Here is a 56,113-nt window from a genome sequence, read left to right as displayed (position 1 = left end):
CGCACCACCAGCGGCGAGATTCCGGCCGGGTTGAGCGAGTCGATCCTGGCCTGCAAGGCGGCCGGATTCGATCTGGTGATCGTGGAGACGCCGGGTATCGGCCAGGGCGACGCGGGCATCGTCGACTACGTGGACGAGTCGCTGTACGTGATGACGCCGGAGTTCGGCGCCGCGTCGCAGCTGGAGAAGATCGACATGCTCGACTTCGCCGACGTGGTCGCGATCAACAAGTTCGAGCGCCGCGGCGCCGAGGACGCACGTCGGGACGTCGCGCGCCAGCTGGTGCGCAACCGCGAGGCGTTCGGCTCCGCGCCGGAGGACATGCCGGTGTACGGCACGAGCGCGGCGAAGTTCAACGACGACGGCGTGACCGCGCTGTACCAGCATCTTCGCGACCTGCTCGCCGACCGCGGGCTGTCGGTGTCGGCCGGTACGCTGCCGGAGGTTTCGGGCAAGGTGTCGACGGACGCCAGCACGATCATCCCGGGCAACCGGGCGCGCTACCTCGCGGAGATTTCCGAGACGGTGCGCGGATATCACGAGCAGACCGAGAAGCAGGTCGCCGCGATCCGCAAGCGCGAGCACCTGGCCGCGGCCAAGGCCGCGCTGTCCGAAGCGGACGCGAGCACCGACGCGCTGGACGGGCTGCTCGCCGCCGCGGAGTCCGATGTGGACGGCGAGTCGGCCAAGCTTCTCGAACGCTTCCGGGCGCTCGCCGAGGATTACCGCCAGGACGAGCTGGTGGTGAAGATCCGGGACAAGGAGCTGCGCACCCAGCTGTGGCGGGAAACCTTGTCCGGCAACCGGATCCCCCGCGTCGCCCTGCCGCGCTACACCGAGTCCGGCGAGCTGCTTTCCTTCCTGCGCCGGGAAAACCTGCCCGGCTACTTCCCCTACACCGCGGGCGTGTTCCCGTTCAAGCGCGAGGGCGAGGACCCGGCGCGGATGTTCGCCGGCGAGGGCGACGCGTTCCGCACCAACCGCAGGTTCAAGCTGCTGTCGGCCGATTCCGAGGCCAAGCGGCTCTCGACGGCGTTCGACTCGGTCACCCTCTACGGTCACGACCCGGACACCCGCCCGGACATCTACGGCAAGGTCGGCACCTCCGGCGTCTCCATCGCGACGCTGGACGACATGAAGGCCCTCTACGACGGGTTCGACCTGACCGCGCCGAACACCTCGGTGTCGATGACGATCAACGGCCCCGCGCCGACGATCCTCGCGTTCTTCCTCAACACCGCGATCGACCAGAAGTTCGCCGCGTTCCGCGAGGAGAACGGGCGCGAGCCGTCCGAAACCGAGGCCGCGCAGCTGCGCGAATGGGCGTTGAAGAACGTCCGCGGCACCGTGCAGGCGGACATCCTCAAGGAAGACCAGGGGCAGAACACCTGCATCTTCTCCACCGAGTTCAGCCTCCGGATGATGGCCGACATCCAGGAATGGTTCATCTCCCACGGCGTGCGCAACTTCTACTCGGTGTCGATCTCCGGCTACCACATCGCCGAGGCCGGGGCGAACCCGATCTCGCAGCTGGCCTTCACGCTCGCCAACGGGTTCACCTACGTGGAGTCGTACCTGGCGCGCGGCATGGACATCGACGATTTCGCGCCCAACCTGTCGTTCTTCTTCTCCAACGGGATGGACGCGGAGTACTCGGTGCTGGGCCGGGTCGCGCGGCGGATCTGGGCCGTGGCGATGCGCGAGCGCTACGGCGCGAACGACCGGTCGCAGAAGCTCAAGTACCACGTGCAGACCTCCGGCCGCTCGCTGCACGCGCAGGAGATGAGCTTCAACGACATCCGCACCACGCTGCAGGCGTTGTGCGCGCTCTACGACAACGCGAACTCCTTGCACACCAACGCGTTCGACGAGGCGATCACGACGCCGAGCGAATCGTCGGTGCGCCGCGCGATGGCCATCCAGATGATCATCAACAAGGAGTGGGGCCTGTCGAAGAACGAGAACCCGCTGCAGGGCTCGTTCGTCATCGACGAGCTGACCGACCTGGTCGAGGAGGCCGTGCTCACCGAGTTCGACCGGATCTCCGAACGCGGCGGCGTGCTCGGCGCGATGGAGACCGGCTACCAGCGCGGCCGGATCCAGGACGAATCGCTGCTGTACGAACGCAAGAAGCACGACGGATCGCTGCCGATCATCGGTGTCAACACCTTCCGCAACCCGAAGGCCGGCGAGGACGACGTCGAGGTGGAGCTGGCCCGCGCGACCGAGGACGAGAAGCAGTCGCAGCTGCGCAGGCTCGCCGATTTCCAGCAGGCGCACCGCGAAGAGGCCCAGCAGGCGCTCAAGGCGCTGCGCGACGCGGCCACCCGCGGCGGCAACCTGTTCGACGTGCTGATGGATGCCGCGCGGGTGTGCTCGCTCGGTCAGATCACTGAGGCGTTCTTCGAGGTCGGCGGCCAGTACCGGCGCAACGTCTGATCACGCCCGCCGGGCGGCCAGCCGCCACACCGGGGCGAGGACCCGGCCCTGCTCGTCGACGTCCAGCGAGTCGAGCGCGGTCGGGTCCGGCGGTGCGCCCTCCGAAACGGCGGCGACCGCGGCGAGGAGGCCTTCGCGGGTCATCGCGGTGGTGTAGACGGCTGGTTCGAGCACTTCGATATTCCAGCCGTTGCCGACCGTTTCGCGCAGATTCTGCTCGGTGATCCGGTACGGGATCGGGAACTCCGCCGGTACCGCGTCGGAGAAGCAGAAAATGTTCAGCCGTGCGCCGGGCTTGGTCGCGCGCACGAGCGCCGCCACATACGCGTGCCGCTGTTCTTCGTCGAGACAGTGGTAGAGCGCGCTGTCGAGCACCGCGTCGAAGCGGCCTTCGTAGCCATCGAGCCGGGTTGCGTCGGCCTGGGCGAAGGTGACGTCCAGACCGCGCTTCGCGGCGGTTTCGCGCGCACGGGCGAGCGCGGTCTGCGCGCCGTCGAGACCGGTCACCCGGTGTCCGCGAGACGCGAGGAACATCGCGTTTTCGCCGAGACCGCACCCGATGTCGAGCACCTCGCCGTGGAATCCGCCGTCCGCCTCGAGCGCGACCACCGCGGGCTGCGGACCCTCGATATCCCACGGAACCTTTTCCCCGATCGGGGTTTTGCCCTGGTACATCTCCTCGAAGTCGACGTCCGTCACGTCCATCCGGAGCCTCCTATTCAACAGGTGATGATTTCACGCTAGCGGATCATCCCGGTGATCTGTCAACAGCCGGCGGGAATACCTGCCCGCTCCCCGGAGTAGAAGGAGGCATGGATTTCGGGATCTCGACGTTCGTGACCGACGAAGGCATCCGGCCCGACGTGCTGGGCGAGGCAGCGGAGGAGCGCGGCTTCGCGTCGCTCTTCCTCGCGGAGCACTCGCACATCCCGGCGAGCCGCGAAACGCCCTACCCCAGCGGAGGCGAGCTGCCGCGGGTCTACTACCGCACGCTCGACCCGTTCGTGGCGCTGACCGCGGCCGCGGTGAACACCTCGAACCTCGTGCTGGGCACCGGGGTCGTGCTGCTGATCCAGCGCGACATCATCCACACCGCGAAGGAGGTGGCGTCGCTCGACCTGGTGTCGCGCGGACGGGTCGCCTTCGGCGTGGGAGCCGGATGGAACCGCGAGGAAATGGTCAACCACGGCACCGACCCGAAGACCCGGGGCGCGCTGCTGAACGAGCAGATCGCCGCGCTGAAGGCGATCTGGGGCCAGGAGCAGGCGGAGTTCCACGGCAAGCACATCGACTTCGACCCGATCTTCGCGTGGCCGAAGCCGGTGCAGACGCCGCATCCGCCGATCCTGGTCGGCGGCGCGAGCGACGCGGCGCTCAAGCGGCTGATCAAGTATGGCGACGGCTGGATCCCGAACCCGGCGGTGACGCCGGACGAGGTGCGCCGCGTGCGTCAGCAGCTGGCTGACGCCGGCCGCGGGAACATGCCGTCGACGTTGTTCGGCGGGCCGGCCGACGCGGACGCGATCAAGCAGTACGCCGAGGCCGGGCTGGACCGGTACGGGTTCATGCTGCCGACCCTGCCGGAGGCGGAAACGCTGGCGCTGCTGGACGAATACGCCCGCCTCGCCGCCGCGCACCGGGCCGAATAGCGTTCCGTGCGGGGAACCCCGAGGGGATCGGGGTTCCCCGCACGGACTTTTCAGCGGGGGAGGCCGAGCACGCGTTCCGCGGCGGCGGAGAGCAGGACTTGCGTGGTGCCGCCCGCGATCGACAGGCAGCGGGTCAGCAAAAATTCTTGTGCCGCCGGGGTTTCCGCCACCAGCTCCGGGGCGAGATCAAGCGCGAACTCGGCCGTTTCCTGCCGATGCCGCACCCCGAGCAGCTTCGCCACTGACGATTCGGCACCTGGACCCAGGCCGTCCAGCCGCCGCAGGGTCGCCCGCAGGTCGAGCACCGAACACGCGCTGCCTTGCCCGATCAACGCGCCGAGCCGGTCGCGATCCACGTTCTCGGGCGCGGATTCCAGCAGTGCCTCCACGTTCTCGCCCACCGCCGAACCGCGGCCCAGCGCGACGCGTTCGTTCGCCAACGTCGTGCGCGCCAGCTTCCAGCCGGCGCCGGGCTCGCCGACGACATCGGCGTCCGGTACGAAGACGTCGTCCAGGAAAACCTCGTTGAACACGCTCCGCCCGGTGATCTCGCGCAGCGGTCGGGTAGTGATCCCCTCGGCGCGCATGTCGACCAGGAAGTACGTGATTCCCTTGTGCTTCGGCACCTCCGGGTCGGTCCGAGCGAGACAGATCGCCCAATCCGCCTCGTGGGCGAGCGACGTCCACACCTTTTGCCCGGTCAGCAGCCAGCCGCCGTCCGTCCTGCGGGCCACGGTGCGCAGCGAGGCGAGGTCGGAGCCAGCGCCGGGCTCGCTGAACAGCTGACACCACGTCAGTTCGCCGCGCAGTGTCGGCTTGGCGAAGCGGGCCCGCTGATCGTCGGTGCCGTGCGCGAGAATCGTCGGCACCGCCCAGCCGCCGATCACCAGGTCCGGCCGCCGGATATCCGCTGCCGTCAACGCGGCGTCGATCCGCAGTTGTGCCGCCGCGTCCGCACCCAGCCCGTACGGCCTTGGCCAGTGCGGGGCGAGCAACCCCGAGTCCGCGAGCGCGGTGCGGCGGTTTTCTTCCGGCAGCGCAGCGATCTCCGCGACCAGCCGGGTCACCTCGGCGTCCTCGCCGACGTTCACCCCGAGCGTCCGCCGCTTCCCAGCCATAGCCAGGTCCGCGGCCCGCTTCCGCCACCGCTGCGAACCGCCGAGCCACTGCCGCAGTGCCAACGCGCGCCGCAGGTACAGGTGCGCCTCGTGCTCCCAGGTGAACCCGATCCCGCCGAGCACCTGGATGCAGTCCTTCGCGTTCTCGACCGCAGCGTCCAACGCCACCGCCGCAGCACTCGCGACAGCCAGCGGTTCACCGACCGACGAAGCCGCGTCCCACGCCAGCGCTTCGGCTGCTTCGGCGCGGCACAGCATCTCCGCGCAGAGGTGTTTCACCGCTTGGAAAGCGCCGATCACCTGTCCGAATTGCTCTCGGACCTTGGCGTACTCGACGGCTGTCGTCAGGCACCAACGCGCCACGCCCGCCGCCTCCGCGACCGCGAGTGTCGCCGCGAGGTCGTGGACGTCCGGCAGGTTCAGCACCTCGCCGGTCGCGTCGGCGCTGATGCGCCCTAGCGATCGGGAAAAGTCGAAGGGAGCCAACGGTTCCATCGCCGCACCAGGCGGAACCAAGACGTATTGCTCGCCGCGCGGCACAAGCAACCACGACTCGGCGTCCGCCCCAGGTACGGTCGCCGATTCTTCCAACTGCACCGCGACCTGAGCGTTGCCGTCGGCGATCTGCGCGGCGAGTTCCTTCGAATGCTCCGCAAGCACCAACCCGGCCAGCGCAGTGCTCAGCAACGGCCCCGGCACGAGAGCTTCCGCCGCCGCGGCGAGCCCGGCCGCGAGATCCGCGACAGTCCCGTCCGCCCCGTTCACCGACGCCGGCAACGCGATGCCGGTGAGGCCGAGTGCCGCGAATCCGTCCGGCAGCTTGGCCCCGGCGGTTTCGGCCGCACGCACCGCGGCGACCGGATCGTGCGCCGCCGCCCAATCCCGCACAGCGGCGGCGAGCGCGGTTTGTTCCTCGGTGAGCGCGACCGGCATCGGTCTCCTCCTCGCGGGTTCAGAGCTACTGGCGAGTGTAGAACGTGTTACAGTTTTTCCGCCAGGCGGTCGCGAGTTGAACCTTTCTCCAGGGCAGGTACGCTTAGCCGGAAACTGGAACGAGTTCCGCAAGCCTGCTTGCGTGCCGACAGAGGGGAAGGGCGATGCCGGGGAAGGCGAAGACGCCGGCGAAAGCGCGGGCGAACGGCCTCGGCGCGATGGGCGAAGAACTGGGCTCGGCAGCCCAGCGGGACCGCCGCCGCCGCATCATCGACGCGACGCTCGCACTGGCCTCCAAAGGCGGCTACGACGCGGTGCAGATGCGCGCAGTGGCCGAAAAGGCCGACGTCGCGCTGGGCACGCTGTACCGGTACTTCCCGTCGAAGATTCACCTGCTCGTGTCGGGCCTGGCCCAGCAGTTCGAGGCCGCGCACGAAAAGATCCAGCGCAGCGCGATTCCCGGCGAAACCCCCGCCGAACGCCTGATGTTCGTCCTGGGCCGCAACACCCGCCTGATGCAGCGCGACCCGCACCTCACCGAGGCGATGGTGCGCGCGTTCATGTTCGCCGACACCTCCGCCGCCGCCGAAGTGGAACTGGTCGGCCGCCTGATGGAAGACATGTTCGCCAGCGCCATGGGCATCGACGACCCGACGGAAGCCGACCGCGACATCTTCCACGTGGTCGCCGACGTCTGGATGGCGAACCTGGTCGCCTGGGTGACCCGCCGCGCCTCCGCCGCGGACGTGGCCACCCGCCTGGAGCTCTCCGTGCACCTGCTTCTGGACAAGTAGCCGTCCGGGAGGGGAACCCCGACGGAATCTGATTCCCCCAGGGTTCCCCTCACGGCCCGTCCGGCTCCCGCGCCGGCGGAATTGTCGGACCGGCGCGTTACCGTGCGCGGGTGGAGTTCGACCAGACCACCCAGGCCACCTACCTCCCCTCGGATCCCCCGCGAGAGGGAGTCCTGGCGCTGTGGGGCGACGAAATCGAGGGAGACACCCCGATCCAGCTCGTCCTGCCCGGCGGCGGGAAATTCGCCCGCACCGAGGTCATGGCCCGGCTCGTCCCCCTGGCGAACGCCATCCCGCGGCTGCTCGTCGTGCCGGACGAAACGAGCCCCGCCGTGGCGGCCTGGTCGGCGGTCGTCAACGCCGGAGTCAACCTCGTGGCGCGCGGACGGCTGCGTCCCGCCGCCACCCCCAGCGGCCTCGGCACGTGGCGAGTAGGCCCCCTGGACGCCTCCGACGAAGAACTCCTGCGCGGGCTGGCGGCGGCGTTGCCGCCCGAAGCCCACGCCCTCCCGCTGTCCGGCGTCAAGCGAATTCGCCTGCACTCCCCGGAATCCCTGGTCCGCGCAGTATGGGACGCAGCCGCCGACGTGCTCGTGCGCAGTCCGGCGGCGGCGGTCGGATCCGGCGGAGCGGCCTTCGCGGAATCGCCGCCCACGCTGCTGGACCCGGACGGCGTGGCCTGGCTCGCCGAACTGGAAACCCGCCGCCCGGACGGCGCCCAGCTCTTGCTCCGCATCGAAGCCACCGACGAGGAATTCTCCGGAGTCCTGGCCGTCCGCTCCACGCTCGAACCCAGCCTGATCGTCGAAGCGGCCACCCTCTGGGACGCCCCGGAAGCCGTCCTCCACCGGCTAGGCGACCAGGTGGAAACCCAGCTGCTTCTGGGCCTGCGCCGAGGCGCGCGAGCCTGGCCGCCCCTGTCCCGGATCCTCTCCGAACCAGCCCCGGCCACCCTTCCGCTGTCCGACGACGAAATAGTCGACCTGCTCGGCGCCGGCGCCCGCGACCTTGGCGGCGCGGGCATCGAAGTCCTCTGGCCCAAGGACCTGTTCTCCGGCGAGATCCGCGCGAAGGCAAGCGTCACCCAAGCCCCGGCGAGCGAATCCGGCCCCGCCTTCCCGCTCAACGGCCTGCTGGAGTTCCGCTGGCGGCTCAGCCTCGGCGGCAGCGAACTCACCGACGAGGAAGTCGCCGCGCTCGCCGAAGCCAAACGCCCGCTGGTCCGGCTCCGCGGCCAGTGGGTGAAACTCGACCCCGCCCTGCTGGCCCGCATGCGGGCCCGGCGTTCGCGGCTGACCGGAGCCGAAGCCTTGGCCGCCGCGCTGACCGGCGAACTGGAGATCGACGGCGAGCGAGTCGAGTTCGCCCCGCAGCCGGCTCTGTCCGGTCTCGCCGAACGCTTGCGCGAACGGGACCCCGCGCCCGTCGCGGAACCGCCTGGCCTCACCGCCGCCCTGCGCCCGTACCAACGAGCCGGACTGGGCTGGCTCGTCGCCATGACCGAACTCGGCCTCGGCGCCTGTCTCGCCGACGATATGGGACTGGGCAAGACAATCCAGCTCATCGCCCTGCACCTGCACCGGCGCGCCCAAGCCGCGGGGCCGACCCTCGTGCTGTGCCCGACGTCGCTGCTGGGCAACTGGGAACGCGAATTCGGCAAGTTCGCGCCGGACGTGCCGGTGCGCCGCTTCCACGGCGGCGGACGGCACCTGGACGACCTGGCCCCGGACGAGGTCGTGCTCGCCACGTACGGCGTGCTGCGCCGCGACCGGGAGCTGCTGTCCGAAGTGGACTGGGGCATGGTCGCCGCGGACGAGGCGCAACACGTCAAGAACCCGTTGTCCGCCACCGCGAAAGAACTGCGGCAAGTGCCCGCGGCGGCCCGCGTGGCGCTCACCGGCACGCCGGTGGAGAACCGGCTCACCGAACTGTGGTCGCTGCTCGACTGGACCACGCCGGGGCTGCTCGGCCCGCTGGAGAAGTTCCGCCGCACGGTGGCGCGCCCGATCGAGCGGGACCGGGACGAGACCGTCACCGGAAGGCTCGCCGCGACGGTCCGGCCGTTCCTGTTGCGCCGCCGCAAAACCGACCCGGACATCGCGCCGGAACTGCCGCGGAAAACCGAGACCGACCGGTACGTCCCGCTCACCGCCGAGCAGACCACGTTGTACGAGGCGGTAGTGCGGGAAAACCTCGCGCAAATCCGGGAAGCGCAGGGCGTGCAGCGGCGCGGCCAGGTGCTCAAGCTGCTCACCGAACTCAAGCAGATCTGCAATCACCCGGCGCACTACCTCAAGGAAAGCACCGGCGCGTTGAGCGGACGCTCGGGCAAACTCGCCGCGTTCGAGGAACTGCTGGACGTCATCCTCGACGAGGGCGAGAGCGTGCTGGTGTTCAGCCAGTATGTGCGGCTGTGCCGGTTGCTGGAGCGGCGGCTCGCCGAGCGCGGGCTGCCCACCGCGCTGCTGTCCGGCGAAGTCGGGCCGAAGCAGCGCGACGAGATGGTGGCCGCGTTCCAGTCCGGCGAGGTGCCGGTGTTCCTGTTGTCGCTCAAGGCAGGCGGCGTCGGGCTCAACCTCACCCAGGCCACGCACGTGATCCACTACGACCGCTGGTGGAACCCGGCGGTGGAGGACCAGGCCACCGACCGCGCCTACCGGATCGGGCAGGACCGGCCGGTCCAGGTGCACCGGCTGATCGCGGAGGGCACGCTGGAGGAACGCGTCGCCGCGGTGCTGGAAACGAAGCGCGGGCTGGCCGACGCGGTCGTCGGCGCGGGGGAGGACTGGATCACCGAACTGTCCGACGACCAGCTCGCCGACCTCGTCCGGCTCGGGAGCGGCTGATGCCGCCGCGGCGCGTGTTCGGGAACCGGTGGTGGGGCCGGGCGTGGGTGGAAGCGCTGGAGCAGCGCGCCAAACTCGACCCGAACCGGCTGCCGCGCGGGCGGACGTACGCGCGCAAGGGCGTCGTGGACGAGCTGGCGATCAGCCCAGGCGAGATCGCCGCGTGGGTGCGGGGAAGCCGCCCGGACCCGTACCGCGTCAGGATCCGGATGCGGGAGTTCAGCGCGGAGGAATGGGACAAGCTGCTCGACGTCGCGGGCCGCCGGCTCGGACACGCCGCCGCGTTGCTCGACGGAGAGCTGCCGGAAGAACTGGCCGTCCAGTCCCGCGAGGCCGGGGCCGATCTGCTGCCCGGGCCCGGCGACCTGCGGCCGCGCTGTTCGTGCCCGGACAGCGCGAATCCGTGCAAACACGTGGCGGCGGTGTACTACCTGGTCGCCGACGAGGTGGACGCCGATCCGTTCGTGCTGTTCACCCTGCGCGGCCGGGGCCGGGACGAGGTTTTGGCTCAGCTGCGCGAATTGCGGACCCCCAGCGCCGCTCGGACGGTCCGCGCACCGGAGATCGGCCTGACGCCGAAGAAGGCGTACTCGCGCCGGATCGCCCCGCTGCCGCCGAGGCCCGCGATCCCCGGCGAACCCGGACCGCCCGCCGTGCTCGACCTAGACCCGCCAGCCCGTACTGGCCTGACCTCCGCCGCGCTTGCCGCGCTGGCGGCGGACGCCGCGTCGCTCGCGCTCGATCTCTTGCGTACCCGGGAGGCCTTGGCGGACTTGACTTTTGCCGAGGACTTGGCCCGTCGTGCCGCCCGGCCGGGGGCGGACGTGTTCGGGCTGGCCGCTGCCGCCGAGGTCGCGCCGTCGGAGCTGATCGTGGCGGCGCAGGCGTGGCGGGAAGCGGGACGGAGCGGGCTGGCGGCGTTGCGGGACGTGTGGAGTCCCGGCCCCGGGCCGATGGCGGCGGCGCGCGCGGAACTGGCGGAGCTGGCGGGGGAGGTGAAGGCATGGCGCAACCGCGTCACGGCCGGGCCGGTGCAGCTCCGGTACGGACAGGACAGCCGGTGGTACCGGTTCGTGCGGGTCGCGGGGCAATGGTGGCCGGACGGGCCGCCGGCCGAGCAGCCGGTCGATCTCGCCTATCCGGCGGAGAGCTGAGTCACGTGCGCGGAGTGAAACGAGACGGACCGTCTCGTTTCGTGCTAGCTTGTGCGGCATGACGAGAACATGGGTGATCACCGGAGCGAGCCGAGGACTGGGCCGGGCGTTGGTGCTGGCCGCGGCGGAAGCGGGCGACCGGGTGCTGGCGACCGTCCGGGCGCCGGGCAGCGCGCCGGAGCACCGGAACGTCGTGGAGCACGTGCTCGACGTGCGCGACCGGGCCGCGGCGCGGGAGACCGTGCAGCGGGCAGTGGCCGAGTTCGGGCGGCTGGACGTCGTGGTGAACAACGCCGGGTACGGGCTGGTCGGCATGGCTGAGGAAGCGAGCGAGGAGGAAGCGAGGGACATCCTGGAGACGAACCTGCTGGGCGCGCTGTGGCTGACCCAGGCGGCGCTGCCGGTGCTGCGCGAACAGCGGTCCGGGCACGTCGTGCAGATTTCGTCGGTCGGCGGCGCCGGTTCGGTGCCGGGATTCGGGCTCTACAGCGCGAGCAAATGGGGGCTGGAGGGAATGAGCGAGGCGATCGCGCAGGAGGTCGCGGAGTTCGGCGTGCGGGTGAGCATCGTCGAACCGGGCGGGATGGACACCGAATGGGCCACCGGCAGCATGCGGTTCGCCGCCCCGGACCCGGCGTACGACGGGCTGCGCGAGCGGATGTTCGGCACGGCGACCGTGCCGTGGGCCGCGACTGGCACCGGCGGCGGCACTCCGCCCGCGGACATCGCCGCCGAAATCCTGCGGCACGTGAACGATCCTGCCGACCAGCGGCTGCGCGTCCTGGCGGGTGCTGACGCCCCCGCGATGGTCGCGACCGCGCTGTCGGGCAGGCTGACGGATTACCGTCAGGACAAGCGTTTCTCGGACGCGGAGATCTGACGTGGCGCGCGCCAGCACCCGAGCCCGCGTGCACGCCGCGGTGCTCTCCCTCGCCGCCGAGTCCGGTTTCGCCGGTCTGACGATGGAGGGCATCGCGGCCCGCGCGGGCGCCGGGAAGCAAACGCTGTACCGCACGTGGTCCTCGCCCGCCGCGGTCCTGCTCGACGCGCTGCTGGAGCAAAGCCTGGACGCTTCCGGCGAAGTCGCCATCCCGGACACCGGCGATCTGCGCGCGGACTTGGAAATCTTGGTCCGGGGCATGATCGCCGAGCTGACCGATCCAGCCTCAGACCGCTTGCTCCGCGCCGTGACGGCCGAACTGCAAACGGACCCGGCCATTGGCGCCGAAGTCCTGGACCGCCTGCTGGGCCCGCAACTGCGCGCGATCGCCGGCCGCCTGGCCCGCGCCGGGGTCGAAAGCCCGGAGGACGGCGCGGAACTGTTGCTGGGCCCGGTTTTTCACCGCTGGCTGCTGCGCACCCGGCCGTTCGCGGAGGACTGGTCCGCAGCCCACGTGGAACGGGTGCTGCGCGCGGTGTCGTCCGGCCGCTAGCTTTGCGGGCGTGGCGAAAGAGACCGCGTACCGCGGGGCGCTCGACCGGCTGACGAGGTTCCGGCCTCCCGCACAACCCGATGACGAGGCAGGCTTCGAGGCCTGGGCGGCGCTTGTCGAGGCTGAGTCGGCGTTCGCGGGGACGCTGACCACCGCGGTGAACCACGGCAAGTTCGATGCGGCGGGGTTGGCGCAAGTCATACGATCTCTCGAGCAGATTCACCCGCCGCCGGGCTGCTTGGCGAAGTGGCGGGAAATGCTTCGCGGCGAGATGGCCGCGGTGGAGTCCGGCTCCGGCAGATGGACGCGGGAACGCCCGGTCCTGCTCGGCCTCGGCCGAGCCTGGAGAGCCGACCTCGAAGGCCGCGGCCTGGTGCGAACCGCCGCCGTGGAGCTGGATCCGGAGTCAGCTTCGGACGGCAGCTGGAACTGGTTCCTCTCCTTCGACCTCGACGGCGCCGAGTTCGAAGCCCTGGTGGCCCACGACCTCTCCGTCGCCGCCTTCGAAGACGGCACCGGGCTCTTCGACGATCACGTCAAGCTCGAAGACATCCCTGCCTACCTCGAACGCAGGCTGACCCAGCCTCGATCAGCTTCCGGCTGACTCCGTTCCCCGAAGCTCGACGCAGCACCCGCCGTCGCGCGGCGGGACCCGGGCCGTCGACACGCCCGGCACCTGCAGTCCTTCCACGACTCCGTTCAAGAACCGGTCCGTCATCCCGCACACCAGGTCCGGCGCGCGCTTCGCCAGCGGCTTGAAGGGGCAGTTCCGCAGCCGCAGGCACACCGGCGTCTCGCGGTTCGGTTCGAAACCATGCTGGGCCAGGACCGTGCTCGTCAGCGTCAGCCCGCGTTCCGTGCCCAGCCGGCCCGGCCGGGAGCGTTCGCGCTCGGCCGCACCGGCCGCGGAACCGTGCCGTCCGGCTTCGCGCAGGGCAGCGTCGCGGGCCGGTTCGCCGGGAGCCGCCGACGCGACGGCGTCGATCAGGATCGCGGCCAGGACGTCCGGCTGGCGCGGCGGGATGGTGATCGCGAAGTCGGTCGCGGCCGGTTCGTACACCTTCGGGGCCCGGCCCACCTTGCGGACGCCGCCGACGGTCTCGTAGCGGGCGCGCAGGAGCCCGGCCGTCACGAGTTTGTCCAGGTGGAAGGCGGCCAGCTTGCGCGAGATGCCGACCGCCGCGGCCGCCTCCTCGCGCGTCACCGGGCGGCCGGCGTCGCGGATGAAGGCGTACATCCCCCGGCGCAGGTCCTCGTCCAGCGCCGCTACCGCGCGGATGGTCGCCAGGTCACTCGTCACACACCCACGATAACGCCCAGCGAGCTTCCCCGAACCTGCCACCTGGCTTGTTCACCTGGTCACATTGACTCCGCCGGGCAATAAGACAAAGATTTATCGGCGAAACCCTGTCCCGCCGCCCGCCGAAGCCCGAGGATCGCCCATGCAGTCGTCCGGAACCGCCCTCCGCGTCGTCCACGAGCCCGTCCCCGGTTTCGACCTGGCCGCGGCCGAGAGCGCGGCGGGGGATTTCCTGCGCGCGCTCGGCATCAGCCTCGACTCGGAGAGCCTGCGCGGCACCCCCGGCCGGATGGCCCGCGCGTACGCCGAGTTGTTCACGCCCCGCTCGTTCGACCTCACCACGTTCCCGAACGACGAGGGCTACGACGAACTGGTGCTGGCCCGCGACATCCCGGTCCGGTCGGTCTGCGAGCACCACCTGCTGCCGTTCACCGGCGTCGCGCACGTCGGGTACCTGCCGGGCGAGCGGATCCTCGGGCTGTCGAAGCTGGCGCGGGTCGTCGAGCACTTCGCGTGCCGTCCGCAGGTGCAGGAGCGGCTGACGAAGCAGGTCGCGGGCTGGCTCGATGACCAGTTGTCGCCGAAGGGCGTCGGCGTGGTGATCGAGGCCGAGCACACCTGCATGACGCTGCGGGGCGTGCAGGCGACCGGTTCGTCCACGGTGACGTCCACCCTGATCGGGACGCTTCGCGAGGACGCCCGGTCGCGTCAGGAGTTCTTCGCGTTGACCGGCGTCAACGCCTGAGTACGGGCCCAGTCGAGCCGGACCCAGTCAAGGAAGTGCTCGACGCCGCGCACCACGTGGGTGCTGCGGATGGACGGGAACACGTCGAACGCGTGCTGTGCCCCGGCGAGTTCCGCGTACGCGACCGGATGAGCCGATTTGGCGCGCAGCCGGGCGACGAACTCCCGCGCCTCCGCGACCGGCACGAGCGAATCGTGCTTGCCGTGGATCACGAAGAACGGCGGCGCGTCCTCGGCGATCCGGTCCAGCGGGGACGCCGCGAGGTAGTCGTCCAGCCGGTGCTCCGGCGCGAACACCCGCCGCGCCATCAGGCTTTCCAAGCGGTACCGGCTTTCCGCCTCGCCGGTCGACGCCGCGATGTCGTACACGCCGTAGTGCGGCACGCAGGCCTGCACGCTGGTGTCCGCTTCCTCGAACCCGGGCTGCAGCGCCGGGTCGTTCTGGCTCAGTGCGAGCAGCGCGGCCAGGTGCCCGCCCGCCGAACCGCCGGTGACCGCGACGAAGCGCGGGTCGCCGCCGTATTCGGCGATGTGCTCGCGGATCCAGGCGAGCGCTTGTTTGGCCGCCACAATGTGCGCGGGCCAGCGCGACGCGGGGGAGAGCGGGTAGTTGATCGCCACGCAGACCCAGCCGCGGCGGGCGAGGTGGCGCATCAGCGGCAGGCCCTGCTGTTCCTTGTTGCCGATCGTCCACGCTCCACCGTGGATCTGCAGCAGCACCGGCGCGTCGCGGACCGTCTCGCGCGGACGGTAGACGTCCAGCAGGAACCGTTTGCCGCCAGGGGCGTAGGCGACATCGCGGTCGCGCACGACGTCCGGCTCGTGCATCCGGAACGGCATCATCAGCCGTCGCCACGGCGTGGAGAAGTCCGAAGGGTTCTCGAGCCGGTCTTTGTAGTCCTCGCCGAGCGCTTCGACGAGCGCGGCCTCGACCTCGAGGCGCGCCTTCACCGAGGTTCCGATGAGCGAAGCGAAACCGGCCGCGGACAGCCCGGCCAGGGCCAGCCCGACCCGGTCGCCGGGGCGGCGCACACCGTGGCGCGCGACGTGCTGCGCGGTGTCGGCCGCGGTGAGCGCGAGCAGGTGCGGCGCGAGCTCGCCGGTGAGCCAGCCGGCGAAGAACACCGGGATCGAGGTCGGCCGCGGTTTCGGCGGCCGCAGGGCGAGCGCGGCGAGGCCGAGCTGTGCCGCCCGGCGGGTCACGAAGTCCGGTTTCACCTTCCCGATGCTACCTCCGCCGAGCGCCCCGGCCAGGGTTCTGCCTTACGCTGGCAGACATGCAGCGACTGAGCGGGCTGGACGCGAGCTTCCTCTACCTGGAGACGCCCTCGCAGGTCCTGCACGTCTGCGGCCTGCTCACCCTCGACGGTTCGACCATGCCCGGCGGGTACACCTTCGCCGAGTTCAAGCGCCGCCTCGCCGAGCGGGTCGCGGTGATCCCGGCGTTCCGCCGCAAACTCCACAATCCGCTCTGGAACCTCAACCATCCGGTGTGGGTGGAGGACGAGGATTTCGACCTCGACAACCACGTGCACCGGATTGGCCTTCCCGCACCGGGCGACGACCGCGAACTCGCCGAGCTGTGCGCGCACATCGCCGGGCAGCGGCTCGACCGCTCGCATCCGCTGTGGCAGTTCTATGTGATTGAAGGCCTGTCGGACGGACGGCTGGCGGTGCTGCTGAAAATGCACCACGCGAGCGTCGACGGCGTCGGCGGGGCCAGCCTGATCGGCTACCTCGCCGGGCTGGAACCCGACGCGCCACTGCCGGAGCTGCCTGCCGGCGAACAGCACAACGACGGTCTGCCCACCCGGTTGCGGCTGCTGCGCGAGAGCGCCGATTCGCTGCTGCACCGGCCGTTCGAGGTCGCCCGGCTGCTGCCGGAGCTGCTTGAGCTGGTGCCGCGATGGCTCGGCAAAGCGTTGCGCGGCAAGGGAATGCCGGTGCCGTTCACCGCACCGCGGACCTCGCTGAACGGCACCATCACCGGGCACCGTTCAGTCGCGTTCGCGCAGCTGGACCTCGCCGCGGTGAAGCAGGTGAAGGACGCTTTCGGCGTCACCGTGAACGACGTGGTGCTGGCACTGGTCTCCGGCGCGCTGCGGCAATTCCTGCTCGGTCGCGGCGAGCTGCCGGGCGATCCGCTGGTGGCGACGGTTCCGGTGTCGGTGCACGAACGCACGGAACGCGATCGCGGCAGCAACCGGGTGTCCGCCTTTTTCGCTTCGCTGCCCACGCATCTGCCCGATCCGGCGGCGCGGGTGTTCTTCCTGGCCGAGGCGAACCGGCGGGCGAAGGACCACCATTACGACATCGACGCCGACATGCTCGCCGACTGGGCCCAGTTCTCCCCGGCGACGGTGTTCGGGCTCGGCGTGCGCGCGTATTCGGCGCTGCGGCTGGCCGAACGGCATCCGGTGGTGCACAACCTGATCATCTCCAACGTCCCCGGCCCGCCGATGCCGTTGTACCTGCTGGGCGCGCGGATCACCGGGCTGTACCCGCTGGGGCCGGTGTTCCACGGGGCGGGGCTCAACATCACGGTGCTGTCGAACGACGGCAAGGTCGGGGTCGGGCTGCTGGGGGCCAAGGAATTGGTGAAGGATCTGTGGCCGCTGGCGGACGCGCTGCCGGAGGCGCTGGACGAGTTGAGCAAGGCCGCGCCGGTTTAACGACGGCGTTTCTTCGCCGTGTGCGGGATGTCGGCGAATTTCAGCGTCGCACGAAGGCCGCGCACCGCCCGGTCCAGCCGTAGCAGGGCGACTTGCGAGAGCGTGAACAGCTCGTCCACGTTCCACGCCCGTCCGGCGGCGGCGAGCACGACCGTGTCCGGCGCGCCGCCCAGCATCCGACCTGGGTCTATTGTGGACACTTTGTCGGCCAGCTGTGCCAACGCCTCCGGTTCGTCGTGCAGGGCCTCGGCGGACACGAGCGCCTGGGTGTAAAGGTGGCTGGCCGCGGTGGCGCGGCCGAGCCATTTGACGTGGATCAGCTCGTCGCCGGGTCCCAGCAGATCGCACAGCTCGAACCGGGGATGCAGGGGAGTGCTCGCGAAATCCTTGTCCAGGCACAAATATCCCGGCTCCAGGGCGGCGACCCGCTGACAGTAGCGATGCTCGTCATCGGGCTGGCCGCTCGGTTTCCAGGTTACCTCCGGCCAGATATGCTTGCGCGCCAGCAGGTCTCGCACCTGATCGCGCATCTGCGACACGTAAGTCTCGCCGATCCGGTACCACCGGGACTGATGAAAGACGTACCGCGTGTGGTCGACAGTCGTCTCGAACACCAGCCACCGGGCGGCGGGCAGCGGGGCTCCGGAGGGTTCCGCGCCCGCCTCGTCGGCGCAGGTCGTGATGCGGCCCGCGCGCAGGGCTTTCAGCCGTCGTTCCACGGGAATTCCGCTGAGGCGCGTGGTCAGGTGTTCGAGTTCCAGGCGGCCAGGCACGGGGATCGGGCCGCCGGGGCCGAGGCCGGTGACGCGGAACGAACCGGCGTTCTCCGCGTCGTGCGCGGCGCTGGACGGCCAGGCCAGGCCGAGCGCGTCGCTGCCGCCGAGCGCTTCGGCGAGCTGCCGTTCCAATTCGGGTACCAGCGGATGGTGCCGGTCCATCGGGCGGGTCTGGGCGATGAACCGCAGTGCGGAATCCGCGTCCGGCTCGTCGACCACCGCGCCGACGGCGTCGAGATCGGCCAGGAACGCTTCGGGATCCTTCGCCAGCGGTGCCCACAGCGAGGTGCCGACGCGGATGCGGTAGCGCTTGCCGGTCACCCGGCCGTAGGTGAGGTCGGTGAGATCCGCCGAACCGGCGAGCCGGTGCACGAGGTCGCCGTAGGGTTCGAGCCGGAACGCGGACAGTTCGCCGCCGCCGGGGATCGAGATCTGCGTGGCCCGCGCGGAAACGTCCAGCGCGGCGCTCGCGACCAGGCCGAGGTCGAACGGGTCGAGGCGGCGGATCCCGAAGCGCAGCCCGAAACCCTGCTCGACGTGTTCGTCGTTGAGCACGAGATGCCCCGCGCCCCAGGTGACCGCGTAGGTCCACGGCGGGCGCGGCACGAGCAGCACGGCGAACGGCAGCGTCGAGGGCAGGTCGAGCGGGCCGCCGCCGAGCGCTTCGGCGTGCTGCAGCCACTGCGGGGCCTCGGTGCGGAACGCGCCCGCGACGATCCGGGCGCGGGCTCCGGGCAGGTCGACCGGGCGGTCGGCGCTGATCTGCTCGGGGGAAAGCGGGGTCAGCAGGTCGGATTCCGCCGCGGAGCCGTCGAGACGGAAGAGGGACGCCGGGCGGCTGGGGGCAGGCATGACCACCACCGGAGGACGTAATTCCTGGACGTCCGATCAGCCTAGGCGGCGTGCCGGTCCGGCCGGTTAATCACGGAGCGCGAATGGCGTGCGAAATGATGAAATTCCGCTGAATCACCCATTCACGGGACGCGGGCACGGCCGATGATAGGGTTTCCTTCCGGGATGTGCCAGTGGGGGTTTGACGAGGCCAGGCAACGGGTAAGTGATCTCGTGATGGCCGTTTACTGGACGCGGAATTGCGATTCGAATAAATTGCCCGGAGGTCGGGAAAGAACCTGTTCGCTGGGCACGGCTGGGCTGACCGGGGCGGTATCCCCGCGTTTCGGTGACGCATCGTGAGCAATCCGGCGGACGAAGCGCGCGGCGAATGGGCTAGCCGGGTCGGCGGCCGTTCGCGGGACGGTTCGCGCTGCCGCGCGTGCCCGACTACCCTGGCCGAGTCGTTTCCGGTCGGCCCGCCTGCGGGGGCAGCATGATGACAGTCCCGATGTTCGCGCACGGCGACCGTCTCACGCGTCGGGACCTGGAGACGATCTCGGATGAACGCCGCCGGTACGAACTGGTGGACGGGACGCTTCTGGTGAGCCCGTCCCCGCGTCCGCTGCACCAGCGGGTGGTCGCGCGCCTTCTCGCCGCGCTCACCCCGGTGTGCCCTGCCGACTGCGAGGTCCTCCCCGCGCCGGTGGACGTGGTGCTCGACGAGTTCACCGTGATGATCCCGGACGTCGTGGTCGGCAGGCGCGAGACGTTCACCGAACGCGCCCTGGTCGGCGTCCCGGTGCTGGCGGTCGAGGTGGTGTCGCCCTCGAGCAGGCACATCGACCGCTTCCTCAAACCGGCCCGCCTCGCGCTCGCGGGCTGCCCGTACTACTGGGTGATCGAGCCGAACGAGCCGACGCTGAGCTGCTTCCGCCTGGTCGAGGGCGAGTACGTGCTGGACGGCGAGGCGACGGGGGACGAGGTGGTGCGGCTGGAGGAGCCGTACCGGCTGGAGCTTCGGCCGGCGGATCTGGTTTCGACGTACTCGTGAGTTGTGCTGCCGGTTCTAACCGGCAGCAGCACTCACGAGAACCCAGCCCTAAGCCGAATCCGCGATCTCCGCCGCCCGCTCCCGCCCGCCGACCTCCGCCTGCACCGACGTGCACGCCGCCATCAGCGCCGTCACGAACTGGTCCGCCGCGAACACGCACGCGGTGTGCCCGGCCGGGATCTCATACGTCGCCGCCCCGGGGATCCGCCGCGCCAGGCTCCGCTGGTGCGCGGGTGCGATGAACCCGTCCCGTGAGGTCACCACGACCGCCGCGGGCAGGGTGAGGGTGTGCAGCCAGGGGGTCGAATCGAAGCGGCCGATCTCGTCCAGTGCGACCGCGATCGCCCACGGGCTGGTCGAGCGGAATTCCTCCAGTGCCCACCGGTGGTCCTCCAGCCGGGCGAGGCGTTCGCGGCGGGGTTCGCCGGGAACCAGGCCGATGCGGGCCTGGTCGCGCAGCAGGTGCAGGGTGCGGCCGAACAGGTCGAGTGCCACGCGTTGCCGGACGCCGCGGCGGAAGTTGCTCGCTGTCGAGCACAGGACCAGGCCGGTGACGCGGTCCGGGAAGCGGCGGGCGGTCAGCTGGCCGACCATGCCGCCCATCGAGTAGCCCGCGACCAGGAACCGGTCGATGCCGAGCGCGTCCGCGACCGCCGCGACGTCGTCCGCGCAGTCTTCGAGGCTGAACTCGTGCGAGCGGATGCCCTGGCCGTGCCAGCGCTGGTCGAACACGACGACCCGGTGGTTCTTCGCGAGCCGTTCCAGCGCCGGGTACCAGGTGAGCAGTCCGGTGCAGGCGACCGAGTGCAGCAGGATCACCGCGGGCGCGTGCCGAGGGCCGACGTCGACTACGACGGTCTGCCCTCGGCCGGGCAGCGGCAGCGGCTTCGGGTCGGGGACGCCCGCGGTCGACGGGATGGTCGCGAGTTTCCGCGTGGCCTGCCAGCCGACGTCGCCCAGCGCTGATTTGAGAACTTGTTCCGCACCCACGTCGGCGTGCCGCCCCTCTTCGCTCGCCTGGTCGATCCTCAGCCCGGAACCCGGTTTCTGGGGGTTGCCGAGCCAGCCCATTCCGGCTAAAAATAGAACGTGTTCCACCTAGGTGGAGGGAGACCGGAGTGGACTTCACCCCCGACGATACGCAGGGCGAGATCACCGCGCTCGCCGCGCAAGTGCTCGGGAAGGCCGACGAGCCCGCCGGCCAGTGGCGGGCGCTGGCCGACGCGGGCCTGCTCGCCCTGCCCCTGCCCGCCGACCTCGGCGGCGACGGGCTGGGCGTCGAGCACGTCGCCCCGGTGCTCACCGAGGTGGGCCGGGCCGCGGCGGCTGTGCCCGCGTATGCCGTGCTGGCACTCGGGATCCTGCCGATCGAGGCGCTCGGCACCCCGGCGCAGCGCGCGGAGTTCCTGCCGCCCGCGGCGGCGGGGGAGACCATTCTCACTGCCGCGTTGCACGAGCCGTCCGCACCGCTGACCGCCATCCCCGGAACCAGCGGTGTGGCGGCGGACGGCGCGTGGTCGGTGACTGGCGTCAAAACGCACGTGCCCTACGCCGCGGAGGCGGAGCGGATTCTCACGCCGATCGCGTTGCCGGGCGGTACCGGTGTCGCGCTGGTGGATCCGCGCGCCGACGGCGTCGAGGTCCTTCCCGCCTACAACGCGACTGGGACGCCGGAATACACGGTGCGCTTCGATGGCGCGCGAGTGAGCGAAGCCGATTTCCTGCGGGACCGTTCAGCAGGGCACGCGGTGCAGACGTTGCACCGTTACGCGTTGGCAGGCGCGCTCGCGCTGGGTGACGGACTGCTCGCCGGAGCGTTGGCGTTGACGGCCCAGCACGTCGGCGAGCGCACGCAATTCGGCCGTCCGCTGGCGACTTTCCAAGCGGTGGCACAGCAAATCGCGGACGTCTATGTCGCTTCGCGCACCGTGCACCTCGCTGCGGTGTCGGCGGTCTGGCGGCTGGCGTCCGGATTGGACGCGGACACCGAGCTGGACATCGCGGCGTACTGGCTGACCGAAGAAGCCCCGTCCGCGCTGGCGATCTGTCATCACCTGCACGGCGGCGTCGGGGTCGACCGCACGTATCCGCTGCACCGGTATTCGTCGGCGATCAAGGACCTCGGCCGCGCGGTCGGCGGAGCGGCGCACCGGCTCGGCCGGCTGGGCGAACGAGTGGCGGGATGAGCATGCACATCGAACTGACGGCCGCGCAACAGGAATTGCGAGCCCAGCTGCGTGAGTACTTCGCGGGCCTGCTGACCGCCGACGAGCGACGGGCGTTGCTGCGGGAGCGGCACGGGCAGGTGTACCGCGAGGTCGTGCGCCGGATGGGCCGGGACGGGAAGCTCGGCGTCGGCTGGCCCAAGGAGTACGGCGGCGGCGGTTTCGGCGAGATCGAGCAGCACATCTTCGTGGACGAAGCGGCTCGCGCGGACGTCCAGTTGCCGTCGGTGACATTGCAGACGGTCGGGCCGACGTTGCAAGCGTTCGGCACCGAGGAACAGAAAGCGCTGTTCCTGCCGAAGATTCTGGCCGGGGAAGTGCATTTCGCCATCGGCTACACCGAGCCGGAAGCCGGGACGGACCTCGCCTCGCTGCGCACCCGGGCGGTCCGCGACGGCGACGAGTACGTGATCAACGGCCAGAAGATCTTCACCACCGGCGGCCACGACGCGGACTACGTCTGGCTCGCCGTGCGCACCGACCCGGACGCGCCGAAGCACAAGGGCATCTCGATCCTGATCGTGGACACCCGCGATCCCGGCTACTCGTGGACGCCGATCATCACCTGCGACGGCGCGCACCACGTCAACGCGACCTTTTACGAGAACGTCCGGGTGCCGGCGAACATGCTGGTGGGAGAGGAAAACCGCGGCTGGCGGCTGATCACGACGCAGCTCAACCACGAGCGCGTGATGCTCGGCCCGGCCGGGCGGATCGGCGGACTGCACGACCGCGTGTGGGCGTGGGCGGCGGCGCGCCGGACCCCGGACGGCACGCCACTGCTCGACCTTCCGGACGTGCGCGCGGTGCTGGCCGAGACGTTCGCGGTCGCGCGGGTCAACGAGCTGCTGAACTGGCAGGTCGCGGCGGCAGCGGCGCACGGAGCGGTGGAGATCGCCGACGCCTCGGCGACCAAGGTGTTCGCCTCCGAGCGGATCCAGCGCATCGGGCGGCTGCTGGAGGAACTTCTCGGGCGGCACGGTGACCTCGCCGACCCGGACACCGCGGAACTCGCCGAATGGCTCGACGTGCTGGCCAAACGGAATCTGGTGCTGACGTTCGGCGGGGGCGTCAGCGAGATCCAGCGCGAACTGATCGCCTCCGCCGGACTCAAACTGCCGAGGGTGCCGCGATGACGATCGAGGAAGCCGCCGCGAAAATCGCCGCACAGGGCGAAAGCGCGCCGAGGTATGCGCGCGATCCGGTGAACCAGGCGATGGTGAACAACTGGGTCGAGGCGATCGGCGACGCGAACCCGGTCTACACCGACGCGGACTTCGCCGAGACGAGCGTCCACAAAGGACTCGTCGCGCCGCCGGCGATGGCGCAGGTGTGGACGATGCCGGGCCTGCACGGCGTGCGCGGGGACGACGACCCGCTCGGCGCGATCCTCAAGGTGCTCGACGAAGCCGGATACACGTCCATTGTGGCCACCAACTCCGAGCAGACCTACCACCGCTACCTCCGGCCCGGCGAACACGTTTCGACCACGAACACGCTGGAAGACGTCACCGGTCCCAAGCGCACCGGGCTCGGCGAAGGCTGGTTCGTGACCACGCGCACGAACTGGTACGTCGACGGGGAACTAGTGGCGGACATGGTCTTCCGCGTGCTCAAGTTCCGGCCGCGCGAACCCGAACCGCCGCCGTCGCCGGTGCTGCGGCCGGTGATCAGCCACGACACCCAATTCTTCTGGGACGGTCTCCGTGAAGGCGAATTGCGCATCCAGCGGTGGGGTGAGGTCCTGCGGCATCCGCCCGGCCCGATGCCGCCGGACGGATCGCTCGACACGGTGCCGGACTACGTCGTCGCCAGCGGACGCGGGACCGTTTACAGCTTTGTCGTGCACCACCATCCGGCGGTGCCGGGCAAGAAGCTGCCGTTCGTGGTCGCGCTCGTCGAATTGGAGGAAGGCGTCCGGGTGATGGCCGAACTGCTGGACGCCGAACCGGACGAGGTGCGCATCGGCCTGCCGGTCGTCGCCGCCTTCGTGCGCGTGGACGACGAATTGACCCTCCCCGCGTGGAAGGTGGCGCGATGACTGCCGCAGTCGGGACCGAACTGCCGTCCATGGTGATCGAGGCGACGCCGACGTTCGTGATCAGCACCGCGCTGGCGACCCGGGATTTCCAGGACGTGCACCACGACCGGGACGCCGCCGTCGCGCGGGGGTCGAAGGACATCTTCCTCAACATCCTTACTGACACCGGCCTGGTGCAGCGGTACGTGAGCGAGTGGGCCGGTCCGCAGGCACTCATCCGCTCGATCAAGATCCGGCTCGGTGTTCCGTGCTACGCCGGGGACACGCTGACCTTCACCGGCCGGGTCACCGCCCGCGACGGCGCGGACGTCGAACTGGAAGTGTCCGCGATGGACAGTCTGGGTGCGCACGTGACCGGCACGGTTTCGCTGACGCTGCCGCAGGAGGACGCATGACGTTCACCGGGACCACCGCCATCGCCGGGATCGGCGCGACCGAGTTCTCCAAGGATTCCGGACGCAGTGAGCTGCGGCTGGCGGCCGAATGCGTGAGCCACGCACTGGCCGACGCCGGGCTGAATCCGTCCGATGTGGACGGAATGGTGTCGTTCACCATGGACGGCAACGCGGAAATCGCGCTCGCCCGTGAACTGGGCATCCCGGAGCTGACGTTTTTCAGCCGCGTGCATTATGGCGGCGGCGCGGCGGCGGCGACCGTGCAGCAGGCGGCGATGGCGGTCTCCAGCGGGATCGCCGACGTCGTGGTGGCGTACCGGGCCTTCAACGAACGCTCCGGAATGCGGTTCGGGCGCGTGTCGGCGGCCGCGGCACAGCAGGTGAACACGTCCGGAGTGGACAATGCGTTCCACTACCCGATGGGCATCGCGACCCCGGCCGCGACCGTGGCCATGGTCGCGCAGCGGTACCTGCACGAATACGGGGCCACCAGCGAGGATTTCGGCAAGATCGCGGTCGTCGACCGGGCGCACGCGGCGACCAATCCGAACGCCTGGTTCCACGGCAGGCCGATCACGCTGGAGGAACACCAAGCCTCGCGCTGGGTCGCGGAACCATTGCACCTGCTCGATTGCTGCCAGGAAAGCGACGGCGGCGTCGCGCTGGTGATCACCAGCCTCGAACGCGCGCGCGACCTGCGGCAGGCCCCGGTGGTGGTCTCGGCGGCGGCGCAGGGCAGCGGACCGGACCAGTACGTGATGACCAGCTACTACCGCGACGATCTCGCCGCGCTGCCGGAGATGGGCGTGGTCGGGCGGCAGCTGTGGGCGCAGTCCGGACTCGGACCGTCCGATGTGGACGTCGCGGTGCTGTATGACCACTTCACCCCGTACGTGCTGATGCAGCTGGAGGAACTGGGCTTCTGCGGCCGCGGCGAGGCGAAGGACTTCATCGCGGGCGACACGCTGACCCTCGGCGGGAAGCTCCCGCTCAACCCGCACGGCGGCCAGCTCGGCGAGGCCTACATCCACGGCATGAACGGCATCGCGGAGGCGGTCCGGCAGCTGCGCGGCACCGCGGCGAACCAGGTCTCCGACGCCGGTACCGCCCTGGTCACGGCCGGAACCGGCGTCCCGACGAGCGGGCTGGTGTTGACCGCTCCGTAGCGCGACGCTACGGCGCGCCGGGCTGGTCTTCGAGCTGCGGACCGGGAGGTCTGAACTGGGCTTGTCGGTGCGCGCGTAGTCCTTGTGGGTCAACGCGGATCACCTCATTGCTGGCTGGTGCCTCCGGCCGCCTGCGTGTCACGGTAGTAAGGCCCGGGTGACGCAGCGTGTGCGGAGGAGTGAGGTGCCGAGGTGACTGTCCCGCTGGCGTGGCTGTTCACCGTGCTGTTCGCGTTGCTGGCGCTGCCGTGCGTGCTGCGCCTGGTGAAGCTCGATTACGTCAGCCTCGGCCACCGGGTGCGCAACGGCGACCTCGCCGAACTGCTGCTGGTGGTGGCGATGGTCGCCATGCTGTCCCCGGTCGGCGGCCCGATCCCGGCGGCGGGCTGGCAGGCGGTGCTGGTGCTGACCGCGGGCTGGTTCGCCTGGTCTGCCTGGCGAGGCCGGGCCGAGGGGCACAGCTGTGCGCACCACGCGCTGTCGGCGGCGGCGATGCTGTACATGGTCACCGCGATGCCGCACGGCGGAATGGTGCACGGGCCGTGGCTCACCATGTCCACAATGGACACCAGACTCGCGTGGCCGGTGGTCGCGATAGCCGGGGCGGTCTACTTCGCGGTGGACTCGGTCCGCTCCGGCGTGCTGGCGATGCGGGCGCGCGGCACGACGGTGCCGGGGCACGCCTCGCGCACGCTGTGCCGTGCCGCGATGGGCGCGGGCATGGGAGTCATGCTGCTGACGGCCGTCTGATTTACCCGATCCGCTGGACCTCGCCGTCCGGCGGGAGTTCCGTCAGTTCCGGCAGTGCGTCCGCCGGATGTGCGGCGACCCATTCGCGAGCCGCGGCGACGTCCCGGCCCAGTGCGTCGATGAGCTCCTGTGACGAGCCGTAAGCCTGCTGGTTGCGCAGGTGCTTGCCGAGCCAGACGGTGAGGCGCTCGCCGTACAGGTCGCCCTCGAAGTCGAGCAGGAAGGCTTCGACCAGCCGGTAGCCGTCGGCCCCGTAGTAGGTCGGGCGGCGGCCCACGGACACCGCGGCGGCCACGCGCGTGCCGTCCGCGCGCTCCGCCCAGCCGGCCCAGACCCCGTCGCCGAGTTCGCCGCGCTGGTCGCGCAGCGCGATGTTCGCGGTGGGGAAGCCCAGCTCACGGCCGCGCTTGTCGCCCGGCTCGACTGGCCCGCGCACCACGAAGAAGGTGCCGTCTCGCTCGTCCGCCATGGGACAACCGTATAACGGTGCCGGTGGTCAGCGGGGCGTGAGCACTGTGTCGGCCAGCACAGGCGCGTCGTCGCGCTCCGGCGCGGTGGTCGTGACCAGCAGACGTCCGGTTTCGCGCCAGACGCGCACGCGCAGGCTTTCGCCGGGGAACACGACTCCGGCGAACTTCGTCCCGAATGCCGAGACGCGCTCGGGATCGCCGTCGAGGAACGCGTCGACGACGGCTTTCGCGACCACGCCGTACGTGCACAGCCCGTGCAGGATCGGCCGGTCGAAACCGGCGGCCTTGGCGAACGCCGGGTCGGCGTGCAGCGGGTTGCGGTCGCCGCACAGCCGGTACAAAAGCGCCTGCTGGGGCAGCGTCGGCACGTCGAGCACGGCGTCCGGTTCGCGGTCCGGCCACGCGATCTTGTCCGACGGCCCGCGTTCGCCGCCGAAGCCGCCCTCGCCGCGGGCGAAGATGCTGGACCGGGCTGTCCACAGTGGAGCGCCGGACTCGTCGGCGACCTCGGTTTCCTGCACCAGCACCGCGGCCTTGCCCTTGTCGAAGACGTCGGCGATCCGGGTGCGCGCGAGCCCCTTGCCTTCGACCGGGATCGGCCGGTGCAGTTCGATCTCCTGCTTGCCGTGCAGCACTTTCGCCAGGTCGATGTCGACGCCGGGAAAGTTCAGCGCGGGCGGCTCGAAGGTGCGCAGGTTGGCCGCGACGGTCGCGAAGGTCGGCAGCACGCGCAGGTCTCGCTCGTAGGTGTAGCGCAGTTCGCGCTCGGCCACCGGATCCGCGCCCGCACCCACCGCCAGGTGGTACAGCAGCACGTCGGACGGGGTCCAAGCGAAGGCGACCTCGCCGAGATCGGCTCCGATCGCAACCGCGGGGTCGATGGGCACGGGCTCTCCACTCACTCGTAGCTGACGGACACCTCGTCGGTCAACGGCACCGACTGGCAGGCCAGCACGATCCCGTCGGCGATGTCCTCGGCGTCCAGCACCTCGTTGTTCAGCATTTTCACCTCGCCGGAGGTGATGCGGCACGCGCACGCGCTGCACTGGCCCTCGCGGCAGGAATACGGCGCGTCGAGGCCCTCGGCGAGCAGGTGGTCGAGCAGCTTGCGCTGCCGCGGCCAGGCGATCCGCCGGGTCTCGCCGTCCAGTTCGACGGTGAGCGCGGTGGTCTCGCCGCCGGTGTCCTCCTCCGGTTCCGGCTCGTCGGCGAAGGGATTCCCGGTGAGCGAGTGGAACTTCTCCACGTGCACGCGTTCCCGGGGCGCACCCAATTCGCGCAACGCCTCCTGTGCGGCGGCCATGAACGGCGCGGGACCGCAAAGGAACGCTTCATGCGCCAGATAAGGCTTCGCGAGCGCGCGCAACGCGGCGACCGTCGGCAAGCCCTGCAAGCTTTCCAGCCAATGCACCACAGTGAGCCGGTCGCCGAATCGCTCGGCCAGTTCGCGCAGTTCGGCGGCGAAGATCACCGATTGCTCGTCACGGTTTGCGTAGACCAGCACCACCTGGCCGCCGCCCTTTTCCAGCGCGGACTTCAGAATTGACATCACCGGCGTGATCCCGCTGCCCGCGGCGAACAACAGGAAGTTCGCGTCCAAAGAGGACGGACAGAACACGCCGGACGGCCGCAGCACGTCGATCGTCGCGCCCGCCCGAAGCTCGTCGCACACCCAATTCGAGCCGTATCCGTCGGCTGTCCGCTTGACCGTGACCTGCACCCGGCCCTCGTGCGGTGCGCTCGAAAGCGAGTAGCACCGGGCGACGGAACCCGTTCGGTCGCTGGGAATCCGCAGCGTGAGGAATTGGCCGGGGGAGTAGGCGAACCGGGCGGCGTGTTCTTCCGGGACGGTGAACACGATGGACCGGGCGTCCGCGGTTTCCTCGATCACCTCGGCCACTGTGAGCGTGATGACGTCAGTCATTGCGCACCTGCCCGAAATCTCCGTCGCGCACCGCGTTGTCGATGCTGTCCGCGAGTTTCTCGCAGGTGTCCAGCAACGCGGTGTTGCCGCCGGAAGCGGCGTGCGCGGCGAACACCGGACAGCTGGCCGCGGCGTCGGTGGTCCACTGGATGCTGGTGTGTTTCAGGCTGTTTTTCTTGACCAGCACACAGGTTCCGCAGCTGCGGCATTCGTGCGGTCGCAGCCCGGCGGTGAGGAATTCGGCGGCTTCGGCGGTCACACCCCAGCCTCCTCCGACTGAGCCGCCGCTTCGGCCTCCGCCCGCTGGCGGGCCAGGTTCTCCTGGACCTCGGCCGTCCACGCCTCGTTCGCCTTCGTGGTGTCCACTTCGAACTCGAACCGGCGCGTCATGTCCTCGGTGACGTCCGCGGCGTCCACGTAGAACTGCTCGTACCAGCGGCGCAGCTGGTAGACCGGGCCGTCCTCCTCGCACAGCAGCGGATTGTCGATCTTGGTCTTGTTCTTCCAGATCTCCACGTCCTGCAGGAAGCCGACGCCGATGCCCTTCGCGAGCTTCGCGGCGATCTTGTCCGCGTGCTCGTCGGAAACGCCGGGCATCTTCTTGACCATGATGCCCCACTGCAGCACGAACGACGTCGGCGAAACCGGGTAGTGGCAGTTGATCAGCACGTTCTCGATTTCGAAGCCCTGGAAGGAGTTCACCAGCCAGTTGATCATGTAGGACGGCCCGAAGTACGAGGCCTCCGAGCGCAGCAGGTTTTCCTCGCCGCCGTAATTGGACGCCATGCCCATGTCCGGGCGGCCCTTGGTGTTGAGGTACTGGGTGGCGATGTGGCCCTCGAACACGTTCTTGAAATACGTGGGGAAGGCGTAGTGGATGTAGAAGAAATGCGCCATGTCCACCACGTTGTCGATGATCTCGCGGCAGTTGGCGTTCTCGATCAGGATCGAGTCCCAGGTCCAGTTGCTCCACTCGTCGCTGAACGCGCCTTCGACGCGCGGGATCACCACGTGCTCCGGCGGCGGATTGCCCTCCGGGTCGTGCCAGACGAACAGCTGCTTGTTCTCCTCCAGCACTTGCCACGCGCGGGTGCGCGCTCGCAGCGGGACCCGCTTGGCGTACGGGATCGACTTGCACTTGCCGTCGCCGCCCCACCGCCAGTCGTGGAACGGGCAGGCGACCTCATCGCCCTTCACCGAGCCCTGCGTCAAGTCGCCGCCCATGTGCCGGCAGTACCCGTCGAGCACGTTCAGCTTGCCCGCGGTGTCGGCGAACACGACGAGTTTCGTGCCGAAGGCCTGCACAGCGTGCGGTTTGCCGTCGCGGAAGTGCTCGGCCAGCCCGAGGCAGTGCCAGCCGCGGGCGTACCGCGCCGGGGGCGCCCCGGCGTCGATCGTGCGGATCTGCGATCCCTCAGTCTTCGGCGTCACTGCCTGCCTCCCGTGCCGGTCTGATCTTCGTTCGCCAGCGCCTGTGCCGCAAGGTAGCCGAACACCATCGCCGGGCCGATGGTCGCGCCCGGTCCGGCGTAGGTCCGGCCCATCACCGGCGCGCTGGTGTTGCCCGCTGCGTAGAGGCCGGGCACGACCGTGCCGTCCTCGCGCAGGACGCGGGCGTTCTCGTCGATGCGCAGCCCGCCCTTGGTGCCCAGGTCGCCGGGCACCACGCGGACCGCGTAGTAGGGGGCCTTGGCCAGTTCGCCGAGGCTCGGGTTGGGGCGGTTGCGCGGGTCGCCGTAGTAGTGGTCGTAGGCGCTGAGCCCGCGCTGGAAGTCGTCGTCGACCCCCTTGCGCGCGAAGCCGTTGAACCGCGTGACGGTCTGTTCCAGCGCGTCGGCGGGCACGTCGATTTTCTCGGCGAGCCCGGCCAGCGTCGCGGACTTCGCCACGATCCCGGCCTTGTACCAGCGCCCGGGCAGCGGCTGCCGCGGGCCGAGGCCAGTGAACAGGTAGCGGTCGCGGTAGCGCTGGTCGAACACCAGCCACGCGGGGACGTGCTTGCCGGGGCCGTCGCCGTCGCCGTACATCGCGTGCACGGCCTCGACATACGGCGCGGATTCGTTCACGAACCGAGTGCCGCGGGCGTCAACCATCAGGCAGCCGGGCCGCGACCGTTCGGCGAGCGCGAACCACGGACCGCCGGTGAGCGGGAACGACGGTCCCCACCAGGCGTCGTCCATCAGGTCGGTCGCCGCGCCGAGCTTGAGCCCGGCGTTGATGCCGTCACCGGTGTTCGCCTCCGCGCCGACGGTCCATTCGGTGCCGATCGGCGCGCGCTGGTACTTGGTGCGCATCTCTTCGTTGTGCTCGAAGCCGCCGCAGGCCAGCACCACTCCGCGGCGCGCGCGGAACAGCGTTTCGGTGCCGTCGCGGCGGGCCACGATGCCAGTGACGACGTCGTTCTCCACTTGGAGATCGACCAGCGGCGTGTCCAGCAGGACCTCGACCCCCGCGTCGCGCAGGCCCTTCCGCAAACCGGCCGCAAGCGCTTGCCCCATGGACAGCGGTTGCTGGCCGCGGACCCGCCCGACCAGCCACTTCATCCCGAGCGCCAGCATCCGGGCGACCCCGCGCGGATGCCGGGCGATCAGGCTCAGCCAGCGATAGTCCGACTGGGTGATCGGCACGCCGAGCGGCGGCGCGCTGTACGGCGGTTCGAGCTTCGCCAGGTCTTCGCCGAGCAGCTTGCCGTCGAGCGGCTTCGGTTCGACAGACCGGCCGCCGGGACGTCCACCGGGCGCTTCGGGGTGGTAGTCGCTGTAGCCCGGCACCCACTTGAACTCCAGCGGCGTGTGCCGCGTGACGAACTCCAGCACTTCGGGGCCGTGGTCGAGGAAGGTCGTGCGGAGATGCTCCGGCACGACGTCGCCGACGATCGACTCCAGGTATTGCCTCGCGCGTTCGGGTGGTTCTTCGATCCCCGCGGCTCGCAGCGCGTGGTTGCCGGGCAGCCAGACGCCCCCGCCGGAGCGGGCGGTCGAACCGCCGAAGCAGGCTGCCTTTTCCAGCACCACCACGGAAAGGCCGCGATGGGCGGCGGCGAGCGCGGCGGTCATCCCGGCGGCGCCGCTGCCGGCCACCACCACGTCGTACTCGTCCGACATGCCACCTCACATGCAACGTGTTATCGGCTAAAGCTGGCCTGCTCGGGGCCACTTCCGTCACCATAGACGAGAACGTGTTCCAGTTCTAGGGTGGCGGACTATGGACGAGCTCGGGGCGGACGTCGTGATCATCGGAGCCGGCGCGGCCGGTGTGTGCGCGGCCATCGAGGCGGCCGACGCGGGCGCCGACGTGCTTCTAGTGGACCGGTTTTCCGGCGGCGGGGCCAGTCGCGTGAGCGGCGGCGTGGTCTACGCCGGGGGAGGGACGCCGCAGCAGCGCGCCGCGGGCGTGGACGACAGCGTGGACGCGATGTACGCGTACCTGCGGATGGAAACCGGCGATGTCGTGTCGGAACGGACCTTGCGGCGGTTCTGCGAGGAAAGCGTCGACATGGTCGCGTGGCTGGAGCGGCAAGGCGTGCCGTTCGAGGGCAGCATGTGCGACTACAAGACGTCGTATCCCAGCAACAAGCACTATCTCTACTACTCCGGCAGCGAACTGTCCGGCGGGTTCCGGGACGTGGCGAAACCCGCGCCGCGCGGACACCGGGTCAAGGGGCCGGGCACGTCCGGGAAGCTGCTGATGAAGCAGTTGCTGGCGGCGGCCCAGGAGCGCGGCGTGCGGCTGTTGCCGCAGACGCAGGCGGCGAACCTGGTCACCGACGACTCGGGCACGGTCACCGGAGTGCTCACACGCACTTTGCGGGACGCCCCTTCGTGGGTGCGGGCACGGCACGCGCGGCTCGCGGATTGGGCGGCGAAGCCGGGCATTTACGTTCCCGCGATGCGCCGGTCGCTGCATCAGCGGGTGGAACGGATTGAGCGCAAGCACGCGCGTGAGCTGCGGATCAGTGCACGCCGAGGGGTGGTGCTGGCGGCGGGCGGCTTCATCGTGAACCGGGCGATGGTGCGCGAGCACGCGCCCGCGTTTCGCGGCGGGCTCGATCTGGGAACTTCCGCCGACGACGGTTCCGGCATCCGGATGGGCGTGGAGGTCGGCGGGCGCACGGCGGAGCTGGGCCGGGTGTCGGCGTGGCGGTTCCTGACGCCGCCGTCGGCGTTTCTCGGCGGACTCCTGGTGGGCGCGGACGGCCGCCGGATCATCGACGAATCCCGGTACGGCGCGGCGATCGGCGAGCGGATGATCACCGAGCACGGCGGACGCGGCTGGCTGCTGGTCGACGAGCCGATCGTCGCCGAAGCCCGGCGCGACGGGCGGAAACAAGGCCAGTGGTTCGCGACGCTGCAACTGCGGTATCTGCTCGGCAAGGGCCGGGTGACCGCCGGGACGATCGAGGAAGTGGCCGCGCGCGCCGGAATCGATCCGGACGGGCTGGCGGCGACGTACGCCGAATACCAGCGCGGTCCGGACCCGGCGGGCAAGCCGCTGGACTTCGCGCGTCCGCTGGACACGCCGCCGTACTCGCTGATCGACGTGTCGGTGAAACCGAACCTCGGCTATCCGTGCCCGATGCTGACGCTGGGCGGCCTGGTGGTCGACGAGGACACCGGCGCGGTGGCCGGGGTACGCGGTCTTTACGCGGCTGGGCGCACCGCGGTGGGAATCTGTTCCAGGTCGTATGTGAGCGGTCTTTCGCTGGCTGACTGCGTGTTTTCCGGCCGCCGGGCGGGGTTGCACGGCGCGCGCGGGGCGGACCGCGTCGACAAAAACGAGAACGTGTTCTAGTCTTGAGCGTGTCGAGCGAGAGAGGACGGCCGATGAGCGAGCTGGCTGCCGTGATCGCGGGGGTGCGCGACCTTCTTCCCGTGCTGCGGGAACGCGCACAGGAGACCGAGGACGCCCGTCGGATCCCCGCCGAATCAGTGAAAGCGCTGCAGGAGACCGGGTTTTTCCGCCTGCTGCAACCGAAACCGTACGGCGGCTTCGAAGCCGACCCGGTCACCTTCTACACCGCGGTCAAGCTCATCGCGAGCGCCTGCGGGTCCACCGGCTGGGTCGCGTCGATTCTCGGCGTGCACCCGTGGCACGTCGCGTTGTTCGACGCGCGAGCCCAGGAGGACGTGTGGGGCGAGGACCACGACGTGCGGATTTCTTCGTCGTACGCGCCGATGGGCAAGGCGACCGTGGTCGAGGGCGGCTACCGGCTGTCCGGGCGGTGGAGCTTCTCGTCCGGAAGCGACCACTGCACGTGGGTGCTGCTGGGCGGGCCCGCGTTCGCCGACGGCAAGCCGGTGGACTTCTGCACGTATCTCGTGCCGATCTCGGATTACTCCATTGTGGACGTCTGGGACACGGTCGGGCTGCGCGGCACCGGGTCCAACGACATCGTCGTCGAGGACGTGTTTGTGCCGCGCCACCGCGCGCTGAGCTTCATGGCGACGTCGAAATGCAAGACCCCGGGCCAGGAAGTCAATCCCGGCCCGTTGTACCGGCTGCCCTACGGTTCGGTGCACCCGAGCACCATCACCGCGCCGATCATCGGGATGGCGCAGGGCGCGTACGACGCGCACGTGGAGCACCAGGGCAAGCGGGTGCGGGCGGCGTACGCGGGCGAGCAGTCCAAAGAGGACCCGTTTTCGAAGGTGCGGATCGCCGAGGCGAGCAGCGAGATCGACGCGGCCTGGCTGCAGCTGACGCACAACATCGACGAGCTGTACCAGCTGGCCTGCAAGGGCGAGAAGCTGCCGTTCAGCACGCGATTGCGGGTGCGCCGGGACCAGGTGCGCGGCACCGAACGCGCGATCGCCGCGATCGACCGGCTCTTCGAAAACTCCGGAGGCCGCGCGTTGCAGCGGGGCACGCCGATCCAGCGCTTCTGGCGCGACGCGCACGCGGGCCGGGTGCACGCGGCGAACGACGCGGAGCGCGCGTACGTCATGTTCGGCACCGGCGAGTTCGGCTTGCCCGTCGAGAATGCGATGGTCTGATGGCTCCCGAAGGTTCCTATGTAGACACCGCGGGCGGCATCCGCCTGCACTACCACGAATCCGGCGCGGAACACCCCGAGACGGTGCTGCTGCTGCACGGCGGTGGCCCCGGCGCCTCGGCCTGGAGCAACTTCGGCCGCAACCTGCCGGTGTTCGGGAAGTCCTACCGGACGCTCGCGATCGATCAGCCGGGGTTCGGCCGATCCGACAAGCCGACTGAGCACCCGCAGTACTTCCGGCACAGCGCGGACGCGGTCGTCGGCCTGATGGACCGGCTCGGCATCGAAAAGGCGCACCTCGTCGGCAATTCGCTCGGCGCGGGCGCGTCGGTCCGGCTCGCGCTGAACCACCCCGGGCGCGCCGGACGGCTGGTGCTGATGGGCGCGGGCGGGCTGAGCGTCAACGTGTTCGCCCCGGACCCGACCGAAGGCGTGCGGCTGCTGTCCAAGTTCGCCGGGGATCCGACCCGGGAACGGATGGAAGCCTTCCTCCGGATCATGGTGCACGACCAGGCTTTGGTCACCGACGAGCTGATCGACGAACGCTTCGAGATCGCGCGCACGCCGGAATCGCTGGCGGCGATGCGGGCGATGGGCAAATCGTTCAGCCTGCCGGATTCCTTCGAGGAAGGCATGTTGTGGCGCGAGGCGTACCGCCTGCGGCAACGGGTCTTGCTCGTCTGGGGCCGGGAGGACCGGGTCAACCCGCTAGACGGCGCGCTGCTGGCGTTGAAGACGATCCCGCGCGCGCAACTGCACGTGTTCGGCGGCTGCGGGCACTGGGCGCAGCTGGAGAAGTTCGACGAGTTCAACCGACTCGCCCTCGACTTCCTCGGGAGTTCGTGATGGCTATCCGTTCGCTGGGATATCTGCGCATCGAAGCCACGGACATGGACGCCTGGCGCGTCTACGGGCTCAAGGTGCTCGGCATGGTGGAGGGTTCGGGCGCCGACCCGGACGCGCTGTACCTGCGCATGGACGATTTCCCGGCACGATTGGTGATCGTGCCGGGGGAGAAGGACCGCTTGGCGGTAGCGGGCTGGGAAGCGGCCAACGCCGCGGAACTGGACGACGTGCGCGCCCGGCTCGACGCGGCTTCGGTGCCGTACAAGGAAGGCACGCCCGAAGAACTGGCGGACCGCCGCGTCGCGGAACTGATCAGCTTCGCCGATCCGTCCGGCAACACCCTGGAGGTGTTCCACGGGGTCGCGCTGCAGCACCGGCGCGTGGTGAGCCCGTACGGCCACCGTTTCGTCACCGGCGAGCAGGGTTTGGGGCACGTGGTTTTGTCGACTCACGACGACGAGGCCGCCCTGAGGTTCTACCGGGACGTGCTGGGCTTCCGGCTCCGCGACTCGATGCGGCTGCCGCCGCAGATGGTGGGCCGCCCGGCCGACGGCGAGCCGGCGTGGCTGCGGTTCTTCGGCTGCAATCCGCGCCACCACAGCCTGGCGTTCCTGCCGATGCCGACGCCAAGCGGGATCGTGCACCTGATGGTGGAGGTCGAGGAGACCGACGACGTCGGGCTGTGCTTGGACCGCGCGAAGCGCAAGAACGTCCCGATGTCGGCGACGCTCGGCAGGCACGTGAACGACCTGATGCTGTCGTTCTACATGAAGACACCGGGCGGCTTCGACGTCGAGTTCGGCTGCGAGGGCCGCCAAGTCGAGGACGAGGCCTGGATCGCTCGCGAGAGCACTGCGGTTTCGTTGTGGGGCCACGACTTTTCCGTGGGCGCGCAATGACAGCCGCCGTCCCGGAGGCGGTGCCGGACCGGTTTCGCGAGGTGCTGGGCCACTTCTGCACCGGGGTGACCGTGGTGACCGGTTATGTCGAGGATTCCTCGGCTTTCTCGCCGGCTGGACCGGTGGGGTTCGCCTGCCAGTCCTTCGCGGCGTTGTCGCTGGACCCGCCATTGGTGCTGTTCTGCGTGGCCCGGACGTCGCGCACCTGGCCAGCGCTGGCCGCCGCGGGCACGTTCGCGGTGAACGTGCTCGCCGAGGACCAGCAGGCAGTCTGCGCCGAGTTCGGCCGCCGCGGCGGCGACAAGTTCTCCGGAGTGTCCTGGCGGCCCGCCCCGTCCGGCGCGCCGCTGCTGGACGGAGCCCTGACCTGGGTCGACTGCGAGGTGCAGGCGGTCCACCCGGCCGGGGACCACTACGTGGTGGTCGGCCGGGTGACCGCGCTGGGCGAGACGTCCGACGCCCGCCCGCTGCTGTTCCACCGCGGCCGCTACACCGTCACCGAACCGGTGCCGGACGCGCTCACCGCGCTGATGCCCTGGCCCCGCCCGGACGACTGGCTCTGACCTCGCGCGGGTGTTCGCGCTACTTCCAGCGGAAGTGCACGAACACCCGCCCGAAGTTGTCTTTGTCCTTCTCCACGCGGTGGTAGAGCGCCTTCACGTCCTTGCGCTCCAGGAACCGCAGCACGTGCTTTTTCAGCTGCCCGGACCCCTTGCCCGGGATGATCTCCACGAGCGGCGCCTTCTTCGCGACCGCCTCGTCGATGACCGCGCGCAGCGCCCGGTCGATCTCCCCGCCGCGGTTGTAGATGTCGTGGAGGTCGAGCTTGAGCTTCATGCCTCCTTCCTACCGCACGTCTTGATAGTCGACATCGACTAATTTTGAGCGGTGATGTCGCCGGAGAAGATGTTCGGGGACCTGCATCGGCACCGGATCGACTTCGCGCCCGCTGGCGCTTCGGTTTAGCGGAGACGTCCGAGCGCGGACCGGCGCACGAGGGCGGTTCGGCCGAGCAATCCCAGCACCGTCAAGGCATCCGGCGGACCGCCCGCCCGGATCACGCGCAACTGGGTCCGTTCGGACGCGCGCACCAGGTCGTCGGCGCGCCAGTCGGGCCCGGTCGTGACGGCGCGGACCAGTGCGGCCGGGTCTGGACGGGGACGGACGGGGCGGCCGTCCGTCAGCCCAGGGTCTGCCACCAGCCGTCCACCGGCGGCGGGGCGGCGGCGTCGATCCGTTGTCCCGGTTTCGGGATCGCCAGCGCGAGGTCGTTCGCCTTCGCCTCCCGCCATACCCGGTCGGCCGGATCCGCCCAGGAGTGCATGGCGAGGGTGAACGTCGCCCAGTGCACCGGGACCAGGAGCCCGCCGCGCACGTCGAGGTGCGCGGCGACGCCTTCCTCCGGCGTCATGTGGATGTCCGGCCAGTTCGGGGCGTAGGCGCCGACCTGGATCAGGGTCGCGTCGAACGGGCCGTATTTCGCGCCGATTTCGGCGAACCCGGGGAAGTATCCGGTGTCGCCGCTGTAGTAGACGCGATGCTCGGGACCTGCGAGCACCCACGACGCCCACAGCGTGCTGTCGTTCGCCAGGCCGCGGCCGGAGAAATGCTGCGCGGGCGTGGCGACGAACCGGATCCCGGCCACGACAGCGTCCTCGTGCCAGTCGAGTTCGACGATCCGCGCGGCCGGGACGTGCCACCGTTCGAGGTGCGCGCCGACGCCGAGCGGGACGAGGAACGGCGCGTCGGTCAGCGCGATCAACGCGCGGACGGTCGGCAGGTCCAGGTGGTCGTAATGGTCGTGGGAGATCACGATCGCGTCCAGGCGGCCCAGTTCGCGCAGCGAAACCGGGGGCGCGTGCAGCCGCCGCGGCCCGGCGAAGGCTGCGGGCGAAACCCGGTCGCCCCACACCGGATCGCACAGCACGCGGGTGCCGTCGATCTCCACCAGTGTGGACGCGTGTCCGTACCAGGTAAGGAAAAGACCGTCGGCGGAGGAATCAGCGGGCGAGGCGACCAGCGGCACCGCACCGCCCGGACGGCGGCGGGCGCGGTCCTCGCCGAACAGGAATTCGCGCACGAGCGCGCCGGGCGAGGAAGGCGTCGCGCGCGTGGAGGCGGCGTTGCGGAACACGCCGTCGGCGTACTGCGGAGACTGGCGCATCCGCTCGGCACGCGCTCCGGCGGCCTTCGCGCCGAAAGCCGCCGGAGTCAGTGCTTCGAACGTCATGCCACCGAGTCTACGAAGCGTTCCTGAGAGGCTCCCCAGCTTCGTGCAGGTGCCGCAGCGTCTGCCGGTACGACGACACCAGGCCGGTCCGCAGGTAGGGGATGCCGATCTCAGCGCAGTACGCCTCGACCATCGGCTGGGCGCGCCGCAGGTGCACCGACGGCATGCTCGGGAACAGATGGTGCTCGATCTGGTGGTTGAGGCCGCCGAGCAGGACGTCGATCACCGGCCCGCCCGCGACGTTGCGGGAGGTGAGCACCTGCTTGCGCAGGAAGTCCAGGTCCGTTTTGCCGGTCAGCGTCGGCATGCCCTTGTGGTTCGGCGCGAAAATCGAACCCATGTAGACGCCCCAGAACCCCTGGTGGACGGCGAAGAACAGCAGCGCGAGGCCCGGCGGGAGGACGATGAACAGCGCGGCGAGGTAGACCGCGAAGTGAGTGAACAGCAACGCCGCTTCGAGCCCGCGGGCGCGCAGGCCGGGGCGCGCGACAGCGCGGATGCCGGACCAGTGCAGGTTGAGGCCTTCGAGGGTGAGCAGCGGGAAGAACAGCACCGCCTGGTGGCGGCCGACGAACCGGGGCACGCCGCGCGCCTCGCGGGCCTGGCGCTGGGACCAGACGAGGATGTCCGGGTCGACGTCCGGGTCCAGTTCCTCGTGGTTGGGGTTGGCGTGGTGGCGGGTGTGCTTGTCCATCCACCAGCCGTAGCTCATCCCGATGCCGAGGTTGCCCGCCAGCCGTCCGGCGATCTCGGCGGGACGGCGGGTGCGGAACACCTGCCGGTGCGCCAGATCGTGCGAAAGCAGGGCGATCTGCCCGAACATGAACGCCTGGAACGCGGCCACGGCCAGCTGCCACCACGAGTCGCCGAGCAGCGCGAACGCGACCCAGCCTCCCGCGAACAGCACGGTCACGAGCGCGATGCGAGCGGTGTAGTAGCCGGGGCGGCGGTCGAGCAGACCGGCGTCGGCGATCCGGCGGCACAGCCGGGCGAAGTCGCTTCCCGGCCGCGGGGGCGAGGCGAGGACGAGCTTTTCGGTGGTCACCCGGGCGAGTATTGCGGCGCGGCGCCCCGGCGGGAAACCAGCAGACCCGACGGTCCGTGCTGGGGTTGTCCCCACCACCGGCTTGTGCATTCCGGAAGCTCCGCTGCTCAGGCGGGTAGCGAGGCGCCGAGCAGACCCGCCGCCGCACCCTGGCGACGCGGCAATTGGGCTAACTGCCAGCCAGATTGCCACCCTTCGGCGGAACGCCCCGCGTCCGAGTCCCCCGGCTAGTCCGGCTCCCACTCCGCACGGATGCCCGGCCACTAAGGCAACACCCGCCATACGCAACGAATTCCCGCCCCACCTCCAACCCCGCCCCAAACGCGGGATCGCTAACCCCGACCCAAGCGCGGGACCGCTAACCCCGCCCCAAACGCGGGATCGCGTCGGCGTGTGGAGAAGCAGTGCGTCCGGCCCCCAGGCCGGGCGTGCTGCTTCTCCACACGCCGACCTCAAGGCGATCCCGCCGCGCCGACGAAGTCGGCGCAATCAAACACCGCGCAAACAAGCACTGCCGATGGCAGCTTCTTCTGGCAGCGTGTGCGCATGCGCAGCTACTACCTCCCCCCGATCGTCCCCGTCGCCGCTCTGGTCCTCATGCCGTTTCTCCCGTTCGTCAACTCTTCCGGCCTGTGGCTGGGGCTTCCGAAGATGATGGTCTGGGGCGCTTTCTGGTGCCTGATGTTCACTCCGGCTCTGCTGGTGTCCGAACGGCTCATGTCGCGTCGCGGCGAGGAGGATTGACGATGATCCTCGCCTTCACTCTCGTCGGCATCGTCCTGATCGGCGTTCTGGGTTTCGTCGGCCGCCGCCGTCCCGCCGCAGATCTGGCGGAGTGGACCGTCGGCGGCCGGAAGTTCGGTGCGCTGACCATGTGGTTCCTGCAGGCCGGGGAAGTCTTCACCACCTTCACCTTCCTCGGCATGGCCGGGCTGGCGTTCTCCGGCGGCGTGGCCGCGATGTACGCGCTGCCGTACGTCCCGATCGCTTACGTGGTCCTGTTTTTCCTCGCCAAGCGGATTTGGCGGATGGGCAAGGAGCGCGGCTACCTGACCCAGGGAGATTTCCTCGAGGACCGTTACTCCAGCCGCGCGCTCGGCACGGTGTCGGCGATCCTCGGCGTGGTGTTCGTGCTGCCGTACCTGCAGTTGCAGATCACCGGGCTGGGGCTGATCGTCCGGCTGGTCACCGGCGACCACGCGTCCGGCACGCTGAGCATGATCGCGGGCAGCGTGCTGGTGGTCGCGTTCGTGCTGTGGGCCGGGCTGCGCGGCGTCGCGGCGACGTCGTATTTCAAGGACGCGATCATGCTCGTCGTCCTGGTGGTGCTGATCATCGCGGTGCCCGCGCATTTCGCCGGCGGCGTGTCCGGGGTGTTCCACAAGATCGACGAGCTGCATCCGGAGAAGCTGTTCGTGCACGCCGGGGCGAACGACCACACGTGGTTCATCACGAGCATGCTGGTGAGCGCGATCGGCGTCGGGCTGATGACGCTGCCGCACACGTGGCCGGCGCTGATGTCCGCGCGCGATCCGAAGGTGCTCCGCCGGAATTACACCTGGATGCCGGTGTACGAGCTGTGCCTGCTGCTGCCGATGATCATCGGATTCGCGGCGATTCTGGTGGTGCCTAAGGGAAGCGACCCGAACGGCGTGCTGCTGACGTTGAGCAAGGACGCGCTGCCGGGCTGGGTGACCGGGCTCGTGGTCGTCGCCGCGACGGCCACCGCGATGGTGCCCGCGGCGGGCATCCTGATCGGCATTTCCTCGCTGGTGGCCAGGAACATCGCCCGGGTGCGCGGCGAACGCAAGCAGTTCTGGATCAACCACGGGACGGTCGTGCTGGCCAGCGCGCTCGCCTTGGTGCTCGGCATTTTCCGGCCGGATCTGCTCGCGAACCTGCTGCTGCTCACCTATTCCGGGTCGGTGCAGCTGGCCCCGGCGAACCTGCTGGGCTTCCTCAAGAAGGTCCCGGTCGGCAAGGCCCCGGTGTTCGCCGGGCTGCTGGCGGGCGAGGTCGTGGTGATCTGGCTGACCTTCGTGGACACCAAGCTCGTCGGCACGGTGAACGTCGGGCTGGTCGGGCTGGCGGTTAACGTGGTCGTGCTCGCGATCGCGGCAGCCATCGAACGGGCCGTGACCCGGTCCGGAGATGTCGTGCAGACAGGAGAACCGGTATGACGCGGACCCTTTTCACCGGCGGCACGGTGTTCGACGGGACAGGCAGCCCGCCCGCGCCCGCGGACGTCGTGGTCGAGGACGGCCGGATCGTCGCGGTCGGCGCCGGCCTCGACGGCGACCGCGCGGTGGACTGCTCCGGCGCGATGCTGCTGCCCGGGATGTTCGACTGCCACGTGCACGTCACGGTGTCCGAGCTCGGATTGCTGCAGCGGGTGCAGAAGCCGTTTTCGTACCAGTTCTACGAGGCGGCCCGGAATCTGTGGACCACGCTGAAACTCGGCATCACCACGGTGCGCGACGCCGCCGGGGCCGACCTCGGCATCAAACAGGCGGTCGCGGACGGCCTAATTCCCGGTCCCCGCTTGGAAATCGCGATCGGCCTGATCAGCCCGACGGGCGGGCACGGCGACGGCTGGATGCCGTCCGGGCATTGCGTTCCGCTGTCGCTTCCGCACCCTGGCCGGCCGAGCGCGCTGGCTGACGGGCCCGACGAGATGCGCCGGGTCGCGCGCACGCTGTTGCGCGCCGGAGCCGACGTGTTGAAGGTCTGCACCACCGGCGGCGTGTTGTCGCCTCGGGACGATCCTCGGCATTCGCAGTTCACGCCTGAGGAATTGGCCGTCCTGGTCGCCGAAGCGACCATGCAGGGACGGGCGGTGATGGCGCACGCCCAAGGCGCGGAAGGAGTCAAGAACGCCGTCCGCGCCGGAATCCGGTCGATCGAACACGGCATCTTTCTCGATGACGAAGCGATCGAACTGATGCTCGCGCGCGGTACCTGGCTCGTCCCGACGCTAGTGGCGCCGGTGAACGTCATTCGCGCGGCGGCCGCGGGCGCGGCTTTGCCGGATGCGGTGGTGCAGAAGGCGAAAGAGGTCGCGGAGGTGCATCTGGATTCGGTGCGCCGGGCAGTCGAAGCGGGGGTGCGGATCGCGATGGGCACCGACAGCGGAGTCGGTCCACACGGGACGAATCTCGAAGAGCTGGAGCTGATGCGCTCGGCCGGGATGAGCCCCGCGGACGTGCTGGTCGCCGCCACGTCGTCGGCCGCGCAACTGCTGGGCAAAGACACTGAACTGGGCCGGTTGGCCCCGGGGTATCGCGCGGACCTCGTGGTCGTTTCGGGTGATATATACGATTTCCCGGCCCTGGCGGGGAACATTCGGGAAGTGTGGCAGGACGGAGCGCGCGCAGTTTAGGGCGGCGTTCCCGGAGCACGGCATACTGGCCGCCGTGATCATGAAAACCGAGGAGCGCCACGCGTCCTGGCTCGAGCTTTTCTTCGACCTGGTCGCGGTCGCCGGCGTCGCCCAGCTTTCGCACCTCGTGCGCGGAACGACTTCCTGGAGCGACGCCGGCCTCTACGTCGTGTGCTTCCTCGCGTTCTGGACCGCGTGGATGTGCTTCACCGTGTACGGCAACGTCACCGGCGAAGCGGCCCGCGTCATGCCAGTGCTGCTCGCGATGGCCGGACTCGTTTTCATGGCCGGTTCGGTGCATGACCTCGGCGAGCACGCGCAAGGCTTCGCCACGGCTTACGTGGCGGTGCGCGCGCTCGCGAGCCGGGTCTGGGAGGGCCGGGAAAACCAGCGGATCATCGTCGACTGGCCGGTCGTGCACGCCGGGATGGGCGTGGTGCCGTGGGTCGTTTCGTTCTGGGTCGACGCGCCGTGGAAGTACGCGCTGTGGGCACTCGGACTGGCGATCGATCTGTTCGCCGGGCTGACCATGTCCGGGGAGCGGGTCGCGGCCAGGGTGGCGGAGCGGGCTACCCAGTCCCAGCGGCCGGTGCCGGGACTGGCGTTCGCGCATCTGGATCTCGCGCACTTCGGCGAGCGGCTGGGGCTGTTCACGATCATCGTGCTGGGCGAGGGCGTCCTGACAGTCACCGAGGCGATGACCGAGGTCCCGGACTGGGAATGGCCGCTCATCTCGACCGTTCTCGGGGTTCTGGCGCTGCTCGCGGCTTTGTGGGGAGCGGCGCTGTTCCAGGGGTTCGGCGGGATTCCGTATCTGTCGCAGACCGTGTGGGGGCCGCGGGTGCTTCTGCCGGTGCACTGCCTGGTGGCCGGGTTGCTGGCGGCGCTGGCGGCGGGGTTCGGGGACGCCGTGGAGTCGGTCGCGCACGGGCACGTCGCCGCGGGGACGCGGTGGTTGCTGTGCGGATGCGTCGCGGCGTTCACGGCGGTGGGCGTGGTGGCGCGGGTGACTTCCCGGACGTGGAAACCGTGGGATTACGTCGCGGTGCTCGCCGGGGTGGGGATTCCGGCCGCGCTCGGCTTCGCCGGCGGGGAGCTGACTCCGGCGAGGTTCCTGTGGCTGCTGGTGCTGGCGATCATCCCGGGCCTGGTGCGGCAGCTGCCCCGGCGGAAGCGCGCGGAACGAACTCTGAATCAGACTCCGTGAGGGTTCCCCTCCCGGCTTTCAGCCGGTGGCGAGGAGATCCTTCAGCGCGGCCGCGAACTTGGCCGGATTGCGTTGCGGCGCCAGGTGCGCGCCCGGCGTCTCGACGAACGGCAGCCCGAGTTCGAGCGCGAGGATTTTGGCGGGCTGGTAGTGGTACCAGCCGCGGCTGGCCTCCCCGGCGACCGGCACGATCTCGGTGCTCGTCCGGCGCAGCGCGCGCAAGTCGGGCAGGTAGTCGAAGAACGGGGTCAGCTCGCGGTCGAACAACCGGAGCCAGTCGCTTTCGTTCGGCAGCCGCAGATGCGGCAGGTCGGGAAGGGCGGCGCCGGCGATCCCGTCCGCGAACCGCGTGACCGCGCCCATCAGGTCACCCGAACGGGCCAGTCGGACCTGCGCCGCGGCGGCCTCGAGAATCCCCGCCGCGTCCGGCATCAACTGGATCGCGGGCGGTTCGTGTGCGACGAAAGTGGCGACCCGGTCCGGGTACCGCGCGACGAGATCAAGCCCGATCAGCGCACCGGCGCTGGTGCCGAACATCGACACCGGCCCGCTCCCGCCGACGTGGTCGAGCACGGCGAGCGCGTCGTCCGCCTGCAGCGACACCGGCACGGGACCGGTCGTGGTGTCGGTGCTGGAAAAATGGCCGCGACGGTCGTAAGTGACCACGGTGAAGTCCGTGCGCAGAAGCTTGACCAGCGCCCGGAACGAATCCGCCGCGCCGGTCCCGCCGGGGACCAGCAGCAACAGCGGTCCCTCGCCGGTCGTGCGGACGGCCAGCTCGCCGCCTTCGACCGGACAGCGATGTTCGGCAGTCTCCGCGTCTTCCGCGATCATGCCGAGAGTCAAGCACAACCCGGGTCACCCGATCGCTTCCGGGACGCCGGTTTTTGTCGGTGGCGGGTGCGAGACTCCGGGAATGACGAGTTGGGATGAGTTCAGTGCCGCCGCCCCGTCACTGGCCTCGCGCGTCCGAGCCCGCTTCGCCGCCGCGGACTCGCACGTACTGGCCACCCTCCGGGCCGACGGTTCGCCGCGGGTAAGCGGTTCGGAGATCGACTTCCGCGACGGCGAGGCCTACGTCGGGTCGATGCTCGACGCCCGCAAGGCCCGCGACCTCCAGCGCGACGACCGCTTCGCCTTGCACGCCTACCCCGGCATCGAGGAAGGCGGCGACGCGAAAATCGCCGGCCACGCGGTGGAGATCACCGACCCGGCGGAGGTCGCCCGGATCCAGGAGGGACAGGAAAGCCACCTGTTCCGGCTGGACCTGCGGGAGGCGGTGGTGACGTGGGTGGAGGACAACACGCTGTGGGTCGAAGCGTGGCATCCGGGGAGCTGGGTCCGCTTCGCGAGGCCGGACAACGGTCCGGTGGTGCGGACGGAGCTGGAGCTGGGGGAGGGGAGGAACGAGAGGGGTTGAGGGGCTTTGTTACTCGCCTGAGCGCTGGAAAGCGCGCGGGTGTTGCCTGAGGCAGGGCGACGAGTGCTGCGCGGTTCGGGTGCGGGCTCGGTGAGGGGACGAGCTGGATGGGTGCCGTGCCATCCGGCCTGTCGTGCGCCCGCGCGGCTTGAGTCATGCGCGTGTGGCGGAGGGGCGGGGCAGGGTGACGAGTTGGATGGGGGTGCCGGGCCATCCGGCTTGTCGTGCGCCCGCGCGTCTTGAGGTACGCGAGTGTGGCGGGAGGCGCGGGGCAGGGCGACGAGCTGGATGGGTGCCGTGCCATCCGGCTTGTCGTGCGCCCGCGCGCCTTGAGTCATGCGGGTGTGGCGGAGCTGCGGGGCAGGGCGACGAGCGCTGAGCAGTGCGAAGGCGAGTCCGGTAGCGGAAACGGCCTGCAGGACAGCCACACAGCCCTAATCCAGACCTGGCGAAGCGTCGAGCGCAGAGGCCGACCGCCCTAACCTGGCCTGATGAAACTCACCTCCACCGTCCTCGACACTCCCGATCCCCGGGCACTGGCCGAGTTCTACCGAACCCTGCTCGGCTGGCCGATCGGCTCCGACGAGCCGGAATGGGTCACCCTGCGCCCGCCCGGAGGCGGGGCAGGGCTGTCCTTCCAGCTGGAACCGCGGTACGTCCCGCCGGAGTGGCCAGCGGGTTCCGGGAAGCAGCAGATGCAACTCCACCTCGACTTCGAGGTCGACGGGCGCGCGGCGCTGGAGGCTGCCGTCGTGCAGGCGGTCGCCGCGGGAGCTCGGGTGGCGGCGTTTCAGCCGCAGCGGGACGTGCGGGTGTTGCTGGATCCGGTAGGGCATCCGTTCTGTTTCTGGACTGCCGACCGGCCGTAGCGGCGGTTTCCCGCTCGACAGCGGCAGAACTGCGGGCAGGGAACCGGGGCTCAGATCCGTTCCAGAATCGTCGCCGTAGCCATCGCCCCGCCAGCGCACATCGACACCAGCGCTGTCGTCTGGTCCCGGCGCTCCAGTTCGTGCAGCGCCGTCGTCAGCAACCGCGCCCCGGTGCATCCCACTGGATGTCCCAGCGCGATCGCGCCGCCGTTGACGTTCACCCGCGACTCGTCCGGATTGTGCATGCGCTGCCACGAAAGCACGACCGACGCGAACGCCTCGTTCACCTCGAACAAATCCACGTCGCCGATCTTCATCCCGGCCGCGTCGAGAACCCGCGTCGTAGCCTGGACGGGACCGTCCAGGTGGTAGTACGGCTCCGCACCGACCAAGGCCTGCCGCCGGATTCGCGCTCGCGGGCGCAGGCCCAGCGAGCGGGCCAGCGTCGCGTCCATGATCAGCACGGCCGCCGCGCCGTCGGAGATCTGCGACGACGTCCCGGCGGTGTGGACTCCGTCCGGCACCACCGGCTTCAACCGGGCCAGACCGTCCATTGTGGTCTCTCGCAAACCCTGATCCCGGTCTACCACACCGGCTTCCGTCGTCACCGGGACGATCTCCCGCGAGAAATGCCCGGCTGCCCAAGCCGCCGCGGCGTTGGCCTGGGACCGCACGCCGAAGGCGTCGACGTCCTCGCGCGTGATGCCTCGCCGGATCGCGATCCGTTCCGCCGCACCGTATTGGTCGGGCATGTCGATCGACCACGAGTCCGGCTTGGGGGACCCGACGCCCTCGCCTCGGTTGGCGCCCAACGGAACCCGGCTCATCGCCTCGGCCCCGCACGCCACCCCGACGCCGATCGCGTCCGCCGCGATCAGACCCGCGACCAGGTGCGCGGCCTGCTGCGCCGAACCGCATTGCGCGTCGATCGTCGTGGCCCCGGTCGATTCCGGCAGGCCCGCGTGCAGCCACGCGGTGCGGGTCAGGTTGCCGCACTGCTCGCCCGCCTGCGTGACCGCTCCGCCGATCACCTGCTCGACCTGGGCCGGATCGAGGCCCGCCCGTTCGACCACCCCGCGCATCGCCGCGCCGAGCAGTTCGGCCGCGTGCAGGCCGGACAGCCAGCCGCCGCGCTTGCCGATCGGCGTGCGTGCCGCGGCCACGATCACCGGTTCGCCCACGAGTGTCCCCTTCCGAAGCTCCGTACTCCCGCAAAACTAGAACACGTTCCTATTTTTGACAAGCGAGCGCACGGCGGCGCGGAAGTTGATCACGCGCCGCTGAGCAAGCGCTCACCTGCGCCAACGGCTTCTGGAACGGTAAAGTAAACAGGTTTCACTCACGCGGGTTCCGTTGGTTAACACCGTATGCTCTACTGGGGTCATAGAACGCGTTGCAGTTGGGTATCACCGCCGATCCCGCGCAGGAGGCCAAGCCGTGGCAGCTCCGCTTTTGCCCGCCGGTTTCGACTTCACCGATCCGGACCTCTACGCCAGCCGGCTGCCCCTGGAGGAGTTCGCCGAACTCCGCCGCACGGCGCCCGTCTGGTGGAACCCGCAGCCGCACAACACCGCCGGATTCGGCGACGACGGCTACTGGGTCGTCACGCGCCACGCCGACGTCAAGGCGATTTCGCGCGACAGCGAGCTCTACTCGTCGAGGGAGAAGACCGCGATCATCCGGTTCGACGACCAGATGACCGCCGAGGGACTCGACGCCAACCGGCTCGTCCTGCTGAACATGGACGCGCCGCAGCACACCAAGCTCCGCCGCATCGTGTCGAAGGGGTTCACCCCGCGCTCGATCGCGAAACTCGAGGACACCCTGCGCGACCGCGCCGAGCGGATCGTGCACGAGGCGAAGCGGAAGGGCTCCGGCGATTTCGTCACCGACGTCGCGTGCGAGCTGCCGCTGCAGGCGATCGCCGAGCTGATCGGCGTGCCGCAGGAGGACCGGCTCAAGATCTTCGACTGGTCCAACCAGATGATCGCCTACGACGACCCGGAATACGACCTCGAACCGATCGCCGCGTCGGCGGAACTCGTCGGCTACGCCTGGAACATGGCCGAGGACCGCCGCCGCTGCCCGATGGACGACATCGTCACGAAGCTCGTCCAGGCCGATGTCGACGGCGAATCGCTCGGCTCCGACGAGTTCGGCTTCTTCGTGATCCTGCTGGCCGTCGCGGGCAACGAGACCACGCGCAACGCCATCACGCATGGCATGAAAGCGTTCCTGGACCATCCGGAGCAGTGGGACATCTTCAAGGAGCAGCGTCCGAAGACCGCGCCGGACGAGATCGTCCGCTGGGCGACGCCGGTCGTCGCCTTCCAGCGCACGGCCACGCGCGACACCGAACTGGGCGGCGCGCAGATCCGCAAGGGCGACCGCGTCGGGATGTTCTACAGCTCGGCCAACTTCGACCCCGAAGTCTTCGACGAACCCGGCAAGTTCGACATCCTGCGCGAGGACAATCCGCACGTCGGCTTCGGCGGCACCGGTTCGCACTACTGCATCGGCGCGAACCTGGCCCGGCTGGAGATCGACCTGATTTTCAACGCGATCGCCGACGTGATGCCCGCGATCGCCGAGGTCTCCCCGCCCGAGCGGCTGCGGTCCAGCTGGCTCAACGGGATCAAGCACTACCAGGTCCGCTACGCCTGAGCAGGCGAAACGCCCCGGTCTGAGCGGCAAGGAGCACCACGCACCGGCATGATGGCCCCGTGCGCACGACGGTAGACGCGGAATTCGGCGTCCGGGTGACGAAACCCGGTCTCGCCGCGATCTCGGTCGCCGCCGTGCGCGCGGACGCCGGCGAACTCACCGTGTCCGACGCCGGTTCCGCGCGCACCGCCGAGTTCGAACACGGCACCCGCGCGGAGGTCTACGACCTCGCCGAGGGCGAGCATCGCGTCACCTATCACGGCGAACGCGTGCTGCACCGCGGCAACGCCGAACCGGTCACGCTCGCCGATATCGCGCGGTACACGCGACCCAGCCGGTATTGCCCGTCCGACCGGATGGGCGGTCTGCTGCCGCCGGGTATCGGCGATCTGCCTGACGCGAGAGCGCGAGTGCGGGCGATCGTCGACCACGTACACCACCGTCTCGCGTACGTCGTCGGTTCCGGCGGCCCGACCTACGACGCGATCGACACGCTCCTCGCTGGCGAAGGTGTGTGTCGCGACTTCGCGCACGTATGCGTCGCACTGTGCCGACTCGTGGACATACCCGCGCGCTACACCTCGGTGTACGCGCCAGGCTTGCAGCCGATGGACTTCCACGCCGTCTTCGAAGCGGGCATCGACGGCCGCTGGTACGTCTTCGATGCCACCCGATTGGCCCCGCGCCAGACCATGCTCCGCATCGCGACTGGCCGCGACGCCGCCGACACCCCGTTCCTCGCGACACTGGGGTGCGAACTCGACTTCCTCGGCGCGACCGTCTTCGCCACGACCGACGAGCCGCTGCCGCGTGACGACGGGCACGCCCCGGTCGTACTGGCCTGAACGCGTGTCTTTTGCGACAAACAGCGCGTCCGCTGGGTAGACAGTCACAGTGAAGCGTTCCCGCAAGACCCCCGGGCCGAGCAGATGGGCCCGCGCGCGTGCCCGGTACCGGTGGCTGGACCACCTCGCCCGGGCCACCAACCGGTACATCGACTACGGCGGCTACCACTACGTCGCGTCGATCACCTACTTCAGCCTGCTCTCGCTGGTGCCGATCCTGATGGTGTCGTCGTCGGCGGCCGGGTTCGTGCTCGCGTCGCAGCCGCATCTGCTCGACGCGCTGGTCCGCGGCATTTCCGGTTCGCTGCCCGGTCCGATCGGCTCGCAGGTGTCGTCGATCCTGACCGGCTTCGTGGAGCAGCGCACCGGCGTCGGGGTCGCCGGTCTGGTCGTGGGCCTGTACTCCGGCTGGAACTGGATGAACGCGCTGCGGGACGCGCTCACCGCGATGTACGGCCAGAACCGGTCCGAGGGGCCGCTGCTGCGCACGATCCTCATGGACGTCCTGGCGTTGCTCGGCCTCGCCGCGGCGCTGCTGGTGTCGTTCGGGATCTCGGTGTCCGGCACGGCGGTCGGCCGCTCGCTGCTGGGGTTGATCGGCGTCGAGGACACGAGCTGGGGACACAACCTGCTGTCGTTCGTCTCGGTGCCGCTGGCGCTGCTCGCCGACTGGCTGGTGTTCCTGTGGGTGCTCACCCGGCTGCCGCGGGAACGGGTCGGCTGGCGCAGCGCGATGCGCGGCGCGGTCGCCGCGGCGGTCGGCTTCGAGCTGCTCAAGCTGGCCGGCGGGTTCTACCTGAACTTGATCAGCAAATCGCCGTCCGGCGTGGCGTTCGGTTCGGTGATCGGTCTGCTGTTCTTCATCTCGCTGATCGCGCGCATGCTCGTCTACATCACCGCCTGGACCGCCACCGCCCGCGACGCTCCGCGCAAACCGATCCAGCCCCCGGCGGCGACGCAGCTGCGGCCGATCATCGCGCCCAAGCAGAACAGCGGCAAGGCGGCACTGCTGGGCGCGGTCGTCGGGGCGCTGGGGACGTTGTTCGCCTTGCGCGGGCGGCGGCGGGACTAAGCGGGCTTTTCCGACCCGACGACCCACATGCTGAAATACTGCGAGCCGCCGCCGTAGGCGTGTCCCATCGCGATCCGGGCCCCGTCTACTTGATAGTCGCCAGCGCGGCCCATCACCTGCTTCGCCGCTTCGGAGAAGCGCAGCATTCCGGACGCCCCAATGGGATTCGACGACAGCACGCCGCCCGACGGGTTCACCGGCAGCCGTCCGCCGATCGCGGTGTCGCCGGCTTCGGTGATCTTCCAGCCTTGGCCTTCGGCGGCGAAGCCGAGGTTTTCCAGCCACATCGGCTCGAACCAGGAGAACGGCACGTAGATCTCCGCGACGTCCACTTCGGACAGTGGGTCGGCGATGCCCGCGTCGCGCCACAACGCGGCCGCCGCGTCCCGACCGGCTCGCGGACTGACCTGGTCGCGTCCGGCGAACGTCGTGGGCTCGGTCCGCATCGCGGTCGCGTGGATCCACGCCGCGCCGCCGGGCACGGCGTCTCCGGCGGCTTCGTCGCCGAGCACCATCGCGCAGGCGCCGTCGGAGGACGGACACGTTTCGTCGTACCGGATCGGGTCCCACAACATCTGCGACGCCTGCACTGACTCGACCGTGATGTCGGCCTGCCGCAAGTGCGCGAACGGATTCAGCGCGCCATTGCGCCGATCCTTCGCCGCCACGATCGCGCCGATGTGTTCGGGCGCGCCGGAACGGCGGATGTAGGACCGCACGTGCGGCGCGAAGTAGCCACCGGCTCCGGCGCCGACCGGCATCTGGAACGGCGGGAGGATCGACAGGCCCCACATCGCGTTCGATTCGGACTGCTTCTCGAAGGCCACGGTCAACACGCGCCGATGCACGCCCGATTGGATCAGCGAAGCGGCGACCAGCGCGGTCGAACCGCCGACCGAACCCGCGGTGTGCACGCGAATCAACGGTTTCCCGTTCGCGCCCAAGGCGTCCGCGAGGAACAGTTCGGGCATCATGACGCCCTCGAACAGGTCCGGCGCCTTGCCGATCACGACGGCCTCGATGTCGTCCCAGCCGACCTGGGCGTCCACCATCGCGCGGTCGATCGCTTCGCGGAGCAGACCGGGCATCGACACGTCGGTGCGCTTCGCGCGGTGGTGCGTCTGCCCGGTCCCGAGCACCGCGGCGAGCTGTTTCGTCATCGTGCCTCCAGCACGGCGAGGAGGTTCTGCTGCAGGGCGGGTCCGCTGGTCGCGTGGGCGAGCGTCTTGGCCGCCTCGCCGCGATGGATCCGCGCGGCGGCCTCGCCGATCCGCGCGAGACCAGCGGAGAACATCGGGTTCCCGGTGAGCGCACCGCCGGACGGAGTGATCCGGACGCCGTCGTCGAGACCGAGTTCGCGGCGCAGGATGAGTTCCTGGTGCGTGAACGGCGCGTGCAGTTCGGCCAGTTCGACGCCGTCGAGATCCAGCCGTGCCGCGGCTGCCGCGGTGGACGGGGAGCGCGTGAGGTCGCGCGCGCCGAGAACAGGCGAGTCGATCCGATGCTCCAGTCCGGAGATGATCGCGGGCCGCTCCACTAGGTCGCGGGCTCGTTCCTCCGACGCCAGAATGATCACCGCCGCGCCGTCCGTCACCGGCGCGATGTCATGCGCGCGAAGGGGATCGGCGACATAAGGGCTGTCGAGCAGTTCGGCCACGTCAACGGTTCCGGACAGCTGGGCGGCCGGGTTTTTCACCGCGTCCGCGCGCGATCGGGCAGCGACTTCGGCTAAGTCCTTTTCGGACCACAGCCCGCCTTCGAGACCCAGCCGGGCCTGGAGTCCGGCGATGGCCAGCGAATCCGGCCACAGTGGAGTGACGAGGTACGGGTCCAGCTGCATCGCCATGACGCGGCGGAGTTGTCCGGCGCTGGCCTTGCCGAAGCCGTACACCAGCGCGGTGTCGACTTCGCCGGTGCGGATTTTCAGCCAGGCCTCATACAGCGCCCAGGCGGCGTCCATTTCCACATGGGACTCGTGGATCGGCGGGAACGCGCCCAGCGCGTCCACCGCGGCGATGAACGAAAACGCGCGCCCGGCAAGGTAATCCGACGAGCCGGAGCACCAGAATCCGATGTCTTGTTTGGACAGTCCGGTGGCCGCGAACGCCTCGGCGAGGATCGGCACGAGCATTTCCACGCCGTTGGTGGTGCCCTCGGTCTTGCGGACGTTGGGCGCCTGCGCGAAACCGGCTACGGCTACTTCAGGCATGGTTCCTCACAGGTGGTGGGCGAAGGTCTCGTACGCCGCGTCCGGCTCGCCGGTGGGCTCAAAGTGGCTGATGTTCTCCAGCGACGTCCACCATTCCTCGCGCGGCCGCCAATGAGCGCGCACGCGCATGCCCATCCGGACCTCCTCGGCGGCGCAGCCGAGCACTAGATGCAGGAAGGCGATGTCGGCCCCGTCGAGCAGGATGTACGCCGCGACGTACGGGGGTTTGATGCGCTGGCCGAGGAACGGCACGTTGACGATGCAGAACGTCGTGACGATGCCGGTGTCAGGCAGTTCCACCTCATCGGTGGTCGGCACGCCGTCCACCGGGCACGCGCCGCGCGGCGGAATGTAGACCTTGCCGCATTCGGGGCAGCGCTGGCCGAGCATCCGGCCTTCGGCGAGACCGCGCAGGTACCGGCTTTCCTCCGGGGAGGCGGAATGCTGGTATTTCAGGTGCACTGGCGTGATGATCACGCTGACCGGTGCGCCTTCCTCGCGTTCGGCCACCGGCGGGGGATTCTCGGTGGGCGTGGTGTCCGGCGCGTCGGCGGGCAGGAAGTACGCGATGTCGCGGATGTGGCCGACCGTTTCGTCGGCCCATCGCACGCGGACGCGCTGTCCGATGTGGACATTGTCCGGGGAGCCGGCGTCGAGGGCGTGCAGCAGGCTGGTGTCCGCGCCGTCGAGTTTCACCAGCACCCAGGCGAACGGGCGCGACAACGGCTGGCCGTCGAGCGGATCCGCGCACCAGGACCAGGAAACCACAGTGCCTTCCGTGCCGACCGGGACGAACTCGGTCAACGGGTCCGCGGTGGCCGGGTCGTACTCGACCGGCGGCACGTGCACGCGTCCGTCGCTGCCGCGCACGCCTTCGATCCGGCGTTCGCGCAGCGCGTTGACGAACCGGCCGAGCACCGGGCCGGTCGAACGGGTGTAGTCGAAGCCGACGTTGAGCGGCGCCGACAGAGGGGCATCCGAAACCGTCACGGCTCCGAGTGAAACACGTTCTCGAATCCGAGGCAAGGAACCTGTTGTGTCTATGTGGAACGCGTTCTAGATTTGGGAACCATGGACCTGGGACTGTGGACCATCGCCGCGGCCGAGCCCGCCCGGGTGGCGCTGGTGGATCCGGACGGGCGGGAAATCTCCTACGGCGATCTGACGGCGAAAGCCAACCGGTACGCCTCGGGGCTGCGAGAGCTGGGCCTCGGCGTCGGCGACGCGGTGGTGCTGCTGCTGCCGAACGGCGACGACCTGGTCGCGGCGTACTTCGCGGCGATCCAGACCGGGCTGTACGTGGTGGTGGTGAACTGGCATCTCGTCGGACCGGAAGTCGCGTACATCCTCTCCGACAGCGGCGCCAAGGCGTTCCTGGCGCACGAACGATTCGCCGACGTCGCGGTCGCTGCGGCCGACGAGGCCGGGTTACCTGCTTCGGCGCGGTTCTCGGTCGGGTCGGTGCCGGGCTTCCGCCGCGTCGAGGAACTGGGCGCGGGGCTTGGCGACGCGCGGCCGGACAACCGGACTGCCGGGTCGCCGATGCTCTACACCTCGGGCACGACTGGGCGGCCCAAGGGCGTCAAGCGGCCGTTGACCGGGGCGGACCCGGATCAGGTGCCTGCCGCGTCGACCTGGTTTTTCGGGGTGTTCGGGCTGCAGCCTTTTGACGATCACGTGCATCTGTGCGGGTCGCCGCTGTATCACACGGCGGTGCTGAATTTTGTGGCTATTTCGCTGCAGTTGGGGCATACCGCGGTGTTGATGGACCGGTGGGACGCCGAGGAAATGCTGCGGTTGATCGAGCGGCATCGGGTTACGCACAGCCATATGGTGCCGACGCAGTTCCGTCGGTTGCTGGCTTTGCCGGAGGACGTGCGTACGAAGTATGACCTCAGTTCGTTGCGCGTGATGATTCATGGGGCGGCGCCTTGTCCTATTGAGGTCAAGCGGCAGATGCTCGAGTGGTGGGGGCCGGTGGTTACCGAGTATTACGCGGCGACTGAGGGTGGGGGGACGGTGATTTCCGGGGAGGACTGGTTGCGCAAGCCGGGATCGGTCGGGTTGCCGTGGCCTGGGTCGACGATCCGGATTCTGGACGACGACGGGAACGAAGTGCCGACCGGCGAGACCGGTGCGGTGTATATGAAGATGGGGGACTCGAAGTTCGAGTATCACCGGGACAAGGCCAAGACGGAGAAGGCTCGGGTCGGGGATTTGTTCACCCTCGGCGATGTCGGGCATCTTGACGAGGACGGGTATTTGTTCCTGCACGACCGCAAGGCTGACATGATTATTTCCGGCGGGGTGAATATTTATCCGGCGGAGATCGAGGGTGAGCTGGTGATGCATCCGAAGGTGGCGGATGTGGCGGTGTTCGGGATTCCGCATGAGGACTGGGGGGAGGAGATCAAGGCGGTGGTTCAGCCTGCGGAGGGGGTTGAGGGGTCGCCGGAATTGACTGCGGAACTCCTTGCCTACGCGGAGACTCGGTTGGCTCGGTTCAAGTTGCCTCGGTCGGTGGATTATTTGGCGGAGTTGCCTCGGGATCCCAATGGGAAGCTGTATAAGCGGAAGTTGCGGGAGCGGTACGTGTCGTGAGGGTGGGGGCCACCACCCCTCAGCCTGATTGTGACTACGGCGCGGGGGGGGGGGGGGGGGGGGGGGGGGGGGGGGGGGGGGAAGAAACCCCCCCCCCGCTCTTTTCTCTTTCCCTCAATAG

Annotated in this window: 53 protein-coding genes (1 of these 53 running past the window's edge); 32 read left to right on the top strand and 21 right to left on the bottom strand. The window is 69.7% G+C overall.

The window, feature by feature from the left end; genetic code table 11:
* A protein-coding gene (gene icmF / locus ACZ63D_RS07470; RefSeq protein ID WP_465353425.1) for a fused isobutyryl-CoA mutase/GTPase IcmF crosses the window boundary here: on the top strand, positions 1-2,439 show its 3' portion. 801 nt of this gene lie to the left of the window's left edge; the window shows 2,439 of its 3,240 coding nt (coding positions 802-3,240); its start codon lies beyond the left edge, outside the window; the stop codon is at positions 2,437-2,439.
* Here the strand turns inward: icmF and ACZ63D_RS07465 are convergent, their stop codons facing one another.
* Positions 2,440-3,144 carry a class I SAM-dependent methyltransferase gene (locus ACZ63D_RS07465; RefSeq protein WP_465353424.1) on the bottom strand — a complete coding sequence of 235 codons (705 nt, stop codon included), beginning with the start codon at positions 3,142-3,144 and terminating at the stop codon, positions 2,440-2,442.
* A 107-nt stretch (positions 3,145-3,251) separates the two neighbouring features.
* On the opposite strand from ACZ63D_RS07465, the gene ACZ63D_RS07460 reads away from it, so the two are divergent.
* Positions 3,252-4,088, top strand: coding sequence for an LLM class F420-dependent oxidoreductase (locus ACZ63D_RS07460; RefSeq protein WP_465353423.1), 837 nt, complete (start codon positions 3,252-3,254; stop codon positions 4,086-4,088).
* Positions 4,089-4,138: 50 nt separating this feature from the next.
* Here the strand turns inward: ACZ63D_RS07460 and ACZ63D_RS07455 are convergent, their stop codons facing one another.
* Positions 4,139-6,139, bottom strand: coding sequence for an acyl-CoA dehydrogenase family protein (locus ACZ63D_RS07455; RefSeq protein WP_465353422.1), 2,001 nt, complete (start codon positions 6,137-6,139; stop codon positions 4,139-4,141).
* Positions 6,140-6,303: 164 nt separating this feature from the next.
* Here ACZ63D_RS07455 and kstR point away from each other — a divergent pair, with 164 nt between their 5' ends.
* The 6 genes from kstR (at position 6,304) to ACZ63D_RS07425 (ending at position 12,970) form a co-directional block, all read left to right on the top strand.
* A complete protein-coding gene (gene kstR / locus ACZ63D_RS07450; protein WP_465353421.1) occupies positions 6,304-6,933 on the top strand; it encodes a cholesterol catabolism transcriptional regulator KstR in 630 nt (209 codons plus the stop codon).
* Positions 6,934-7,043: 110 nt separating this feature from the next.
* Positions 7,044-9,779 carry a DEAD/DEAH box helicase gene (locus ACZ63D_RS07445; protein WP_465353420.1) on the top strand — a complete coding sequence of 912 codons (2,736 nt, stop codon included), beginning with the start codon at positions 7,044-7,046 and terminating at the stop codon, positions 9,777-9,779.
* Positions 9,779-10,933 (top strand): SWIM zinc finger family protein, encoded by a 1,155-nt coding sequence (locus ACZ63D_RS07440; protein ID WP_465353419.1) that lies wholly within the window; start codon positions 9,779-9,781, stop codon positions 10,931-10,933. The genes ACZ63D_RS07445 and ACZ63D_RS07440 overlap by 1 nt, the downstream gene beginning before the upstream one ends.
* Before the next feature lie 58 nt (positions 10,934-10,991).
* Positions 10,992-11,813: an SDR family NAD(P)-dependent oxidoreductase gene (locus ACZ63D_RS07435; protein ID WP_465353418.1), complete on the top strand. Its 822-nt coding sequence runs from the start codon at positions 10,992-10,994 to the stop codon at positions 11,811-11,813.
* Between the two features lies 1 nt (position 11,814).
* Positions 11,815-12,366: a TetR/AcrR family transcriptional regulator gene (locus ACZ63D_RS07430; protein ID WP_465353417.1), complete on the top strand. Its 552-nt coding sequence runs from the start codon at positions 11,815-11,817 to the stop codon at positions 12,364-12,366.
* A 10-nt stretch (positions 12,367-12,376) separates the two neighbouring features.
* Positions 12,377-12,970, top strand: coding sequence for a hypothetical protein (locus ACZ63D_RS07425; protein WP_465353416.1), 594 nt, complete (start codon positions 12,377-12,379; stop codon positions 12,968-12,970).
* Here ACZ63D_RS07425 and ACZ63D_RS07420 read toward each other — a convergent pair.
* The gene (locus tag ACZ63D_RS07420; protein ID WP_465353415.1) at positions 12,956-13,666 is read right to left on the bottom strand and encodes a helix-turn-helix transcriptional regulator; all 711 of its coding nucleotides are present in this window, start codon (positions 13,664-13,666) and stop codon (positions 12,956-12,958) included. The genes ACZ63D_RS07425 and ACZ63D_RS07420 overlap by 15 nt on opposite strands.
* A gap of 142 nt (positions 13,667-13,808) precedes the next feature.
* Between ACZ63D_RS07420 and folE the strand changes: the two genes are divergently transcribed.
* Positions 13,809-14,411: a GTP cyclohydrolase I FolE gene (gene folE / locus ACZ63D_RS07415; RefSeq protein ID WP_465353414.1), complete on the top strand. Its 603-nt coding sequence runs from the start codon at positions 13,809-13,811 to the stop codon at positions 14,409-14,411.
* Here folE and ACZ63D_RS07410 read toward each other — a convergent pair.
* Positions 14,375-15,628, bottom strand: coding sequence for an alpha/beta hydrolase fold domain-containing protein (locus ACZ63D_RS07410; protein WP_465353413.1), 1,254 nt, complete (start codon positions 15,626-15,628; stop codon positions 14,375-14,377). The two genes, folE and ACZ63D_RS07410, sit on opposite strands and share 37 nt — an antisense overlap.
* Positions 15,629-15,687: 59 nt before the next feature.
* Between ACZ63D_RS07410 and ACZ63D_RS07405 the strand changes: the two genes are divergently transcribed.
* Positions 15,688-17,082, top strand: coding sequence for a WS/DGAT/MGAT family O-acyltransferase (locus ACZ63D_RS07405; protein ID WP_465353412.1), 1,395 nt, complete (start codon positions 15,688-15,690; stop codon positions 17,080-17,082).
* Here ACZ63D_RS07405 and ACZ63D_RS07400 read toward each other — a convergent pair.
* Entirely contained in the window at positions 17,079-18,710 is a 1,632-nt protein-coding gene (locus ACZ63D_RS07400; RefSeq protein WP_465353411.1) for a TIGR04141 family sporadically distributed protein, read from the bottom strand. The two genes, ACZ63D_RS07405 and ACZ63D_RS07400, sit on opposite strands and share 4 nt — an antisense overlap.
* A gap of 490 nt (positions 18,711-19,200) precedes the next feature.
* Here ACZ63D_RS07400 and ACZ63D_RS07395 point away from each other — a divergent pair, with 490 nt between their 5' ends.
* Entirely contained in the window at positions 19,201-19,743 is a 543-nt protein-coding gene (locus ACZ63D_RS07395; RefSeq protein WP_465353718.1) for a Uma2 family endonuclease, read from the top strand.
* A gap of 48 nt (positions 19,744-19,791) precedes the next feature.
* Here ACZ63D_RS07395 and ACZ63D_RS07390 read toward each other — a convergent pair whose 3' ends face one another.
* Positions 19,792-20,814, bottom strand: a complete 1,023-nt coding sequence (locus ACZ63D_RS07390; RefSeq protein WP_465353410.1) for an alpha/beta fold hydrolase — start codon at positions 20,812-20,814, stop codon at positions 19,792-19,794.
* 47 nt (positions 20,815-20,861) lie between these two features.
* On the opposite strand from ACZ63D_RS07390, the gene ACZ63D_RS07385 reads away from it, so the two are divergent.
* From ACZ63D_RS07385 to ACZ63D_RS07360, 6 genes are all read left to right on the top strand, one after another.
* Positions 20,862-21,929, top strand: a complete 1,068-nt coding sequence (locus ACZ63D_RS07385) for an acyl-CoA dehydrogenase family protein (RefSeq protein ID WP_465353409.1) — start codon at positions 20,862-20,864, stop codon at positions 21,927-21,929.
* 2 nt (positions 21,930-21,931) lie between these two features.
* On the top strand, positions 21,932-23,104 hold the full coding sequence (locus ACZ63D_RS07380; RefSeq protein ID WP_465353717.1) for an acyl-CoA dehydrogenase family protein: 1,173 nt from the start codon (positions 21,932-21,934) through the stop codon (positions 23,102-23,104).
* Positions 23,101-24,009: a bifunctional MaoC family dehydratase N-terminal/OB-fold nucleic acid binding domain-containing protein gene (locus ACZ63D_RS07375; RefSeq protein ID WP_465353408.1), complete on the top strand. Its 909-nt coding sequence runs from the start codon at positions 23,101-23,103 to the stop codon at positions 24,007-24,009. The genes ACZ63D_RS07380 and ACZ63D_RS07375 overlap by 4 nt, the downstream gene beginning before the upstream one ends.
* On the top strand, positions 24,006-24,404 hold the full coding sequence (locus ACZ63D_RS07370) for a MaoC family dehydratase (RefSeq protein WP_465353407.1): 399 nt from the start codon (positions 24,006-24,008) through the stop codon (positions 24,402-24,404). The genes ACZ63D_RS07375 and ACZ63D_RS07370 overlap by 4 nt, the downstream gene beginning before the upstream one ends.
* Positions 24,401-25,570, top strand: a complete 1,170-nt coding sequence (locus tag ACZ63D_RS07365) for a lipid-transfer protein (RefSeq protein WP_465353406.1) — start codon at positions 24,401-24,403, stop codon at positions 25,568-25,570. The genes ACZ63D_RS07370 and ACZ63D_RS07365 overlap by 4 nt, the downstream gene beginning before the upstream one ends.
* 192 nt (positions 25,571-25,762) lie before the next feature.
* Positions 25,763-26,320, top strand: coding sequence for a DUF5134 domain-containing protein (locus ACZ63D_RS07360; protein WP_465353405.1), 558 nt, complete (start codon positions 25,763-25,765; stop codon positions 26,318-26,320).
* Position 26,321: 1 nt separating this feature from the next.
* Here ACZ63D_RS07360 and ACZ63D_RS07355 read toward each other — a convergent pair whose 3' ends face one another.
* Genes ACZ63D_RS07355 through kstD form a run of 6 tightly spaced genes read right to left on the bottom strand, consistent with a single transcriptional unit; the run spans position 26,322 to position 31,818 of the window.
* Positions 26,322-26,789, bottom strand: coding sequence for a riboflavin kinase (locus ACZ63D_RS07355; protein ID WP_465353404.1), 468 nt, complete (start codon positions 26,787-26,789; stop codon positions 26,322-26,324).
* A 27-nt stretch (positions 26,790-26,816) separates the two neighbouring features.
* Positions 26,817-27,677 carry a MaoC/PaaZ C-terminal domain-containing protein gene (locus ACZ63D_RS07350; protein WP_465353403.1) on the bottom strand — a complete coding sequence of 287 codons (861 nt, stop codon included), beginning with the start codon at positions 27,675-27,677 and terminating at the stop codon, positions 26,817-26,819.
* 11 nt (positions 27,678-27,688) lie between these two features.
* A complete protein-coding gene (locus ACZ63D_RS07345) occupies positions 27,689-28,714 on the bottom strand; it encodes a 2Fe-2S iron-sulfur cluster-binding protein (protein WP_465353402.1) in 1,026 nt (341 codons plus the stop codon).
* Complete coding sequence (locus ACZ63D_RS07340) at positions 28,707-28,973, bottom strand: hypothetical protein (RefSeq protein ID WP_465353401.1); 267 nt, start codon at positions 28,971-28,973, stop codon at positions 28,707-28,709. The genes ACZ63D_RS07345 and ACZ63D_RS07340 overlap by 8 nt, the downstream gene beginning before the upstream one ends.
* Complete coding sequence (locus ACZ63D_RS07335) at positions 28,970-30,145, bottom strand: Rieske 2Fe-2S domain-containing protein (protein WP_465353400.1); 1,176 nt, start codon at positions 30,143-30,145, stop codon at positions 28,970-28,972. Before ACZ63D_RS07335 ends, ACZ63D_RS07340 begins: the two co-directional genes overlap by 4 nt.
* Positions 30,142-31,818, bottom strand: coding sequence for a 3-oxosteroid 1-dehydrogenase (gene kstD / locus ACZ63D_RS07330; protein WP_465353399.1), 1,677 nt, complete (start codon positions 31,816-31,818; stop codon positions 30,142-30,144). Before kstD ends, ACZ63D_RS07335 begins: the two co-directional genes overlap by 4 nt.
* A 100-nt stretch (positions 31,819-31,918) precedes the next feature.
* Here kstD and ACZ63D_RS07325 point away from each other — a divergent pair, with 100 nt between their 5' ends.
* Genes ACZ63D_RS07325 through hsaB form a run of 5 tightly spaced genes read left to right on the top strand, consistent with a single transcriptional unit; the run spans position 31,919 to position 37,014 of the window.
* Entirely contained in the window at positions 31,919-33,505 is a 1,587-nt protein-coding gene (locus ACZ63D_RS07325) for an FAD-binding protein (RefSeq protein WP_465353398.1), read from the top strand.
* 32 nt (positions 33,506-33,537) lie between these two features.
* Positions 33,538-34,707 (top strand): 3-hydroxy-9,10-secoandrosta-1,3,5(10)-triene-9,17-dione monooxygenase oxygenase subunit, encoded by a 1,170-nt coding sequence (gene hsaA / locus ACZ63D_RS07320; protein ID WP_465353397.1) that lies wholly within the window; start codon positions 33,538-33,540, stop codon positions 34,705-34,707.
* Positions 34,707-35,552 carry a 4,5:9,10-diseco-3-hydroxy-5,9,17-trioxoandrosta-1(10),2-diene-4-oate hydrolase gene (gene hsaD, locus ACZ63D_RS07315; protein ID WP_465353396.1) on the top strand — a complete coding sequence of 282 codons (846 nt, stop codon included), beginning with the start codon at positions 34,707-34,709 and terminating at the stop codon, positions 35,550-35,552. Before hsaA ends, hsaD begins: the two co-directional genes overlap by 1 nt.
* Complete coding sequence (hsaC, locus tag ACZ63D_RS07310; protein WP_465353395.1) at positions 35,552-36,451, top strand: iron-dependent extradiol dioxygenase HsaC; 900 nt, start codon at positions 35,552-35,554, stop codon at positions 36,449-36,451. The genes hsaD and hsaC overlap by 1 nt, the downstream gene beginning before the upstream one ends.
* Positions 36,448-37,014 carry a 3-hydroxy-9,10-secoandrosta-1,3,5(10)-triene-9,17-dione monooxygenase reductase subunit gene (hsaB, locus tag ACZ63D_RS07305; protein ID WP_465353394.1) on the top strand — a complete coding sequence of 189 codons (567 nt, stop codon included), beginning with the start codon at positions 36,448-36,450 and terminating at the stop codon, positions 37,012-37,014. Before hsaC ends, hsaB begins: the two co-directional genes overlap by 4 nt.
* A gap of 19 nt (positions 37,015-37,033) precedes the next feature.
* Here hsaB and ACZ63D_RS07300 read toward each other — a convergent pair whose 3' ends face one another.
* The 4 genes from ACZ63D_RS07300 to ACZ63D_RS07285 form a co-directional block, all read right to left on the bottom strand.
* Positions 37,034-37,288 carry a Smr/MutS family protein gene (locus ACZ63D_RS07300; RefSeq protein WP_009075408.1) on the bottom strand — a complete coding sequence of 85 codons (255 nt, stop codon included), beginning with the start codon at positions 37,286-37,288 and terminating at the stop codon, positions 37,034-37,036.
* A gap of 125 nt (positions 37,289-37,413) precedes the next feature.
* A complete protein-coding gene (locus ACZ63D_RS07295; protein ID WP_465353393.1) occupies positions 37,414-37,650 on the bottom strand; it encodes a hypothetical protein in 237 nt (78 codons plus the stop codon).
* A complete protein-coding gene (locus ACZ63D_RS07290; protein WP_465353392.1) occupies positions 37,632-38,681 on the bottom strand; it encodes an MBL fold metallo-hydrolase in 1,050 nt (349 codons plus the stop codon). Before ACZ63D_RS07290 ends, ACZ63D_RS07295 begins: the two co-directional genes overlap by 19 nt.
* Positions 38,682-38,691: 10 nt before the next feature.
* The gene (locus ACZ63D_RS07285; protein WP_465353391.1) at positions 38,692-39,726 is read right to left on the bottom strand and encodes a fatty acid desaturase family protein; all 1,035 of its coding nucleotides are present in this window, start codon (positions 39,724-39,726) and stop codon (positions 38,692-38,694) included.
* A gap of 546 nt (positions 39,727-40,272) precedes the next feature.
* On the opposite strand from ACZ63D_RS07285, the gene ACZ63D_RS07280 reads away from it, so the two are divergent.
* The 4 genes from ACZ63D_RS07280 to ACZ63D_RS07265 are packed head-to-tail and all read left to right on the top strand — an operon-like array spanning position 40,273 to position 44,312.
* On the top strand, positions 40,273-40,470 hold the full coding sequence (locus ACZ63D_RS07280) for a hypothetical protein (RefSeq protein ID WP_465353390.1): 198 nt from the start codon (positions 40,273-40,275) through the stop codon (positions 40,468-40,470).
* 2 nt (positions 40,471-40,472) lie between these two features.
* Positions 40,473-41,906 (top strand): sodium:solute symporter family protein, encoded by a 1,434-nt coding sequence (locus tag ACZ63D_RS07275; RefSeq protein ID WP_465353389.1) that lies wholly within the window; start codon positions 40,473-40,475, stop codon positions 41,904-41,906.
* Positions 41,903-43,105 (top strand): metal-dependent hydrolase family protein, encoded by a 1,203-nt coding sequence (locus ACZ63D_RS07270; RefSeq protein WP_465353388.1) that lies wholly within the window; start codon positions 41,903-41,905, stop codon positions 43,103-43,105. Before ACZ63D_RS07275 ends, ACZ63D_RS07270 begins: the two co-directional genes overlap by 4 nt.
* A 40-nt stretch (positions 43,106-43,145) precedes the next feature.
* Entirely contained in the window at positions 43,146-44,312 is a 1,167-nt protein-coding gene (locus ACZ63D_RS07265) for a low temperature requirement protein A (protein ID WP_465353716.1), read from the top strand.
* 18 nt (positions 44,313-44,330) lie between these two features.
* On the opposite strand, the gene ACZ63D_RS07260 is transcribed toward ACZ63D_RS07265, so the two are convergent.
* On the bottom strand, positions 44,331-45,146 hold the full coding sequence (locus tag ACZ63D_RS07260; RefSeq protein ID WP_465353387.1) for an alpha/beta fold hydrolase: 816 nt from the start codon (positions 45,144-45,146) through the stop codon (positions 44,331-44,333).
* Between the two features lie 82 nt (positions 45,147-45,228).
* On the opposite strand from ACZ63D_RS07260, the gene ACZ63D_RS07255 reads away from it, so the two are divergent.
* Together ACZ63D_RS07255 and ACZ63D_RS07250 are read left to right on the top strand one after the other, a co-directional pair.
* Positions 45,229-45,732 (top strand): pyridoxamine 5'-phosphate oxidase family protein, encoded by a 504-nt coding sequence (locus ACZ63D_RS07255; RefSeq protein ID WP_465353386.1) that lies wholly within the window; start codon positions 45,229-45,231, stop codon positions 45,730-45,732.
* A gap of 491 nt (positions 45,733-46,223) precedes the next feature.
* Positions 46,224-46,601, top strand: coding sequence for a VOC family protein (locus ACZ63D_RS07250; protein ID WP_465353385.1), 378 nt, complete (start codon positions 46,224-46,226; stop codon positions 46,599-46,601).
* A gap of 50 nt (positions 46,602-46,651) precedes the next feature.
* Here ACZ63D_RS07250 and ACZ63D_RS07245 read toward each other — a convergent pair whose 3' ends face one another.
* Positions 46,652-47,782: a steroid 3-ketoacyl-CoA thiolase gene (locus tag ACZ63D_RS07245; RefSeq protein WP_465353384.1), complete on the bottom strand. Its 1,131-nt coding sequence runs from the start codon at positions 47,780-47,782 to the stop codon at positions 46,652-46,654.
* A gap of 256 nt (positions 47,783-48,038) precedes the next feature.
* Here ACZ63D_RS07245 and ACZ63D_RS07240 point away from each other — a divergent pair, with 256 nt between their 5' ends.
* From ACZ63D_RS07240 to ACZ63D_RS07230, 3 genes are read left to right on the top strand one after another with little or no spacing between them, the layout of a single operon-like run.
* Positions 48,039-49,265 carry a cytochrome P450 gene (locus ACZ63D_RS07240; protein ID WP_465353383.1) on the top strand — a complete coding sequence of 409 codons (1,227 nt, stop codon included), beginning with the start codon at positions 48,039-48,041 and terminating at the stop codon, positions 49,263-49,265.
* A 59-nt stretch (positions 49,266-49,324) separates the two neighbouring features.
* A complete protein-coding gene (locus ACZ63D_RS07235; RefSeq protein ID WP_465353382.1) occupies positions 49,325-50,110 on the top strand; it encodes a transglutaminase-like domain-containing protein in 786 nt (261 codons plus the stop codon).
* Positions 50,111-50,159: 49 nt separating this feature from the next.
* Entirely contained in the window at positions 50,160-51,182 is a 1,023-nt protein-coding gene (locus tag ACZ63D_RS07230) for a YhjD/YihY/BrkB family envelope integrity protein (RefSeq protein WP_465353381.1), read from the top strand.
* Here ACZ63D_RS07230 and ACZ63D_RS07225 read toward each other — a convergent pair.
* The 3 genes from ACZ63D_RS07225 to ACZ63D_RS07215 are packed head-to-tail and all read right to left on the bottom strand — an operon-like array spanning position 51,179 to position 54,381.
* A complete protein-coding gene (locus ACZ63D_RS07225; protein ID WP_465353380.1) occupies positions 51,179-52,342 on the bottom strand; it encodes a thiolase domain-containing protein in 1,164 nt (387 codons plus the stop codon). The genes ACZ63D_RS07230 and ACZ63D_RS07225 overlap by 4 nt on opposite strands.
* Positions 52,339-53,391, bottom strand: a complete 1,053-nt coding sequence (locus ACZ63D_RS07220) for a thiolase domain-containing protein (protein WP_465353379.1) — start codon at positions 53,389-53,391, stop codon at positions 52,339-52,341. The genes ACZ63D_RS07225 and ACZ63D_RS07220 overlap by 4 nt, the downstream gene beginning before the upstream one ends.
* Positions 53,392-53,397: 6 nt before the next feature.
* Positions 53,398-54,381 (bottom strand): Zn-ribbon domain-containing OB-fold protein, encoded by a 984-nt coding sequence (locus tag ACZ63D_RS07215; protein WP_465353378.1) that lies wholly within the window; start codon positions 54,379-54,381, stop codon positions 53,398-53,400.
* 81 nt (positions 54,382-54,462) lie between these two features.
* Between ACZ63D_RS07215 and ACZ63D_RS07210 the strand changes: the two genes are divergently transcribed.
* Complete coding sequence (locus tag ACZ63D_RS07210; RefSeq protein ID WP_465353377.1) at positions 54,463-55,992, top strand: acyl-CoA synthetase; 1,530 nt, start codon at positions 54,463-54,465, stop codon at positions 55,990-55,992.
* Positions 55,993-56,113: the final 121 nt, after the last annotated feature.

The sequence above is a fragment of the Amycolatopsis sp. NPDC104775 genome (assembly GCF_055583325.1).
This window is presented reverse-complemented; position numbering and strand designations above follow the sequence as displayed.

Excerpts from the sequence above, each read along its gene's own strand:
- ACZ63D_RS07465 (WP_465353424.1), bottom strand. The coding sequence starts at position 3,144 with ATGGACGTGACGGACGTCGACTTCGAGGAGATGTACCAGGGCAAAACC.
- ACZ63D_RS07460 (WP_465353423.1), top strand. The coding sequence starts at position 3,252 with ATGGATTTCGGGATCTCGACGTTCGTGACCGACGAAGGCATCCGGCCC.
- ACZ63D_RS07455 (WP_465353422.1), bottom strand. The coding sequence starts at position 6,139 with ATGCCGGTCGCGCTCACCGAGGAACAAACCGCGCTCGCCGCCGCTGTG.
- kstR (WP_465353421.1), top strand. The coding sequence starts at position 6,304 with ATGCCGGGGAAGGCGAAGACGCCGGCGAAAGCGCGGGCGAACGGCCTC.
- ACZ63D_RS07440 (WP_465353419.1), top strand. The coding sequence starts at position 9,779 with ATGCCGCCGCGGCGCGTGTTCGGGAACCGGTGGTGGGGCCGGGCGTGG.
- ACZ63D_RS07435 (WP_465353418.1), top strand. The coding sequence starts at position 10,992 with ATGACGAGAACATGGGTGATCACCGGAGCGAGCCGAGGACTGGGCCGG.
- folE (WP_465353414.1), top strand. The coding sequence starts at position 13,809 with ATGCAGTCGTCCGGAACCGCCCTCCGCGTCGTCCACGAGCCCGTCCCC.
- ACZ63D_RS07405 (WP_465353412.1), top strand. The coding sequence starts at position 15,688 with ATGCAGCGACTGAGCGGGCTGGACGCGAGCTTCCTCTACCTGGAGACG.
- ACZ63D_RS07400 (WP_465353411.1), bottom strand. The coding sequence starts at position 18,710 with ATGCCTGCCCCCAGCCGCCCGGCGTCCCTCTTCCGTCTCGACGGCTCC.
- ACZ63D_RS07395 (WP_465353718.1), top strand. The coding sequence starts at position 19,201 with ATGTTCGCGCACGGCGACCGTCTCACGCGTCGGGACCTGGAGACGATC.
- ACZ63D_RS07390 (WP_465353410.1), bottom strand. The coding sequence starts at position 20,814 with ATGGGCTGGCTCGGCAACCCCCAGAAACCGGGTTCCGGGCTGAGGATC.
- ACZ63D_RS07380 (WP_465353717.1), top strand. The coding sequence starts at position 21,932 with ATGCACATCGAACTGACGGCCGCGCAACAGGAATTGCGAGCCCAGCTG.
- ACZ63D_RS07375 (WP_465353408.1), top strand. The coding sequence starts at position 23,101 with ATGACGATCGAGGAAGCCGCCGCGAAAATCGCCGCACAGGGCGAAAGC.
- ACZ63D_RS07370 (WP_465353407.1), top strand. The coding sequence starts at position 24,006 with ATGACTGCCGCAGTCGGGACCGAACTGCCGTCCATGGTGATCGAGGCG.
- ACZ63D_RS07365 (WP_465353406.1), top strand. The coding sequence starts at position 24,401 with ATGACGTTCACCGGGACCACCGCCATCGCCGGGATCGGCGCGACCGAG.
- ACZ63D_RS07355 (WP_465353404.1), bottom strand. The coding sequence starts at position 26,789 with ATGGCGGACGAGCGAGACGGCACCTTCTTCGTGGTGCGCGGGCCAGTC.
- ACZ63D_RS07345 (WP_465353402.1), bottom strand. The coding sequence starts at position 28,714 with ATGACTGACGTCATCACGCTCACAGTGGCCGAGGTGATCGAGGAAACC.
- kstD (WP_465353399.1), bottom strand. The coding sequence starts at position 31,818 with ATGTCGGACGAGTACGACGTGGTGGTGGCCGGCAGCGGCGCCGCCGGG.
- ACZ63D_RS07325 (WP_465353398.1), top strand. The coding sequence starts at position 31,919 with ATGGACGAGCTCGGGGCGGACGTCGTGATCATCGGAGCCGGCGCGGCC.
- hsaA (WP_465353397.1), top strand. The coding sequence starts at position 33,538 with ATGAGCGAGCTGGCTGCCGTGATCGCGGGGGTGCGCGACCTTCTTCCC.
- hsaD (WP_465353396.1), top strand. The coding sequence starts at position 34,707 with ATGGCTCCCGAAGGTTCCTATGTAGACACCGCGGGCGGCATCCGCCTG.
- hsaC (WP_465353395.1), top strand. The coding sequence starts at position 35,552 with ATGGCTATCCGTTCGCTGGGATATCTGCGCATCGAAGCCACGGACATG.
- hsaB (WP_465353394.1), top strand. The coding sequence starts at position 36,448 with ATGACAGCCGCCGTCCCGGAGGCGGTGCCGGACCGGTTTCGCGAGGTG.
- ACZ63D_RS07300 (WP_009075408.1), bottom strand. The coding sequence starts at position 37,288 with ATGAAGCTCAAGCTCGACCTCCACGACATCTACAACCGCGGCGGGGAG.
- ACZ63D_RS07290 (WP_465353392.1), bottom strand. The coding sequence starts at position 38,681 with ATGACGTTCGAAGCACTGACTCCGGCGGCTTTCGGCGCGAAGGCCGCC.
- ACZ63D_RS07280 (WP_465353390.1), top strand. The coding sequence starts at position 40,273 with ATGCGCAGCTACTACCTCCCCCCGATCGTCCCCGTCGCCGCTCTGGTC.
- ACZ63D_RS07275 (WP_465353389.1), top strand. The coding sequence starts at position 40,473 with ATGATCCTCGCCTTCACTCTCGTCGGCATCGTCCTGATCGGCGTTCTG.
- ACZ63D_RS07270 (WP_465353388.1), top strand. The coding sequence starts at position 41,903 with ATGACGCGGACCCTTTTCACCGGCGGCACGGTGTTCGACGGGACAGGC.
- ACZ63D_RS07265 (WP_465353716.1), top strand. The coding sequence starts at position 43,146 with ATGAAAACCGAGGAGCGCCACGCGTCCTGGCTCGAGCTTTTCTTCGAC.
- ACZ63D_RS07260 (WP_465353387.1), bottom strand. The coding sequence starts at position 45,146 with ATGATCGCGGAAGACGCGGAGACTGCCGAACATCGCTGTCCGGTCGAA.
- ACZ63D_RS07255 (WP_465353386.1), top strand. The coding sequence starts at position 45,229 with ATGACGAGTTGGGATGAGTTCAGTGCCGCCGCCCCGTCACTGGCCTCG.
- ACZ63D_RS07250 (WP_465353385.1), top strand. The coding sequence starts at position 46,224 with ATGAAACTCACCTCCACCGTCCTCGACACTCCCGATCCCCGGGCACTG.
- ACZ63D_RS07225 (WP_465353380.1), bottom strand. The coding sequence starts at position 52,342 with ATGACGAAACAGCTCGCCGCGGTGCTCGGGACCGGGCAGACGCACCAC.
- ACZ63D_RS07220 (WP_465353379.1), bottom strand. The coding sequence starts at position 53,391 with ATGCCTGAAGTAGCCGTAGCCGGTTTCGCGCAGGCGCCCAACGTCCGC.
- ACZ63D_RS07210 (WP_465353377.1), top strand. The coding sequence starts at position 54,463 with ATGGACCTGGGACTGTGGACCATCGCCGCGGCCGAGCCCGCCCGGGTG.